Genomic DNA, 57,460 nt, shown 5'->3' with positions numbered 1-57,460 from the left:
TGCCTGCCGTTTTTTTGTCGGTTTTCCAGTATTCGCGTACCGTCGCTGTAGTCGTTGTGCACGTAGCAATCGATCAGCGCCACTGGCCGTCCCTGACGACTCAGTTCGTCAAACAGTGCCAGTTGTCGCTCCAGCTTCTGCGGATACCATCGGTCATCGGCATCGAGAAACGCCACATAAGTCTCTTCAGTGTGCTGCAGTCCGTGGTTGCGGGCGCTGGCCTGGCCTTCGTTGGCTTGATGCAACAGCGTCAGGCGAAACGGCGCCGCAAAGTCCTTGACGCGTTGTGGCCCATCATCGGTGGACCCATCGTCGACGACGATGACGTGATCGGGCAGTCGGGTTTGCCCGGCCACGGACGCCAGTGTTTGCTCGATGCTGTCGGCGCCGTTGTACATCGCAATCACGACGCATACTGTTTGGGCTGAAGGGGGGGCTTGGTCTGGCACGGTTATTTCTCCTTTTCTTACGCATTGGCTGAGTCGCGTGGTAATGCCTTGCCAGGCGGACGCTGACCCAGGGTTGGCCGTGACAACTCAGGGTAGGTCGCGTGGTGATGCCGAAAGGACAGGGCGAGGATGCAGAACACCAGAAACTCTGCAGAGCGGTAGTTGGGAACGACGTACGCCACATAGTTGGTGAGCATGAACGCTGCAATGATGACCATTGCGCTGGCATGAAACCGCGCCGACTGATCCGCTACCACGGCCCGGTAGTGTTTGATCAACGCCTCGATCAGCATCAGGATCAGCGCCGTCAGCTGGATGACACCGCCGTTGAGCAAGGTCTCCATGTAGCCGCTGTGGGCATTGCCGATGTAACCCCAGCGGTTGATGAATGTCTCGGCGCCCGGGCTGGACCAGAAAGCGCCGAAGCCGTAACCCTTGAGGAATTCGGCGTCGATCAGCGGTGTGAGTAACTCCCAGATCAGCGTGCGGTCGGTGAGTGAGGCGTCACGCCCCATCAGTTCCAGCAGCAGGGTGTAATTGCCGTATAGAAACAGGCAGATCAGCAAATAAATGAATGTGGTGACGAGGAATGCTGTCAGTGAGCGGTTGATGTGCAAGCGGATCAGGGTGTGGAAGTACCAATAGCTCACGGTGCCGGCGACAATCAGTGCGATTGCCGTGGCGGATTGGGCCAGCGCAATCGCGATCAGTGAGAATAACGAGTAGACGATGGCCCAGGGATTGCGCTGACGGATCATCGGCAGCAGTAACAGAATGGCGATCGCGTTGATCCGGGCCGCGGCATTTTTTTCCGGGAAAATCCCCTTGAACGCACCGTCACGAATGCCGCCATCAATGAAGACGATGTCGGGCCTTACCAACGCAAGTATCAAACCGAACAACGTTATTGCGCCGAGGGTGCAGCCGAGCATGAAAGCGATTTTCTCCAGGCTGTAGTTGTAGGCAATGAAACCTGCAAAGAACACCACGCTGATCAGCGCCACAAACCGTTTGAAACTCAATATCGGGTCGTAGGACCAACTGATCGATACGGCCAGGCTAAGCATGAATATCAGTAGGAAGGCGTTGTTCCTGTAAAAGCTTTTGCTGATGAAGACCTTGTTGCGGATGAAGAAGAACAACGGAACCAGCAGGGTGATCAGGCCGCAGATCTGGTTGACCACATTGCCCTCGAGGTCTTTTTGGGCGGCGTCCAGATTCGAGGTAACGGCCAACCCGAAAAAAAATCCGATGACCTGGGTATAGAACAGCACGCCGAACAATGTGAAAGCGTCGCGCAGGGTGGTGTACCTGACTTCCAGTTTGTTCATGACGATGGGCTCCCTAGGGGACGTCCTCAGTGAGTTTCCCCGGCGCGTTGTCTTCTTGAAACGGGCCTAGCAAGGTATCGAGATAGGTCTTCGCCGCGCAGGCGCTCACGAAACGGGCAGCGGCATCGATGCGCGCCTGGCGGTTTGCATCACGCGGCAACGTCAGTTCCACGGTGATCGCCCGGGCCAGTGCATCAGGGTCGTCGACCGCCACCAGCGGGGCGATCGCGCCATCGTCGAGAATCTCTGGCGGGCCATAGGGGCAGCGGGTCGATACCACCGGGGTGCCCGTGGACAGGGCCTCGACCAGTGCGTTGGGACTGCCCTCGAAACGCGACGACAGTACAAAGCAATCGGCCGCCGCTACCTCCGCCAATGGATCGTGGGTATAGCCCGGCAGATCGAAGCGCTCGGCCACGCCCAGGGCTACGGCCTGCTCGAGCAATTCGGCTCTGAGCACGCCTTCGCCGAAAATGATCAATCGAACAGTGGGATCGGCCAGTCGGGCAAAGGCATCGAGCAATACGTCAAAGCCTTTTTGCCGTGCCAGACGACCTACGGCGACAATTACCGGGGTGGTTTTTTTCGACAGCCAGCGGTGGTTTGGACGTCCCGGTGGCTTATCGCGAAAATCGTTGTCGAGCACTGGGTTGTCAGCGATGGTGACATCCTTCGGTCGCGTGATGGTGGTGTCGACCAGGTCCTGAGCAACACCGCGCGAGACGCAAATCACCGGGTTGGGAATGAGCCGATAGAGCAGCGGTGCCAACAGATAGGCAATACGCACCATCCATGCCGGATTGACGTGTCTGTCATGGGAAAACGCATTGCGTTCGCTGACATGCAGGCGCGCCAGCGTACCTGACAGCGCAGCCGCGACGATGGCTACGACATTGACATGGGTGAGGGCGGCCAGTTGTGCGTCAAAGCGATTGTGGCGAAGAAAGCGTGCCAGCGCCGGTACGGCACTGGAGCTGCGCGCACTGTGCAACTGCACCTGTCTGACCCGGGGGTCGAGGTATGCCGAGTTCACACCTGTGCCAGTGAGCGTCAACAAGGTCACCTCATTGCCTGCCTCGGCCAGCGCACCGGCGAGACGCGCCATCATTTTTTCGGCGCCGCCGCCATTCAAGTCCTGCAGAATAATCAGCAGCCTTTTCATTGATTCCAAACCTGGTAATACGCTTGCGCGGCGTGTTGACTGGTGTACTGCCGGACGGCTTCAGCAGCCATTTCCCCATGTGGCGTCGCCTGGCTGTGTGAGATCAGGCTGCGCAACATCCCTTCGGCCAGCGCCGGTACATCATTGACCTTGACCAGATCGCCAAGGCGGCCGTTATCCAACAGTTCCCGGGGCCCGGTTTCACAGTCGCAGGCCAGCACCGGGGTGCCCAACGCCAGGGCTTCGATCAGCACAGTCGGCAAGCCCTCATGAAACGAACTCAGGATCAGCAGTCTCGCCTGCCTGATAAAAGGGTAGGGATTGCTCAGGAAACCGGTGAAATGCACACGGTCCTCGATGCCCAGGCGGCTGGCTTGTGAGATCAGCGCGGCGTGTTGCGGGCCATCGCCGATGATCACCAGATCCGGCAGCGCGGCGCGGCGCAAGGCCAGGGCATAGGCATCGAGCAGCAGGTGGAAGCCTTTCGGTTCTATCAGCCGTCCCACGGCCAGCCAGAACTGCGCCGGTAAACCGGTGAACATGGGCGTCTGTGCGGCATTGAGCAGCTGTTCAGTCACCACGGCATTGGGGCAATAACGAATGCGTTCGCGACCCCAGGGCACCAGGTCAGAGAGGGCCTGGCGCAAGCCGTTGGAAACGGTCACTACCTGGCCGTTGCCGCAGAGGTACAACGCATAGAGCAGGCGCAGGGTGGCGGGGCTGATTTTTTGTTCACCGCAATCCAGTGCTGCATGACGGCTATAAATCACCTTGCAGGGGCTACCCAAGGTGGCAAACCAGGTGCAGAGGTTGGCTTGTTCTTTGGCGGCGATGACGTGGGTTACTCGTTCGCGACGAATAATCCGGCGCAGCAATACGATGGACTTGAGCAGGCCGACAATTCCATTGCCGCCGCCATTGAGCGTGGCCGTTCCTTCATCGTCGGGCGTGTCGCCATTCATGACGAAATAACTGACACGCTGGCCATCTTTCAGAAACTGTCTGGCCAGGCGTTGCTGAACGCGCTCGAGGCCACCATCGGGCTTGAAGTCCTTGAGGGTGAACAAGATATGCATGGTTGTGGCTCGGGTGCTGGATGCTCAGGGATCAATGATATTGATGGTCACTTTTCGCCGAATGATCATCACCCACAGATGAACAAAATTGGTCGGGTAATCGATCAGGTAGCGTTTGATGGTGTGCGGTTCGCGGTACATCCGATAGAACGCCCGCAGATGCAAGCGGTTGATCAGTTCAGGGTAATAATTACGATTGGCGGCGGCCTCTTGGCGAATGAAACCGCCACAGGTGAATGCCACACCGTTGAAGCCGGCACGCAGGGCATCCTGCTCGAACTGTTCCTGAAGCCCGGCACCCAGGCCTACGATCAGGATGTTCGCTTCACTGCGGCAGATGTCTGCCAGGATGCACGTGGCCTGCGTTGCATCGAAATAGCCATTGTGATGCCCGGCAATCATCAGCGCCGGATAGCGAGCCCTGATTTTATCGAGGAACAGGTCCAGTTCGGCTTGCCGGGCACCGACAAAATAGAGGCGCTTGCCGTGTTTCTCGGCATAACTGAACACAGAATCGGCGATGGACGTGAAGTCGAAACTGACCCGGCCGATCGTGCGCCCGGTGATGCGCGACATGAAGGTCGACATCAGCATGCCGTCGCAAAAATAGGCGATTGATGTCGGGGCCCGGTCGAGCAGACTGCCGACGGACGCAAAATTGATGAAGGAAAATGCCCGGTTGGCGTCCATCAGATTGGGTGCGTAATGTCCGATTAATTCCAGGTCGATCATTGGCTGAACCCCAGGGTCAACCGACCCTATTAATAGATGTCTTTTGAGAACAACGTAAAAGGCGTCTTGACCAGAATCTTGATGTCCAGCCACAGCGACCATTGGTTGATGTAGTTGAGGTCTTGGGCGACGCGCTGCTGCATTTTTTCCAGGGTCTGGGTTTCACCTCGATGCCCGGTGATCTGGGCCAGTCCGGTGATGCCTGGCTTGAGGCGATGACGGGCCATGTAGGCGCGGACTTTGCCGGTGTAGTAAATGTTGTGCGTGACGGCGTGCGGTCGCGGGCCGACCAGGGCCATTTCGCCGAAGAGCACGTTGAACAGTTGCGGTAGCTCATCAATGGAACTACGGCGCAAAAACCGCCCAAGCGGGGTGATGCGCTCATCATCGCGGGTGGCCTGACGTACTTCGCTGTCGTCATGCACACGCATCGTCCGGAACTTCCAGACCTTGATCACCTCAGCGTTGCAGCCATAGCGATTTTGTTTGAACAGCACCGGGCCGGGGGAAGACAGCTTCACGGCGGCCGCCACGATCAGCAGCAAGGGGCTGAGCACGATAATGCCCATGGCGGCCAGGCTGCGTTCGAACAGTTCTTTGCAGAGCAGGCTGCCGGGGTGTGAACTGATCAGGCTTTCATTGAGGTAAATGGCGGGCATTCGCTCTATTTCCGAGATCGAATGATTGAGCAGCACCATGCTGCCGAAATCCGGGATCCAGACCACGTCGACATTCATGTCCAGAAGATCGATGTACAGCGCCTCGATGATGGCGGCTTGGGCCATCGGCAAAACGATATAAACGCGGCGTATGTGCAGGCGGGTGATGATTTCGCGAACCTCGTCGATACGCCCCAGTAGCGGCAGAATGCTCGGGGCCGGGCCGGTGTGGTCGGCGGTTGCGATAAAACCCAGCAGCGGTACGCGATTGCGCCTGGACAGTTTTCTGGCCAGCGTATGTGCGCTCGGACAGGTTCCGATGATTACTGCGCGGCGCTCGTTGCAGAGCTTTTGCGAATACAGTCGGGCCAGGTAATGCAGGGGCAAGAAGCTCGCCGCCTGGATCAGGTAACCCAATACGGCCCAGACGATGATCACCTGACGGGAGAAAATCACGCTGGTCTGGGTGACGAAGGCAATGCTGATCAGCACCGCCAGCAAAATCATCCAGGCCGCCAGCAGCCGAGCGAGCCCTGACAACCATTCATGACGCTTGTGGTAAACCTGCATGACGCTGTAGATCGGCACCGAACCGAGCACGGTGAGGATCATCAGCACACGGTATTCACTGGTCAGGCTGCCAACGCGCCAATACACCAGCAGCATCAGCAGCAGGTTGACCAGCGTGAGCGCGCACAGCCATTGGCCCCAGAAGGTCAGACCTCGGCGGCGCGTCATTTGAGCGGTGTAAAGCGATGTCATCGGCGCAACCTCCGGGCATGGGTTGGACATCGGCGTCTAATTGCACGCCCTCGTTCCCGCACGCTGGTATAGCTCGACTGGGTAAAGCCACTTTTAATAGATGTTTGAAGAGGACTACGGATGAGACAGAAGCAAGGTTCTACCTGGGCAGATAGTCATAATTCTGGAACGTATCGGAATGGCTGTAGCCTTGTTTGCGGGCCTTGCTCAGGTCAACCTGGTTAAGCACCACACCGAACACCGGCGCATGGCACTGCTGCAAGATCGCAAGGCACTTCTGTACCTCGCTGACAGGCGTGCTTTCGGCCTTGATGACGTAGATCACCGCGTCTGAATGCTTGGCCAGCAACAGTGCATCGCTGACCATTTGTGCCGGCGGGGAATCGATGATGATGCGTTGATACCGCGATTTCAGCGCCTCAAGCATCGGGGCCAGGCGCGACGAACCCAGCAGATCCAGAGGTGGCGGCGACAGTTTTCCGGCCGGCAGCATGTCGAGGTTACCGACAGAACGGATACAGGCCTCGAGCCGCGCAGTGCCCGCCAGCACGTTGGCCAATCCCGGGCTGTCTGCCGGGAAATCGAAGTTGAGCGAAAGGCTGGGTCTGCGCATATCGGCGTCGATCAACAGGACCCGCTCCAGCTTGGCCAGTGAGTAGGCCAGGTTGTTGGCGATGGTGCTTTTGCCTTCTTCGGCCATGGTCGAGGCCACAAGTACCACTTGGGACGGCATGTCGCCGCCGTGCAACATCAACCAGGTGCGCAGGTTGCGAATGGTCTCGCAAAAGCGCGGATGGTCGTTGTCATCGAACAGACGCGCGAGTTGCCGGCGGTTTTTTCTCCTGACCAGCGGCACGACGCTGAGCAGAGGGACGTCAAGCGTGCTTTCAATGGCTTCGTCGCTTGTGAAGGTTTTGTTCAGGGTTTCGGACAGCAATGCCAGCACTACCCCGATCAACGCAGCCACGACGGCGACAATGGCCAGAATCAGTTTTTTACGTGGCTTGCTGGGTTCCAGGGGAACGATCGCAGGGTCAACGATGCGCGCCTTGGTGGAGTCCATGTCTGAGGTGGCCGCGGTTTCTTTCAAACGGGTGATAAAGGTTTCATACAGCGCGCGACTGCTGTCGACTTCACGCTGGAACTCACGCAGTTGAAACTCCTTGCGCGAAATATCCTGTAGCTGCGCCTTGTTGCTGTTGAAGGATTTGCGCAGTGAGTTTTCATTGGCTTGTGATAGCTGATATTCACGCTCGATACCGGCAACCACCTGCTGAACCTGCAGGCGCAAACTGTCGGTAGCCGTGCGCAACTCGGCACGGGCGGCCGCAAGGGTCGGATGTTTTGGACCGTAGCGCCCGGACAGCTCCTCGACCTTGGCTTGGGCCTTGGCCCGCTGGGCCTGGAATTTCTGCACCAAAGGGTTGCTCAAGACCGCCGGCACACTGGACAGCTTGCTCAGGTTGCCGTTGCTCAGGGCCTGTACCTGGCGGTACTGGCTCTCGGCCTCTGCCAGATTACGACGGGCATCGATCATGCGATTGCCGGTCAATTCCAGTTCATTGGCGCTGATGGTGGCGACACCACCGACGTCGACCAGGCCTTGTGCTTCCCGATAAGCCTGAAGTTTGTCTTCGGCGCTGCGCAGGTTGTTGCGTAACTCGATCAGGCGTGAGTTCATCCAGCTGGCGTTGGTCAGCGAGGACTTCAGGCTGTTATCGAGCTGGCTGTCGATGAAGCCTTGGGCAATTGCATTGGCGGTAGCGGCCGCCAAACCAGGGTCGGGCAGTTCCACTTCTATTTTGATCAGCTGGCTCTTGCCGACGAATTTGACGCGGGTCCGCCGCATGAGGTTCTGTGTGACCTGATTGAACACCTCGGCCTCGGAAGGCACCACCTGCACCGGTACCAAACGGCCCAGCACTGGCAGCCATTGGCCAAGTTCAAGCGTTGCCAACCATTTGCGCGGCGCAAACCATGACTGCGGTTGCTGGCGTGGATCAGTCACCGGGTGCGTAGTCAGGTTCAGCTTTCTGACGGCGCGTTCAGCGAGATCGCGTGATTGCAAGAGCGCCAATTGCGTCTGCAAATAATCGACGGTACCGGCGCTCGAATCCGTGACTTGCTGAAAAGCCAGCAACGGTGGCGTTTTCTCTTTGATCAGTAATGTGGTGCTGCCGATGTACTGCGAAGGAATGAACGACAGCGTAACCACCGCCAACACACAGCTAAACAGCACCCACCAGCAGATTTTCCAATGGGCGCGCCAGATCACCCTCCCGTATTTGAGCAGGTCAATGGTGTCCTTTTCCTCGCTGTACGGCTGATATGGCGGCACATGCGGCTGGATCGGGCGTTCGACATAGACGCTAGGGCTGTTGTCCATGATTAGAAAAAGCCTTGTGCAATGGAAATGGTGTCACCGGGGCCGATGGCAGTGCTGCGCGTGATCTTGTCGGTCAGCGGTGGGGAGCCATCGCCGCGCACGATGGTCACCCGCTTGATCGAGGCTCGTTCGGTCAGGCCTCCACCCAGGGCGATGGCTTTCTCCAGCGTCAGCCCGGGCTCGAACGGATAGCTGCCGGGTTTCTGGACCTCTCCATTGATGTAGAACGAGCGGTAAGCGATCAGGTTGAGACTGACCTTGGGGTCGACCAGGTAACCTTGTTTAAGCCCGTCAACGATGAGTTTTTCTACCTGCCGGGGCGTGAGTCCCTTGGCGGCAATGTCGCCCAGAAATGGATAGGAAAACATTCCGGCATCGTTGAGACGGATTTTTTCGAAGCTCAGATCCCGCTCACCGAATACGGTGATACGCAATACATCGCCGGCTGCCAGTTTGTACTGGGCACCGGTGTCTGCTGCAAACGTCACGGGCAACAGCCACGGCACGAACAACAAGCCAAGCATTCGCGAGTTCATGGGGAAAACCTCTTCTCTTAGAGACTTACGTTGAAGCTGAGCAAGAAGATGTTGCGTTCAAAACTCTGGTCGTCGGTATCGGAGTCATTGTTGCGGTAGCGATAGCCCAGCTCGATATCCAGCCAGCGGCGCATTGCGTATTCCACGCCAAGGTTGTAGTCACGAAGGTCGTCGGTGCGGTCCTGCCCTTCGTACTCGTAACGGCCAAGTCCGACTTCGGCCACTGTGGTGATGCGTTCAGTCCAGCCATGACGCCAGCCGACCAGCGCCGTGGTGGTCTTGACGGCATCCGCACCGTCATCGCCCTCGGCCATGGCCTGGCGGGCAACAAAGGAGAAGGTCGAATAGGTGCGTGGTTTCCAGCGCAGATCCACTTGCCAGGTCGGGTTGCTGAGGTCATCGACCTCGCTGTCGTCGAAGTTCTTGCGCTCATAACCGACACGGACTTTGCCGGTGGTGCGTGCGGTGAAATCCCATTCGGCACCGGCGAGAACCGCATCGGATGTGCTATTGAGACGGGTGTTGGACTCGTAATCAAAGACGGTGTGGTCGTACTGCAGTAACCCACGTGTATTGCTGCCGATGCGGTGGTACCACGTGGTGGTCAGGCCAGTGGTATCGCGCTCTTTGTCGTCGTTGATGCCTCCTGAGTTGTCGTAGCGAAGTCGGGCGTAACTGGCGCCCAGATCAATCTGGTTGGCAGCGCTTCTGGCACCGTAGGTATAGAGACCGTTGGCGCGTTGACTGCGAATCTTGTCATTGACGCCATCGACAGCGGTCGACGTCGTCCGCTCGTATTTACGGGCTTCCGCATCAAGTTTCAGTCGATGGCGGTCGGTGAATTCCATGATGCTATTGAGGCGCAGGCGTTGCGCCGTATTCGAGGCCTCCGAGTCGTCATGATAAATGTATCGGGTAGGCTGCCAGATGAGTCGGGTACCACTGTTGCGGTCTTCAGCCTTGAGTTCGAAAGTGGGCGCCACTTTTGTCACCATCGAAGATTGCGCCCGCTCCAGTTCGCGGAAGTTGTCATCATAACTTTCTGAAAACAGCAGGGTAGGGGTGAAGTCGAACCCATAAATATCAATGGACTGGGGATCAAGACTCCAGGCCGTTCCGGGACATAAATAGATCATGAACAGTGCGAAAGGGCCGCGGGTCTTGAGAGTCATATCATTGCTCCTGGGGGTGAGTTCAATGACTATAGACCGGAAAAACAATGGGTGAATCGAGGGTGTGCAATGCCGGTGGCAATCAATAATTAATGAGTCGAGGGTAAGTGTGTGAGTTTGTTTTTGTTGGCGTTTACTCGTTCATAGGGTGGTGGAAATGCCAGGCTTTTATTTGAACTTGATAATGGGTTGTCAAGTGTAAAAGTTAAAAAGTGTTAGTGAGATGTTTATAAATAATGCCGAGGGCGTGCAATGTCGGTTAATGGCACGCGAACGTGATGCTCTCTATTTAAAAAGTGAAGAAGTATCATAACTCGTTCATCCCCTAACATGCTCAGGAAAATACCTTCCAGTGTCGACAGTGGTCCTCGGGTTATTTGCAGTGTTTCCCCAGGTTTGAATGGTTGAGAGGCCTGCATGATGGGGGGATTAAAACACCGGGTACGCAGATGCTCTATGACATCGTCCGGGACGATTGCCGGGCCATGATTGAAGTCGACGATGCGGCTGACACCGCGGGTAGAGCGCAGGGGCCCCCATTTGTCATCACGGCTCAGCTGAATGAAAAGATACCCCGGGAAGAGCGGTTCAAGCGATTGATGGGGTTTGCCATGAATCAGGCGTTCGCTAATAATTTGCGGACAAAATATAACGTAGTTTTGTCGCAATAAATTGATCTGGGCCCGTTCATCCTGACGCGGCTTGCACTGTAAAAGATACCAGTTTGAACCTTGGGTACTCGTCAGCATTCTGGCAAGCTCCGGAATATTGGTTAAGCAGGCCTGTTTCACGCATCCGCAATGCCATTAAGTCTGCAGGCGAACGCTGTAGAGAAGTGTCGCGCGGCAAACGTGTTAAATGGGTGGAACAGGTGTATCAATAATGAAGCAGGTTAGGTGAAAGTCACGATGCAAACGAAGTCAAAAATCTGGCGCGAGGATCGCTTAGTTGCACTTCGCTGGAGCAGCGCTGAATCAAAAAGTGTAAGCATTACTTAACGATGTAAGTGATGTCTCGGTGTCATCATAGGACGTGTTCGGTGGCGATGGCCAAAGCTACCGCAGGGTCCGAACTTTCGGTCCTATGAAAAATAAACTGTTTCTATCGTGAACTTAAGCGCAGGGGGGTGACGTATATCTATTAATGAAATTACATTCTTTTTATACGTCGACCCTGTTAGGTATCGACCACTCCAGACGGCCTGTCAAATGTCACTAGTCAAAAATATAACCTTCTGTCCAATAATCGATTAAAAGCCCTCAACCATTTGTTTTGGCAGGGTATTTTTTTTGACGCGCACAAAGTGCCTGCCGAAATGGACCGGCAGACAACACACAAAACCTCCCGAATCAAAATGCGGGAGGATGGCGGTCCAGGGTTTACTGCAAATAGATCGCACAATACAATGAGAATCGTTACTACTAACTCATCGAGTGCGACGTCTTGAGCCAGCCCCACCTCTTTGCCCGCCGCAAGGTTTTCATCAAACACGCGTTGCCGACGCTCTCTTGCGTTATGTTTGCCAGTCCTCTGTGGGCACAGGCTCCCCTCGAACTGCCGACCACTGATATTCAGGCGAACCGTGTCAGCCAAGACACCAGCTACACCGCTACTCATGCCAGCACGGCAAGCAAAAGCAATGTGCCGATCAAGGAAGAGGCGCAATCGGTCAATGTGGTTACCCAACAGACCCTGGCTGATTATCAGGTGCGCTCGCTGGACGACGCCATGAAGTTCGTCAGTGGTGTCAGCCAGAGCAATACCCTGGGCAATTCGCGAGATTCCCTGGTCAAGCGCGGTTTTGGCAGCAACGACGACGGCTCGATCCTGCGCGATGGCGTGCGTTCCAATATGGGCCACAACTTCAGCGCCACCACGGATCGTGTGGAAGTGCTCAAAGGGCCTGCTTCGATGCTGTATGGCGCGCTGGAGCCTGGCGGATTGATCAACGTGATCAGTAAAAAGCCTGAATACACCCAGAGCACAACGCTCAGCGGCTCGGCCTACAGCGAAGGCGGCGGCACCCTGGCGGTGGACACCACCGGGCCCTTGGGAGACACGGGCCTGGCCTATCGCCTGATTGCCGAGCGCGGCCATGAGGATTATTGGCGCAACTATGGCGTGAACGAGAACACCCTGGTCGCGCCATCGCTGAGCTGGACCGGTGAGCGCGCCAACCTGACCCTGAGCTATGAATACAACGATTATTCCAGCCCCTTCGACCGTGGCACCGTGTTCACCAACGGTCATCCGGCGGACATCGACTACGACAAGCGTCTCGACGAGCGCTGGGCCAAAAGCGTCGGTATCCGTGAAGTGGCCACCGCGCGTTTCGAGTATCAGCTCAGTGACGACTGGAAAACCCGCGTGACTTACGGCTGGAACAACGACCGCTACAGCCTCTCGATTGCCCAGCCGAATGCGTTGACCGGCAACAATCTGCGACGTGCTGCCAACGGTGCTCACTACGATGATGAGACTCGCTATGCCAGTTGGGATTTTATCGGCCAGCAGGAGCTGTTCGGCCAACGCCATGACCTGCTGATCGGCGCGGATAACGAAGTGTCCGACCAGTTCCGGGGCAAAACCTACCGCAATACACCGAGGTCAGGCTTCGACATCACCGCGCCGGTTTACGGGCGTTTGGCCGAGCCCAGCCTGGTCAGTGCCACGCAAAGTGACCTGAGCAACCAGCTGACCTCAAGCTCGGTGTACTTCAAGGATAACTGGCACCTCGATGACCGCTGGATCCTGGTCGTTGGCGGTCGTCAGCAACATTACGATCAGTACAGCGATCAGGGCCGAGGCAGCAGCTATACCGTCAACCGCGACGATAATGGCGACGCCTTCGTGCCGTTTTTGGGCCTGGTGTACAAAGCCACCGATACCTTGTCGCTGTATGGCAACTACAGCCGATCGTTCAAACCCAATACCGAAGTCGACGACGCCGGCCACACCTTCGAGCCGGAGGAGGGCCGCAGCTACGAGGTGGGTGCGAAGTACGATCCGCTGCCGGGGCTGAACATCAACCTTGCGCTGTTCGACATCGTCAAGAAAAACGTCGTGACCAGCCAGTCGATCGGTGGCGTCAGCCTTTCGGAGGCGGCGGGCAAGGTCGGTTCACAGGGCCTGGAGCTGGACATCACCGGGCGTGTGGCCGAGCGCTGGGACCTGATCGGCACCTACGCTTACACCCACACGGAAATCCTCGACGATCCAGATGACGAAGGACATCGCCTTGCCGATGCGCCCAAGCACACCGCAAGCCTGTACCTCACCCATCACCTGAACGTGCCTACGGAATTCGGGGCCTGGCATACCGGCGCTGGCGCACGTTACGTCGGCGAGCGCGCGGCCAACAACGCCAACGATTTCTGGCTGAGCAGCTACACCGTGGCCGATGCCTTCGTGCGTTGGGAAGCGCCAATGTTTGGCTACAAGACTTCGCTTCAATTCAACGTCGACAACCTGTTCGACAAGCAGTACTACCCGTCCTCTACCGGCACCCAGCTGGCGGTCAATGTCGGCGAGCCGCGCACGGCACGCCTGAGCGCCAGTGTGACGTTCTGATCGCGCTGCCTTACCGCGCTGACCCCGTTTCGCCGGTGTTTGTACCGGTTGGAGCGGGGGGCGTTTCACTCTTTACTCGCCGAGCTCCTGTTGCGCCCGGCATCTTTCTCAGGTTGTCTGTCGATGCGTCGAACTCTCGTTTCTCTGTGTGTGATTCAAGCCATTTCCCAAACCACCTGGGCAGACCAGGCACCGACTGATCCGGCGTCAATAGAGTTACAAGCGATCGATATCAATGGCACATTCGAAGAGCAGGCCCAGGGCCCGGTCCAGGGGTATCGGGCGACCCGTTCCGCCAGTGCGACGCGCACTGACACTCCGATTCATGAAACCCCACAATCGATCAGCGTGGTCACTCGGGATGTCGTGGAAGACCTCGGCGCTACCCGCCTGCAAGACGCTCTCGATTACGCGGGTGGCGTGGGCCGTGCGAACAATTTCGGCGGCCAGGGCCTGACCACGTTCACCGTGCGTGGCTTTACCACCGGTGAGTTCTACCGCAACGGTTTCCCGATCAACCGCGGTTATCCAAACATGCCCGATGCCAATACCATCGAGCGCCTGGAGGTCCTGCGCGGGCCAGCCACCACGCTCTATGGCCGTGGCGACCCGGGTGGCACTTTCAACGTGGTGTCCAAACAACCCCTGGCCGAACCCACTGTCACCCTGGGCAGTCAGCTCAATGATCAGGGCATGCGTCGCGCAACGATGGATGCAACAGGGCCGCTGGACGATGAAGGGCGACTGGCCTATCGGCTGAACGTGATAGGCGAGGGCGGCGACACCTTCCGTGATCATGTCGAAAACGAGCGTTATGGTGTGGCGCCGGTCCTCGGTTGGCAGGTCAACGACACTACCCGTATCACCTTCGAAGGCGATTTCATGCGCAACAACGCGCCGCTCGATCGGGGTGTGACCCGCTATCGCAATCAGATCGGTGTCGCATCGCGAGATACTTTTTTCGGTGAAAAGGATGTCGGCAAGCTGCACAACGACAACAACATGGCGCAACTGCGTTTCGAGCATTTCCTGAACGACAACTGGACCTTGGGCGGCGGCACGCAATTTCTCGACGGCAGCCTGCAAGGCAATGGCATTGAAGGCAACGGGGTCGCTGCCGACGGCCGAACGCTGGGGCGCAATTTCAACTACCGCAAACTGGAATGGCGTGACCTTGATGTGCAGTTGAACCTGACCGGGCATTTTTCCACCGGTGGATTCGATCACACGTTGCTCACGGGCATCGAGTATGAGGATTACGATTACAAGTCGATCATCCGTCGCTCCAGTGGCGCGGTGAGTGCCTACCCCATTGATATTTTCAACCCGGTTTACGGCCAGCCGCGCCCGGCGTTGACTCGCACCACCACCCACGATCAGGAAAACCTCAAGACTTATGCCGCTTTCGTGCAAGACCAAGTGACCCTGGCCGAAGGTTTGAAAGCGTTGGCTGGCGTGCGTTTCGAACGCTTCGAACAGGATTACGACAGCTATCTGGTCAACGGCACAAGCTGGACCAACAGCGACAACGCCGTCACTCCGCGCCTGGGGCTGATCTACGATCTGACCCCGACCGTGGCGATCTATGCCGACACAGCGCGGTCCTTCAAGCCCAACAGCGGTGCCAGTCGAACGGGCGGCGGTTTCAAGCCTGAAGAAGGCAAATCCTACGAGGTGGGCGTCAAGTGGCAGGCCCTTGATCGTCAGTTGAGTGTGGATGCCGCGGTGTATCAGATCGAAAAACGCAATGTCCTGACGACAGACCCGGTGGACTCGACCTTCAGTGTTGCGGCGGGTGAAGTGCGTAGCCGTGGCTTTGATCTGAACGTGGCCGGCAACCTCACCCCAGAGTGGCGCATGATCGGTGGCTACGCCTACGTGGATGCCGAAGTCACCCAGGACAACGTGCTGAAGTCAGGCACCCGCCTGATGAACATTCCGCGCAACAGTTTCAGCCTGCTGAACGTCTACGAGTTTCAGGACGGTGGCCTCAAAGGTCTGGGCCTGGGACTGGGCGCCAAGTATGTCGACGAGCGCGCCGGCCAGACCGCGGCCAATGCCTTTTCCATGGATAGCTACAAGGTGTTCGACCTGCTCAGCTTTTACAAAGTCAACGAGCACGTGCGGCTTAACCTCGACCTGAAGAACGTGTTCGACAGCCACTACGATGAAGGCGCCTTTGGCAACGTTTACGCCTATCCGGGCGCGCCGAGAACCGTGCAGATGGGAATTTCGTACACCTTGTAGAGCGCGTTTCAGGGCGCACTTTTATAAAGCGCCACATGAACAACCTGCACCAGTGGGAGGCGGCGTAATCAACGTTCGCCTTCAACTTGCAAACGGGTGGCCTGATCATCCGTTTTTTCCAGCGATGTTGGCTTACCCCTGCCTGCACTCGCTTAGGCCGCCGTCGTCGCGATAATTCGCCATCGCTCAGGATTCTCCCTGCTGCTGTGTGGCACAAAGCCTGCATCGCTCGCATCAAGCCAGCTTCCATGCATTCGTGCGGGGTAGAGCCCTCGGTCAATGACGATCGATTGGCCGGGCAGATTGCAAGGCAATAAGGGTGCATCAGGCTAACAGGCCAGTCTTACACCGCGAATGAACAGGCAAAGACGCCTGGAACCGAAAGGTTTCAGGCGTTTTTTTTTGTTTTATGAACCCGTTGGTGGTGACCGCCGACCGTCTGTTGTGCTGCCCATTTGGCAGGTATTAATCGGGGAATAAATGATGGGCAAATCAAGCACAGCACAACGCATCGTCATCGGTTTTTTAATTGCGCCGTTGGCACTGATGGGCATGGCGTTTTATGCGTTGCACGATTTGGCAACGCTCAAGGAACAGTCGGTGATTATCGTCAAACAGGACTGGCCAAAGATCGAGCCGATCATGGTCATCGCCACTGGCGTGCGTGATAACGCCAGGAACACGCGGGACTTGCTCATCGAGAAAGACAATCAGCACGTCCAGCAGGCCATTGATGCCACTAAAAAACGAATTACTCAGGCGCTCGAAACGCTTGAGCCATTGTTCAATTTGCCAGAAGGCAAAGCCACTTATGCCACCCTGAAAAAGAACCGCGAGGCATACGTTGCGGCATTCACCCAAGTACAGGTGCTGATCAGGCAAGGGGCTCTGGAAGAGGCTATGGCGCAGCTCAAACAAAAGGTTATCCCGGCAGAACACGAGGTCTATAGAAGCCTGGATCAACTGATGGCCCTGCAAGGACGGATGTTCACCGACCGTGAACTGTCGGCGCAGCGCTTGTACAGCGATGCCCGGCGCAACATGTTCGGGCTGTTCCTGTTCTGCCTGGTGCTGGTCATCGTTGCTGCGATCATTGTTGCGCGCAGTGTGAGCCGGCCTTTGGGTGGTGAGCCTGATGATGCGGCACGGCTGTTGAATCAAATCGCGCAGGGCGACCTGACGATTCAAGTGCCGGTGAATGCCAGTGCCGACGGCAGCGTGATGATGAACATGCACCTGATGCAGCAAAGCTTGAACGCGATGGTCAAGCACATCGCGGCATCGGTCGATCAGGTGGCCAGTTCCTGCGAAGAACTCAGTGCAGTCAGCAGCCAGACCAGTGGCAGCTTGCAGTTGCAGGGCCTGGAAATCGAACAGGCTGCGGCGGCGGTCAATCAGATGACGGCGGCTGTCGACGAGGTCGCGCGCAATGCGGTCAGCACCAGCGAAGCGTCCCGGATGTCCGAGCAAACCGCGCAACGCGGTCGTGATCAAGTACAGGAAACGGTGGCCTCGATAGGTACGCTGGCACACGGCATGACCGACACTTCGCAGCGTATCCAGCAATTGGCCGGGCGGGTGCAGGACATCAGCACGGTGCTGGATGTGATTCGCAGCATCGCCGAGCAAACCAATTTGCTGGCCCTCAACGCAGCGATTGAAGCGGCCCGCGCCGGTGATGCCGGACGCGGTTTCGCAGTGGTCGCCGATGAAGTGCGGGCACTGGCCCATCGCACTCAGGTGTCGACCCAGGAAATCGAACAGATGATTGGCAATATTCGGGTTGATACCGGGCATGCCGTGACCGCCATGCAAAGCAGTGCTCATCTGGTACAGACAACCCTGGAAGTCGCGCAACGCTCCGGCGAAGCGCTGGAAGAAATCACCCGGTCAATTTCCCAGATCAACGAGCGCAACCTGATGATTGCCAGTGCCACGGAAGAGCAGGCCTTGGTCGCCCGTGAGGTGGATCGCAATCTGGTGGGCATTCGTAACTTATCCGAACAGGTTTTGTTGGGTGCCCGGCATACCGACAGCGCCGGGCTGGAACTGGCGCAGATGGCAGGCGCACTGCACCAGACGGTGGCGCGCTTCAAAATCCAGGCGGACTCCAAAGCGTTCTAGTCAGTCAGCGCACGATGAACTGTGGCGAGGGGGCTTGCCCCCGTTTGAGTGCGTAGCGCTCACACAATCGTTGCTACACCAGAGATTTTCAGAACTGCTTCGCAGAACAGCGGGGGCAAGCTCCTTCGCCATAGCTCGCGACCACATCGATGGTCGTGGCCTGGGGCTTGCGAACCTGGACGGTGTTGAAGACCTTGCTCGGCACATTGGGTTTCGGTATTACCTTGTTGATCTGGCCGTTTGTCTAACGAAAATTGTCGACGCGATCGACACCTGTAGGAGCACGGCTTGCCGGCGAAAGCGTCCTTGAGATCGCCTTCGCCGGCAAGCCTGGCTCCTACAAAAACATAAATAGGAGCTACCATGCCTCGCTTTGCTGCAAACCTCAGCATGCTCTATCCGGAACATGAGTTTCTGGACCGTTTCGCCGCCGCTGCCGCTGATGGTTTCGACGCCGTGGAATACCTGTTCCCCTACGACCACAGCGCTCAGGAGCTCAAACAGCGCTTGAGCGACAACGGCCTGGTGCAGGCCCTGTTCAACGCGCCGCCCGGCGATTGGGCGGCGGGCGAGCGCGGCACTGTGTCGTTGCCGGGGCGGGAGAGTGAATTTCGTAGCGGTTTCGATCGCGCGCTGGAATACGCCGCGGTGCTGGGCAACTCACGCATCCATGTGATGGCTGGCTTGCTGCCGTCGGAAACAGATCGCCCACGGCATCATGGCGTGTACCTGGAGAACCTGGCGTACGCCACCGCGCAGGCCGCCAAGGCTGGCATCACGGTGCTTCTGGAGCCGATCAATACGCGGGACATGCCTGGCTTTTTTCTCAACCGCCAGGACCAGGCCCAGGCCATCTGCAAGGAAGTGGGCGCCACTAACCTGAAGGTTCAGTTCGACTGCTACCACTGCCAGATCGTCGAAGGTGACCTGGCCACTAAACTGCGTCGGGATTTTGACGGCATCGGCCATATCCAGATCGCCGGCGTGCCGGATCGACATGAACCGGACCAGGGCGAAGTCAACTATCCCTACCTGTTCGAGTTGCTCGACAAGTTGGGTTATGACGGCTGGGTTGGGTGCGAATACCGGCCGCATGGCAACACATCAGCCGGCTTGCAATGGTTACGGGACTGGAAGGCGCGCTAACGTCTTGCACGGTGCGACCTACCGCAAAGTGGCCAGATCGCTCACGCACGATTGAGTGCAGTATCAGTGCTCCTTGGCCTTCCTGATCCTGATCAAAATAAACAGCAGGACGCAGAGCGCAAGCGGGGTCATGGCCAGCAGGGCGTCTCTGGCGGAAATGCCTGCGCCCATGACGTGCAGTCCCGAGTAAAACAGCTTGAACAGGCTCAACAGATAATAGGTGATGGCGATAATCGACAAGCCTTCGACGGCACGCTGGATTTTGATTTGAGTATCGGCGCGGGCGTTGAGGCTCTTCAGGATTTCCGAGTTCTGCTCTTCCATTTCGACCTGGACACGGGCCTGCAACAAGTCCCCGAGGTTGGCCACGCTCTCGGCCAGTTGCTCCAGGCGTTGTTCGGTGACGGCACAGTACCTGACCGTGGGTTTGAAGCGCCTTTCGATGAAGACACCCAGTCGCTGGCAATCACCCACATGACTTTCGCGCAGTTCGCCCAGGCGTTCGAAAACCAGCTGTGCATAGGCTTGAGTGGCGCTGAAGCGGTGTCGGGTTTTTGCGTTGCTGCTGACCACTTGCGCCGACAGGTTGGCAATATCGGTCAGCAACGCTTTTGCATTTCCGGTATCGGGACCGGCGTTGCGTTCGGAAAGGTTGACCAGGGTCTTGTCGAAGACGTTGAGCTGGGTGCTCAAGGCTTTCGCGGTGATGAGTGAAAGCGAAGCCATCATTCGGTAGGTTTCGATCTCCAGCAGACGGCGGATCATCCGTCCCAGGCGATAGGCATTCAGGCGTTTGTTCACGAAAAGAAAACGGTTGGTGCCGTCCTCGTTCAGGCGAAAATCGCTCCAGACCGTCGCATCGCCACCGCCGATGCAAGAGCCGCTGGGATCCTTGAATCCATAAACGGACAGATCGCCGGAAAAAGACGTATCGGTGCGCACCACAATCTGCACAGCGTTGATCACGTGCTGCATGAACGGCTCGACCCGGTCCATCAAGGCTCTGGGTGGCAGGCTCCAGCATGGCTCCTGACTGGAGGAGGGCACCACCAGCGTCAGCGTCAGGAATTCTGCGTGCCGTTCCCACTTCAGGGCATGGCCCTCCAGCTCGGTAATGCCCTGGGCTGCATCCGGGTCGACCGGGCCGGGGCAGCAGCGACTCAGCAGGGTGTCGCATTGCCCGTCGTTTGCCAGAAACGCCAGGTGAAACACATGGGCGGGCTCATCGAAATACAGGGACGGGCGCGCGTGCAACTCGTTGTGCAGGATCAGTCTTTGCGGGTGCATGCTGTTTGGGCCATGTTGGAGTTGTTTGTTCTTGGGACTGGTTGATGAATACCCGAGTCACAAACCCAAACCGGCGATTGCCCAATGCCATTTTCAGGCGAACGGCCATCGCGTAAGAGCCTGCCAGGGGATGCACAGCAGCGTTGTGAACTATTCTTTTCAAGTGGCCCTTTCAATGCCTCGTTCAAGGGAGTTGATATAAATCAACGCTTAAGGAGCTTTAAGGGACGAATCTGGGCCTGATGCTGGATTCTCGAGCCGGCGTCGAGGATCAACCTGTCTGGAGGCTGCCCATGAGCCAGTATCAACGGTTATTAATGGTCATCAACCCGTTGCTGCGCCATTCACCTGCGATAAACCATGGCGCCGCCCTGGCCAAGGCCAGCGGGGCGAGCTTGCACATTGCCGGCCTGATCCCCTCGTTGGATATTCTGTCGCTGCTCGAAGAAGGCGACCGCAAAATGGCTCGGGCAACCTACCTGCAGGAACACCGCGACTGGCTCGATGAACAAGCGGAAAAGATGCGAGGCCGGGGAATTGAGGTGACAACCGAAGTTGCATGGGCCGACAACATGCGCCAGGACATTCTTGACCATGTCACGCACATGCAGCCCGATCTATTGATCAAGCAAGTGCAGCATGAACCCGTGCTCAAACGCGCATTCTTCACACCGCTGGATTGGCGTTTGTTGCGCCATTGTCCGGTACCGGTCTATCTGGTGGGGGGTGAAGGCCATGCCTTGCCGCAGAAGGTGGTGGCCGCGGTTGACGTATCGGATACCGAGCCGTCCAACGGTGAGCTCAATGACCGGATCATCTTGCAGGCGTCGGGCCTGGCGCTGCAGTGCAATGCCGAGTTGCATCTGTTGTACGCCTGTGACATTTCGGCCGCTTTTCTGGCGGATATGGGCGGTGATTTGACGCTCGCGCAACTCACCCGTGAACTGCGCAGCGATCTGGAAAAGGCTTTTCTCAAGCTGGCCGGTCGGTTCGGCGTACCCCCTGACTGTCGGCATTTCATCATGGGACATCCTGTCTCGGTGCTGAGCGAATTCGCCCACCAGCATCAGATGGATGTCGTCGTGGTGGGCAGAACCCAATACCGTGGCCTGGAGCGGCTGCTTGGCAGCACGACCGAACATATTCTGTATCAGGTGCCTTGCAGCATTCTGGCGGTCTAGGGGCGGGCGCCCCAATCGGAATGATGGCCGCCGTCAAACGAATGCCCATTTTTGGGGTTCCTGCCCCAGGGAGGTTTTCAAATGACTAGTCCTTCATTGCAAACCATCTTGCATGACCGGGTGGAAGCCGGCCGAGGCTTGGTGGAGCCGTTGCTCAAATACGCTAAAAGAGCCGATGTCATCGTTCTCGCCTTACCCCGTGGCGGCGTTCCGGTGGCCTATGAAGTCGCCACGGCCCTGGAGGTTCGTCTGGACCTGATGCTGGTGCGCAAGCTGGGCGTACCGTCCCACCAGGAGTTCGCCATGGGCGCGATTGCCAGCGGTGGCATACAAATCGTCAACGAAGATGCGCTGCGGGCTAACGGTATTGATCAACGAACGCTCGATATCGTGGTGGCAAAGGAAGCCCAGGAGTTATCACGTCGCGAGAAGCTATACCGGGCATCCCGTGCACCTGTGGCGCTCAAGGATCAGGTGGTGATTCTGATCGATGACGGCCTGGCGACAGGCGCCACGATGATGGCCGCGATACAGGCCGCGCGCCTGCAAGCGCCATCGCGCATTGTTGTTGCCGTGCCGGTGGCACCGCAGGAGACGGCAGAGGCGCTGCGCGATGAAGTGGACGAACTGATTTGCCCGCTCATCCCCGACTGGATGATTTCGATCGGTCATTGGTACACGGATTTTTCGCAGACATCCGACGAAGAGGTCATCGATCTTCTGCACCGGGCCTGGCAAAGAGAGTCCGGTTCGGGCGACTCCTTTCAGAACGGTTCCGGGATTTGAGTCGTTGCCTGGCGTGGAGCAAACCACGTCAGGCCTTCACGTGATCCTGACGTTCACGAATTGCCATGGATCGGACTCATCGGTCTGCTCGGGCATCAATGAGTGACGTCCGGTAAGCGGCGTCCAGTCGGAATAAATGCCTTCTACCTTGCCAAGGTAAGGCATGCAGATCTGCAGGATTTCCCTGAAGGGCAATTCATCCGGTTCGACAATGCCGCGTTGTGGATTGCGAATGGCCCAGATCACGCCGGCCAGCACTCCCGCCGTCACTTGCAGGCTGGTGGCGCTGTTATAGGGGCACAGAGCCCGGGCTTGCTGGATTGATAGGCGCGAGCCATACCAATAACTGTTTCTGGCATGCCCCATCAGCAGCACGCCGAGTTCGTCGCTGCCGTCGAGGATTTCGTCATCGAGCAGACGCTGGCCGCTCTGGGGTTTCCAGTTGCGCTCGGCGAGTTCATGCACCGAAAGCAAGGCGTCGTCACAGGGCCGATAAGCGTAGTGGACAGTCGGCCGGTAAGTCGGTTGCCTTCCCTGGCCAAGGGTCAGGTAGTCGGCAATCGACAAGGCTTCGTTGTGGGTCACGAGCAGCCCATGGGTGGGACCCGTCGAGGGTGTCCAGGTTCGAACCCGCGTGGAGGCACCGGGACGTTGCAGGTAGATCCCGGCCTGACACCCGAAGGCGTGGTAATAGCCATCCTCGGGCAGCGCTTTCTCATGGCTGCCCCAACCCAACTCCGCTGGCTGGCTGCCTTCACTGATGAAGCCGTCCACGGACCAGGTGTTGACGAACTCATCGGCAATTTTGTGTTTCGATGAAAACTGCGAATCGCGTTCGGCGATGTGAATGCAGCGGATATTCAGGCGGTTGGCCAACTGCGCCCATTCTTCGCGCGTCGTGGGTTGGGGCGTTGTGTCACCCAACTCTTCAGCGAGATTGACCAGTGCCTGCTTGATCAGGTGCGACACCAGCCCCGGATTGGCTCCGTGGGTCAAGACAGCGGTGGACAGACCTTGCGCACTTTCCCTGCGAAGCTGAAGTGCCGCCTCCCTCAATGCATAGTTGGATCTTTCCGACAGGGATTTGTCGGGGTCGGTGTAACCGCCTTCCCACGGCTCGATACAGGTGTCCAGATACAGCACGCCTTTACGCTGGGCGAACTGAATCAGGGACAGGCTCGATACGCCCACCGAGAGGTTGAGCAGGAAGTCGCCGGCGCCCAACAGAGGGTCCAGCACCGTCTCGTAATTGTTCTGATCCAGTTGCTCGGCTTGGTGGGCAACGCCAAATTCCTGTGCGAGTAAACGGCCATCGTCATCGGGGCTGAGGATCAACAGGCGTTGCGGTTCAAGCACAAGATGGCGCAACAGCAACGGGAGTACACCTTTTCCGATACAGCCAGAGCCGATCATCACCAACCGGGCATCAAAGGGCTGAATGACATGCTCAAGATCCGACATCGCTAGCCTCCACCGGCTGACCGCGCGCTCGCCGCAAATGACCTGTCGCTGACCACGACGCTCTCAAATTAGAGACTGCAAGGCTCAGTTAAAGCTCAAAAAATTTTCGCACGCCGTCAACGAAACGGCGGTGCCGTTCGGGGCAAAAAACAGATGAGAATGAGGCGAACTGCTGGCCCCCCGATTTCCGTTTCATTGTCAAACTTGCTTTCTTTTCAAAAGGTTAGGCATCGGCGATATGCGGACTTTGGTATGGATGGCTGCGACATTTGCCTTGGTGACACTCTCGCTGGAGGCTCAGGCAAAGGACTTGAGCAAGAACAGTCGTTTCGTCTGCAGCTGGGGCTCGGACATCGCCGCAGATGCACAAGCGGCGAAGCTTTCCGGTTTCACGCTTTACGGGGCACGCAAGAAACTGCAGTCGCGAAAATTCCCCCGGCCGTGGATGCGCATGACGGCCATGGGGATCACCGAACAAACCTATAACAGTGCCTCGCGTCTCAAGCCGGCTGCGATCAAGCAAACGTATTACGAGCAGTGCATCCGGCATGAGTTGGCCCGACGCTAGAAGTTGATCGAGGCGCTCAGCCGGGCGGTCAGTGGCGCGCCCTGGAACAGGTAGCCGTCGCCCATGTATTCACCGGCATCGCGCCAGTAGCGTTTGTCGAACAGGTTGTCCACGGTCAGGCGGAACACCGTGTCATATCCGTCGATGCGAGTGCTGTAGCGGCTGCCGATGTTGAAGATGGCGTAGGCCCCGGTCTGCACTTCACCTTGGCGGTTGGCGTACTTGCTGGCGCTGTACTGCACTCCACCGAGCAGCGCCAGGCCATCGAGCCAGGGCAGGGCGTAGTCACCGTAGAGGTTGGCGCGCAGGGTCGGAACGTTGATTGCCTGGTGGCCTTCATAGGCTGGCGTGCCGCTGTCGGTGACCCGCGCGCGAATCGCCGCGACACTGGCGGCGATCTGCAGGCGCTGGCTGGCCCAGCCATTGGCCGAGAGCTCCAGCCCGGTGTTCTTCTGTTCGCCCTGTTGAGTGAATGTGAACGTGCCATCGTCATTCGGTCGCGAATACTGGTAGGCCTGGCGAATCTGGAACAACGCCGCGGCCAGGCTGATGCGCTGCCAGTCGTATTTGATACCGGCCTCGATTTGTCGCGATACGGTGGGCGCCAGAATTTCATAGGCATTGGTGTTGAACCACGCCGCTTCGCCGCCCAGGGACAGGCCCTTGCTGTAGCGGGTGTACAGCGACAGGTTTTGCACCGGCTTGTAGATCAGCGCGGCCTGGGGCAGGAACTCATAGCGTTGGGTGTGCCGGGTGGTCTCGCCCTGGCTGTCGAAGGTCTCTTCATCCAGGCGCACTTCGCGCCCGCCAAGCACTGCCTGCCATTGCTCGTTGAAACTGATCCGGTCATTGAAAAACAGCCCGTACTGGCGGCTGTCCAGGCGTCGGTAGGAATCGTTGAGCGGGCCGTCGTAAGGGGCAAAATCAGCCGGTTCGCTGTTGATGTTGGCGCTGCCGATCATCTGATTGATGGCATCACGTTTGTCCACCACGCGGCGAAACGCGCTAGTCCCGACGCTGAGTTCGTGGCCCAGGCCACCGGTTTCGAAGTGACCGCTGAGGAGCGCCTGCACTTCATCGTTGCGGCGGGTATCGTCGGGGCTGCGGAAATCGTAAATGTCGTAGTCGCCCTCGGGGCTGAAGTAGTTCGGTACCGCCGCGCCGGCGCAACTGGCGGAACCGTAGCAGCCCCAGGCGAACGCGCTGTAGTCATCGATCACCACCCGGCTACGCGAGGCGCTGAGGCTGCCTTTCCACTGGTCGCTGAAGCGGTACTCGAAGTTCCCGTTGAGGTTCAGCGCATCGGTGCTGACCGGGTTCGAACCGCTCTGGTGGGCCAGCAGTTTCTTTGGCGAGGCGTGGTGGGGCAGGCTGGAACCGCCGAGCAATTGATAACCCGGTGCCGAGCGCTGCTCCTTAGTCTGGTACTCGGCGTCCAGTTGCAGCAGCGCATTGGGACTGATGTTCCAGTCGAAGGCCAGCGAGGCGAAGTCGCGCTGGCCATTGGTGTGTTCGACGTAGGAATGCAGGTCTTCGTGGGCCAGGTTGGCGCGCAGGCCGAACTGCTGCTCGCTGCCGAACCAGCCACCGACGTCGGTCGCCAGGTAACCACTGCCGCGATCATCAGTGGAGACGGTGACTGAACGCACATCACCAGGCCGCTTGGTCACATAGTTGACCAATCCGCCAGGCTCGCTGACACCGCTTTGCAGGCCGGAAAGGCCTTTGAGCAATTCCACCTGCTGTTTATTCTCCAGCCCGACATTCTGCTCGCCAGTGATGGTGCGGCCGTTGATCTTGTAGCTGCTGGCGGAATTGAGGGAAAAGCCACGCACGACGAAGTTTTCGTAGTAGCCGACCGGTGCGTAGCTTTCACCCACCGAGGCGTCATTGCGCAGTACTTCGCTGAGCAGGCGGGCCTGCTGATCCTTGATCATCGCCTCGTTGACGACCGAAATCGAGGCCGGCGTATCGAGCAATGGCGCCGCCTCGAACCCACCGATCGAAGCGCTGTCGGCCTGATAACCGGAAGAATCTTCGCCGGTAACGGTCACCGCCGGCAGTTCGGTCGCGGCGGCCCAGGCCGAAGGCACGGTGCTGGACAGCAGCAGGCCCAGGCCAAGGTTCAGGGAATTGAGCGCAAACCGCGGGGCGGCCACTCCCTGGCGGGAGGTCCGGTAAAGCCTATTCATGAAAAGTCCTCGACGACTGCGGGCCCGGGTTTGGGGAGTCTTGGCCTGTGGCTCACGCTTGAAAGCGGGGCATCATACAAGAGGAGCGATCATGAAATGAAAGTGTCATTTCGACGATCGCCTACGAGGGGCTCATCACACGAAACCGTTGCTCGATTGCTTCCGCAAACGGGTAGAACGAAAACCAGGGCCGGGCTTCGTCGATCACACGCTGAAATGACGGTCTCTCTGCCAACCTTTCGAAATAGGCGCTCAAGTGGCCGTAGTCATCAGGGAACGGCACGAGCGTCCTGGCATAAAAGAGTGCAGGGGCAGCGGCGCAATCGGCCATGCTGAACGCCGGGCTGGCCACCCAGATTCTGGATGCCATCCGGCGTTCGAGCATCCCATAAGCCGTTTTCAGCATGGATCGCTCTCTGGTGACATCACCGTTGGTCGCGTGTAGCCGATCACTGACAATCTGTTGTATCGGCCCTTGTACATACTGGTCAAAAAATCGATCCCATAATCGGACTTCCAGCGCGGTCTCCCAATCGTCTGGAAGCAGAGGGTGCGCGCCTGGAAAGCGTCTATCCAGGTACTCAATGATGATGCTGGACTCCGGCAGACTCCGCTGGTCGACAGCGTCAAAAATTATTGGGAACTTTCCGATTGGCCAAAATGCCTGAAGTTCTGCGCTGTCGGCCGCGTCTCCGAGATCGATGATTCTTCTCTCGAATTCGATGCCGTTTTCGTAGAGCGCGATCAGTACTTTGTGACAGAACGACGCCAGTGGATGGTAGTAAAGCGTCAGCGACATCTTTCACCTCCTCGTTGGATCGCAGGGGGGAAGCGCAAGGCCCTGTAATAAAAAAAGCAGGGGCAATGAACAATCATAGGCGGATGGCGAGCAGTGCGTCAGGGCGGTCACTCTCGAATTTGTGTGCTGCAGAGGGAAGAAACGCCTCTAGAATGAACCATTGGTCGGTTTGTGACTTATTGGTCATGGCGTTCATCCAAGCGCCCTTGTACCGTTAGCGCAGGTTTGTGCTGTCAGGCTTGCCCGGAGGAAGCCGGATGGTCGATCAAACCGTGTGTCTGACCCAATTTGTTCAAGGAATAGAATGAAATGACGTTGAAAACCGCGATTGTCCAGATTGGTAAGAAGTACAAGGTTTATACCGAGCATTACCTCAACGCCACCGCCGACAAGACCATTATTCTGGTCAACGGCTCGCTGGCAACGACCGCCTCTTTTGCCCAGACCGTGCGCTACCTGCGGCCACGTTTCAACGTAGTCCTCTACGATCAGCCCTACGCCGGTCAATCGAAACAACACAACCAGCATGACCGGCCGATCCGCAAGGAAGATGAAGCCGAAATATTGCTGGAGTTGATCGAGCACTTTCGGGCCCAGCATGTGCTGTCCTTTTCCTGGGGCGGCGCGGCGACTTTGCTGGCGCTGGCCCAGCACCCACGGCGAATCGAAAAAGCGGTGGTCAGTTCATTCGCAGCACGAATCAATACGCCGATGCGCGACTATCTGGAGAGCGGCCGGCACTTCCTGCAGGCCTGTGATCGGCGCAATGTCGCGCGCTTGATCAACGGCACGATCGGCAAGCATCTGCCGTCGCTGTTCAAGCGTTTCAACGAACGCCATGTCAGCAGCCTGGACGAACACGAATACCGGCAAATGCATTTTCACGTCAACGAGGTGCTGACTCAGGACACTCATTGCTACGTTTCCTGTGCCGATGCCATCGAAGTTCCGCTGCTGTTTATCAACGGCGAACGGGATGAGTACACCTCGGTGGAAGACGCCCGTCTTTTTGCGGCGCATAGCCCTCAGGCGCAATTTCAGACCATCAAGAACGCCGGGCACTTCCTCGATATGGAACACCCGACGGCCTGGACTGACACCCAGCAGGCCTTGCTGGGCTTTCTGCAGCCGGTCGCCAAAATACCGAGCCAGCCCCGTGATCTGACGTTCAATAGCAAAGCGTCAGTGATTCCCCCCCTTCAATCAGCTAACTGGGTGCGGCTTTAACTGACGCAGCAACTCGATCTGATCCGCCGGGACCAAGGTACGCAAGGCTTTATACAGCGCGCGGGTCTCGAGCAGGTTCCAGACGCGCAGCATGGTCTCCAGGGCGTCCAGTGGCTTGCTGATGAAGTCTTTGGCGCCCAGAGCCAGCGCGCGCAGGCGGGTATCGCGGGTGGCGTCGGCGGTGAGCACGAGGATTGGCAGGTATTCACCGGTCGGTATGCGCCGGTTGAGTTGCTCCAGTACGGCAAACCCGTCGAACTCCGGCATGTGCAGGTCGAGGATGACCAGATCAGGCTCGAAGCTGTTGAACAGATCCAGGGTTCGCAGCGGCTGGGTGCTGCTCAGTACATTGGTCAGTCCTTCGCGGACAAGCAGCTGCTCCATCAAATCGAGGTTGGGCCGCTGGTCGTCGATGATCAGAATGCGCAGGTCGGTGTTCACACAGGCTCCGGTAGATGCTGGTCAAGATGGGCAAGAAAGGAAGGGATGTGAATCGGTTTGGTCAGCACCGCCGTCGCGCCTGCCTCCAGCAAGGCCAGATGTGTGAGGTCGCTGGCATCGGCGGTAATCATCAGCACGGGAATGGCACGGGTGACGGACGATTGGCGCAAGCGTTGCAGCACATTGAAACCATCCAGATCCGGCAGTGCCACGTCGAGCAAAATCAGCTGCGGCGCATGTTGACGGGCCAGGTCCAGACCCATTTGCCCTTGCATGCTTGAAAGCAACTGGATGTGCGGCCGTCGTTGCAGCAGGGTTTCGATCAGGGCCAGGCTTGAGAGATTGTCTTCGATGCACAGGACTTTGCCCTGGTAATCGGGAGCGGTGAGGGTGGCCGTGACCGTTGGGTGGCTGATTCGTGCAACCGGTGGCTCGGTGATGGGCTGCAGGCGCACGAAGGGCAGTTCCAGGGTGAAACTGGCGCCTTCGCCGGGCTGGCTTTCGACAGTCATGCTGCCGTTCATCATTTCCAGCAGGCTTTTGCTCAACGCCAGGCCCAGGCCGGTGCCTTCCACGTTCGGATCGGTTTCCAGGCGCTCGAACGGTTTGAACAGTTGCTCCAGTCGATCCGCCGCAATGCCCTTGCCGGTATCGCAGACCGACACGGCAATTCGCTGTTGAATAACCCTGACTTCGATGTGCACCTGGCCTTGGGGCCGGTTGTATTTGATCGCGTTGGACAACAGGTTGAGCAGCACCTGAACCAGGCGTTGCCGATCGGCGACGATCCCGCTGTCGGCGGCCAGCATCGGCAGCTCAACCAGCGCAATGCCGGCGTCGCAGGCCATAGGGGAAACCAGCGTCAGGGCTTCTTGCAGCACCGCCGTCAAAGGCACCGCTTCAACATTGAGCGGCAGGCGCCCGGCTTCGATCTTGGCGATGTCCAGCACTTCGTTGATCAAGGTCAGCAGGTGTTGTCCGGCCCGCAAGATATGACCGATCTGTGCCCGCTGCCCTTTGGATGAGTCCATGTCCAACAGTTGTGCGAAGCCGAGAATGGAGTTGAGCGGGGTGCGCAGTTCGTGGCTCATGCGCGACAGGAACTCGCTTTTGGCGCGGCTGGCGCGTTCGGCTTCTTCCCGTGCGGTGCTCAGTGCTATTTCGGCCACGCGTCGATCGGTGATGTCCCGGGTGATCTTGGAGAATCCGCGCAGGGCGCCACTGCTGTCGTATTGCGCGGTAATCACCACGCTGGCCCAGAAGCGGCTGCCATCCTTGCGGCAACGCCAGGCCTCTTCCATGTAATGACCGTCGCGAGTGGCCTCACGCAGCGCCATGGCGGGATGTTGCGGGCATTCTTGCGACAGATAAAACACCGAAAAATGCTGGCCGACGATTTCCTGTTCGGTGTAGCCCTTGATCCGTTCGGCGCCCGCATTCCAGCTGGTGACGAAGCCCTGTGTGTCGAGGGCGAAAATACCGTAGTCCTTAACACCGTCGATGATCAGCCGCAGGCGCTCTTCGTTGTCGCGCAATGCCCGCTCACGTTCGGCCAGCAATAGCCCGGCTTCAACCAGGCGCGTACCCAATTGACCAATCTCGTCATTCTCCGGCGGTTGTGGCAGTAACGGCTGACCGAGTGCCAGCCGTTGTGCGTTGCCCTGGACCTGTTTGACCCGGGCGACGATGCCTTTGGACAGAAACAGTACCGCCACGATGGCGCCAAACAATCCGCAGGCCGCGGCCAGCAGGGTGGAGAACAGCAACCGCTGTCGCGTGGAGGCCGCGGCTGCGGTGCGCTCGGCCAGCAACGTATCCTCGAGGGTGCGCATGGCGCTGATGCGTTCGCGCAGTTCGTCGAGGATGTGCTTGTTGTTGATCAGGATGGTGGTGATCGACTCGGGTGTGGCGCTGCGATCATCGAGCAGTTCAACCAGGCCCTCGACCTTGGTTTCGATCAGTGGCGTGATGACCGCCAGATGTTTGCGCACCCGCTCATCGCGAACATTGCTGTCGAGCCGGTGCAGGGCCGATTCGATCAAGGGCTTGGCTTGTCGATAACCCGGCAGAAAATCCTCGCGACGGGTCAGCAGATAACCGCGCACGCTGGCGGCGGCCTCGGCGAGCAGGGTGTGCACGGCCTGAATGTCGCCTTGCACCAGCAGCACCCGGCGTACATCTTCTTCCGCGCGTGCGGTCTGGCGTTCGGTGATGTAGATCAGCACCAGTGAGAGCAACAGGATTACCAACGGCAGGGAAATCACCACGAGGGCTTTGCCGCGTAATGGCAGATCGGCCCAGCGTCGAGCGTTTGAAACTTTCATGACTGAGTCACCAGCCCCAAGGCCATGCCACGAACGGCCGCCTGGGTTCGGTCGGCGGCGCCCAGTTTGCCGATGACCCGTTCCACGTGGGCTTTGGCCGTTCCTGTGGTGATGCCAAGTTCTTCGCCGATCTCACGATTGCTGAAGCCGGTGGCTACCAGCCCGAGGACCTGCCTTTCACGGGCGGTCAAGGTTTCGGCAGGTGCGGCGCCACTGGTGTTGCGTTCGGTCATGCGCCGCAGCAGGCGGGCGCTGACGGCGCTATTGAGGGCTTCCTCGCCCGCGGCGACGCGTTGCAGGGCGTCGATCACTTCATCACGGCTGGCGTCTTTGAGCAGGTAACCCACGGCACCGGCGTTCATCGCCGCTTCCAGGTGATCCGGGCTGTCGTCCATGGTGAAGATCACCACTTTGAGGGCCGGCAGGCGCTGCTGAAGAATTCGCGCCGCGCCCAACCCATTGAGCACGGGCATGCGAATGTCGAGGATGACGATGTCGGGCAACAGGCGTTCGCACGCGTCCACCGCTTCCTGGCCATCGCGGGCCTGGCCGACCACTTCGAATTGCGGGTGGCCCGCCAGCAGCGCGACGAAACCGGTTCGGGTGACCTCATGATCGTCCGCCAGAACCAGGCGTAAAACTTCAGTCATTGAGCTGTTCCATTGAGGTCGCAGGGGACGGTGGCGCGCAGTTGCGTCCCGCCATGCGCATGGCTGAGGCAAGTGAAATCGCCGCCCAGCAGGCTTGCGCGTTCCTGCATCGCGGCGAGCCCCAGGTGCCGGGCGCCGCAGGTGTCGAGACGTTGCTCCATGGCAAAACCTTTGCCGTTGTCGTCCAGCCGTAGCGAGGCCAGGCCTTCGTGCAGTTCCAGCGCGAGGACAACGTGGCTGGCCTGCGCATGTTTGAGAATATTGTTGATGCCTTCCTGGGCAATCCGGAACAGGGCGATTTCCACCTGGCTGGGCAAACGCGCTTCGCAACGCCCATTCCAGTTCACTTTGATCCCGGCGTCGCGTAGGCGATCCGCTTCTTTGTCCACCGCCTTCAGCAAGCCAAAGTCATCGAGTACCGTCGGGCGCAGGCCGCTGATCAATTGCCGGCCTTCACCCACGCAATGCTGGGCCAGTGCCAGAATGGTCTGTAAGTCTGCGTCGAGTCCATCGGGCAGTGGCGGGCAGCGGCCGGCAAAACCTTGCAGGCGCTGATGCAGCCCGGCGAGGGTTTGCGCCAGGCCGTCATGCAGGTCGTAAGCCATGCGTTTGCGTTCGTCTTCCTGCGCCCTGAACAGCCGATGCACCAGATCGGACATGGTGCGCTCACGCGCGACCAGAGCATCCAGCAAGCGCTGGTTTTCCAGGTGCGCGGCCAGCAGGGTGGCGAGCAATTGCAAGGACTCGATGTCCTCGGTGTCCGGTGCACTGATGCTGACACTGTTGGCCAGCACCAACGCACCGAAGGCCGTGCCATCGCCACTGCGCAAAGGCACCCGCAACACATTGGGCAGGACCGCATTTGGTTGCTCCTGCCATTGCGGGGCGCACATCGCGGTATCGGCGAGGCGCTCGAGGCTGTGTAGACGATCTCGGCTACCGTGACTGGCGGTGGTTTTGACCTGTGCCTCCACGTCCCATTCCAGCAGTAACGCGTGGTCCATCGCCAGGAAGGCACAGGCCCGTTGCAGCACCCGTTGACGCATGGCATCGGGGGCCAGTTGCGTCAGTTCCTGGCCGGTATCCACCAACAACCGCAGGCGCGCGGCGCGACTTTGCGCTTGCCGATACTGGGTGCGAATGGCCAGGGCGCTACCGGGGTCATGATCAGGGTTTTGCATGGACATCTTCCGGCGCAGGCGCGCCCGTTCGGGCTGGGGCGTCATTAAACCTTGTTGACGGGGCCGGGCGCTATCTGCCGAATGGCATAGGCAAATGACTCCGGTTGGCCGATGGCAGTCGTTGTGTCGAGCGGCACAGTGTGGCCATCGACCACCCCTTGGAATAGCGCAATGAAACTCAAGACCTCAACCATCGCCCTGTTGTTCGCCCTGACCGCGCCGTTGGCTCAGGCATTGGAGGCAGTGCCTTACGTCTACAGCAGCGTGGCCGAACAACCGGTCAACGCGAAGGATCGTGAAATCGCCGCGCTGTTTGATCAATGGAATAGCGCGTTGAAGAGCGGCAATGTGCAGAGCGTGGTCGACCTGTACGCGCCGAACGCCGTGCTGCAGCCGACGGTTTCCAATCAGGTGCGCACCACGCCGGCGCAGATCAAGGACTACTTCGATCACTTCATGGCGCTCAAGCCGGTAGGCCAGATCAACTTCCGTGAGATCCGTCCATTGGGCGCCAATGTGGCGATGGACAGCGGCGTCTACACCTTTTTCCTGACCGAGGCCGATGGCAAGACCCGTCAGGTGCAGGCGCGCTACACCTTCGTCTATGAGCAGGTTGGCGGGCAGTGGAAGATTCTCAACCACCACTCTTCGGCGATGCCGCAAACGCAGGTGCTGCACGCCGGGAAATAACTACGTCTTCGAGTAACCCGCTTTTTGTAGGAGCCAGGCTTGCCGGCGAAGGCGATCTGAAGGACGCCTTCGCCGGCAAGCCTGGCTCCTACATGTGCTCAGTTCAACGCCAAGTCGTCCGCAGGTTGCTGCCCCCGGGCTTGGGCAGCGAGTTGCAACTGGCAGGCGATCAAGGTGTTTTTCAGCAGATAGGCAATGGTCATTGGCCCGACGCCACCCGGCACCGGGGTGATTGCCCGGGCGACGGTGCGGGCGCTGGCATAGTCGACATCGCCCACCAGACGATCGCCGGATTCGCTTGCGATACGGTTGATACCAACATCGATCACCACCGCACCGGGTTTGAGCCAACTGGCGTCGATCAATTCTGGCCGGCCCACCGCGGCAACCACGATATCTGCCAACCGGCACAACGCCGGGGCGTCGACGCTACGCGAATGCACCACGCTGACCGAGCAGTTGGCCTGCAACAACAAGGTCGCCATCGGTTTGCCGACAATGTTCGAACGGCCGATAACCACCGCGTGCAAGCCGCTCAAGTCATCGCCACAGGTCTCGTGCAGCAAGCGCATGCAGCCACTGGGCGTGCACGGGGTCAGGACCTCCATGCCTTGCACCAGCCCACCGACGTTTTCCCGATGAAAACCGTCCACGTCCTTGATCGGGTCGATGGCATGAATCACCGCCTGCTCATCGATCGAGGCCGGCAAGGGCAATTGCACCAGGATGCCGGTCACCGTGGGATCGGCGTTGAGTTGTGCAATCAGTTCCAGAACCTGGGTCTGGCTGGCGGTTTCCGGCAGGCGGTATTCAAGGGAGCGGATACCGACTTCCTTGGCGCGCAGCAGTTTGTTGCGCACATAAACGTGGCTGGCCGGGTCGTCACCAACCAACAGGACGGCAAGAGCTGGATAGACTTGCTGGCCGGCGAGGGCCAGAACCTCTTCCCGGACCTCATCGAGAACCTGGGCAGAAATGGCTTTGCCGTCGATGTCACGGGCAAATGCGGGGGTGCTGCTGGTCAAAAGAGTCACCGTTGTCTGATTTAAAAGGGGGCAGTAATTATCGCGGCGTCTTTGCGCGACGATGATTCATCAGAGACATGCAGGCAAGGGGGCTCAGGCTACCAGTTGAGGGCAGGCGAATGCCACCGCAACACCGGAAGATAAGACAGGCAGCGCCTATAAGGAGCGTATTTGATCCTCCTTGCGGGTCAAGATCAAACTCAACAGCACCGAAGTCAGAATGATCCCTCCGACAACGGCCAGCGACCATTCGATTGGCATGTGAAGCCACGGTATCAGCGTCATTTTGGCGCCGATAAACACCAGTACGATCGCCAAACCGTATTTGAGCAGATGGAAACGGTCAGCCATGTCGGCCAGCAAAAAGTACAGGGCGCGCAGGCCCATGATCGCGAAGATGTTCGAGGTGAACACAATGAACGGGTCGGTGGTAATGGCGAAGATTGCCGGGATGCTGTCGACTGCAAACATCAGATCGCTGGCCTCGATCAGCACCAGTACCAGAAACATTGGCGTCGCCCAGTGCCGACCCTCTTTCAGCACAAAGAAGTGATCGCCATGAAACTCGTCGGTGACGCGCAGACGGCCGTGCATCCAACGCAATAAGGGATTTTTATCGAGATCAGGCCGCTGATGGGCGAATGCCAGCATCTTGATTCCGGTGATGATCAGGAACACCCCGAACGCATATAACAACCACGCAAATTGCGACACCAGCCACACACCCGCGAGAATCATCATCCCACGCATCACGATGGCCCCGAGCACACCGTACAGCAACACTCGACGCTGTAACTCCGCAGGTACGGCGAAGTAGCTGAAAATCATCACGAAGACAAACATGTTGTCGATCGATAGCGACTGTTCGATCAAATAGCCCGTGAAGAATTCCAGTGTTTTGCGTCGCGCAATCTCAGGCCCGAACTCGCCATGCAAGTACCACCAGAGCAATCCGGCGAAGGTCAGCGTTAGTGCACACCACGCAATCACCCAGCACGACGCCTCGCGCACCGATACCCGATGCGCTTTGCGCCCGCCAAAGACAAACAGATCCACCGCCAGCATGGCGACGACAAAGACAATGAAGGCGACCCACATCCAGAGTTCACCAATGTTCAAGGGTTGCATGTCGTTCTCCTTGTCTGGACTTATTCTGGAGTCGACGGAATCATGCTAGCGGGGAGGTTGCAGCGAAGAAAAATCGAATATTCTTTACCAATAATTCGTTATTGACGAAGTGTCGCTGATAATTCTCAACGCGAGCCGAACACCACCGCAACAGTGGCGTTCAGACGGGCCAGGATTGAGCCTCTCAATGCATCTTGCTGTGATCCTGCATGCCGAGCGCCCGAGTTTGGGCGTCAACCTTGATCGTCTCTTTTTCGCCCTTGGCGTTTTCCACGGTCAGGGTCAGGGGCACTTTATCGCCTTCCTTAACCTGAGTCGTCAGGTCCATCAGCATGATGTGGTAGCCATGGGGATCAAAGCTCACCGGTTTGCCGGCCGGCAGCGCGACGGACTCGACCTGGCTCATGCTCATCACATCGTCTTTCATGCTGGATTGGTGAATTTGCACGGTGTTTGCGACCGGCGACTGCACGCTGAGCAGTTTGCTGTCGCTGTCGGCCTGCAGGGTCATGAAGGCGCCGGTCGAATGCTGGCCGGCCACCGTCGCGCGAACCCAAGCGTCGTTCACCCGGGTTTGGGCGCCCACCTGCCAGGCCATGCCGATCAGGAAAAGGCCCAGGGTCAACTGTTTAATACGTGGTGCGTAGATTGAAGTCATCAGCAGACCTCCATGACGGTGAGCAGGTCTTCAGCACACTCTTGAGCGGTAAGGGACGCGGACAGCCCCAGGCGCAAAGTGCCTCGGGAGTCGAAAACGAAGCTGGTCGCGGTGTGGGAGAGGGTATAGGTCGAGCCGCTCGGGATTTTTTCAAAGAACACACCGAACTCCTTGGCGGTGGCGGCGGTTTCTTCCAGCGTGCCGTACAGCGCCTCGAAACTTGGATCGAAGGCTTTGACGTAGGCGTCGAGCATTTGCGGCGTATCGCGTTCGGGGTCCAGGGTGATGAAGATCACTTGCAGGCGTTCGCCATCGCGGCCCATCAGTTTTTTCGCCTGTGCCGCACGGGCCAGCGTCGTCGGGCAGACCGCCGGACATTGGGTGAAACCGAAAAAAACCATCGGCATCAGGCCCCGGTAGCTGCCCAGCATCCGGGTTTCGCCTTGGGCGTCCTTGAGTTTGAAGGTACGCCCCATGATCTTGTCGCTGAGGTCCTTGCCGTACTTGAACGACAGCTTGCTGCTGTCATCGCAGCCGGCGAGCAGGCCAAGGCTCAACAGGCTCATGCCTTGCAGGACCGCACGACGGGTATACAACGTACTCATGGAAAAAAGCATCCTGTGTAGCGACCGGGAATCTACAGTGGCTGATCAATCAGACGAAAAAAAAGCGCACGGATGTTAACAAACTGTTGCGCTATGGCGCTCAATCGATGGCCCGCCGGTCATGCGCCAAAAGGTCGCGGCCTCGGGATACATGAAAATTCAATGCCCCATGCACGGACGCATTGCAGATACCGGTAAGTTAAGCCGCGACGCGCTCTTCGTAGCAGCAGCCTCGCAGGCTCGATAGCTGCTACAAATCGCATTAGGGATTGGGTGGCTTTTAAACACGCGCTTAACTCACTGGCATTGCTCAAACCCAAATAGAACGTAGCTGAATGCACTTTTAAAGAGCAGGCCTGACAACGTGCACCAGTGCGAAGCGGTTTGCTGAGCTATTCCTTCCTCCAATTCCACCATTTGCCTAGCCGCTCGCGCAGACCTGCAAAGTTGACTCTCGCCTGATGAGACCCGCCTGGATCGCGGTCTTCATCGCATTCTTCCATCGTTCAGATGGTCGATGTTCCAACACTGAGGAAATCATAAACTGCAGACTGGCACAAAGGCTGCATTGTTCCCCTCAGGTCCATCGATAACAGATGGGCAGCCCCGTCGATCAACGAAGATCGACCGGCCGAGCAGGTCGTGGGCAACATCGGTGGATCCGGCGAAGGCGCCAGGTCGAACACCGCGAAGAACAGGCAAAGACGCCTGGAACCGAGAGGTTTCAGGCGTTTTTTTTTGCTTTTTTAACCGTGATTGGCTTTGGCTGGGTGCTTACTATGAATTCCAATGTTGCCGCATTGAATAAACTGCAAACGCTGATCGTGATCGGCAATGGCATGGTCGGACATCATTGTGTCGAACAGCTCATCGAGCGCGGCGCCCTCGACCATTACCGGCTGCATGTGTTCAGCGAAGAGCCGATGCGTGCCTATGACCGGGTGCATCTGTCCGAGTATTTCGGCGGTCGCGATGCCGAGTCGCTGGCCTTGGGTGAAGCTTCTTTGTACCAGACGCCGGGCGTCACTCTGCACCTGGGCGTGCCGGTGCTGGAAATCGACCGTGACCGCCGTCAAGTGATTACCGCACAAGGTTGCGTCGCGTACGACAAACTGGTTTTGGCCACCGGCTCTTATCCTTTCGTGCCGCCTATTGAAGGTGCAGAAGGCGACTCACGCCTGGTCTATCGCACCCTTGAAGACCTCGACGCGATTCGTGCCGCGGCGGCCAATGCCCGGCGTGGCGTAGTGGTGGGTGGTGGTTTGCTCGGTCTGGAAGCCGCCAACGCCCTGAAAAGCCTTGGCCTGGAAGCGCATGTGGTGGAATTCGCCCCGCGCCTGATGCCGGTGCAGCTGGACGAGCAGGGTGGCCTGGCGCTTAAGGCGCAAATCGAACGGCTCGGCGTGAGTGTGCATCTGTCCCGGGGCACGCAATCGATCACTGCCGGCGAGCAGTACCGTTACCGGATGAATTTTGCCAATGACGAATTCCTCGAAGCCGACCTGATCGTGTTCTCCGCCGGGATCCGTGCGCAAGATGCGCTGGCCCGCCAATGCGCGCTGGACATCGGGCCACGGGGCGGCGTGGTGATTGATGATCAATGCCTGACCAGCGATCCGAATATCTATGCGATTGGCGAATGTGCCGCCTGGAATGGCAGCCTCTTTGGTCTGGTCGCCCCTGGTTATCAGATGGCCCGTGGCGTCGCGACGCTGCTGTGCAATCAAGTGGCGGAGCCGTTCCAGGGCGCCGACATGTCGACCAAGCTCAAGCTGCTCGGCGTTGACGTCGGCTCCATCGGCGATGCCCATGCCCAGACCCCGGGTGCGCGCAGCTACCAGTTCATCGATGAAGCGACGGCCAGCTACCGTCGTCTGGTGGTGGATGCTGACAGCAAGCGCGTGCTCGGCGCAGTGCTGGTCGGCGACAACAGCTATTACGACACGTTGCTGCAATACATGCAGAACGACATTGCCTTGCCGTCGGAACCGGCCAGCCTGATTCTGCCATCGTCGACCGGCGCGCCAACCCTGGGCCCGGGCGCGCTGCCTGAGGCCGCGACGGTGTGTTCGTGCCATAACGTTACCAAGGGCTCGATCTGCTCAGCCATCGACGGCGGCTGCACCGACCTGGGCCTGCTCAAATCCCAGACCAAGGCGTGCACCGGTTGCGGGGGTTGCGCGGGGCTGCTCAAGCAAGTGTTCGAACATGAGCTGATTGCCCGTGGTGTCAGTGTCGACAAGAGCCTGTGTGAACACTTCGCCTACACCCGGCAGGAGCTTTATGCGCTGGTGCGGGTAGAAGGGGTGATCACTTTCGAAGAACTGCTGGCCAAGCACGGTCGCGGTCATACCGGGTGCGACGTGTGCAAACCGGCGGTGGGTTCGATCCTCGCCTCGTGCTGGAACCAACCGATCATGGATGCCTCGTTGGTGCCGTTGCAGGACACCAACGACACTTTCATGGCCAACATGCAGAAAAACGGCACCTATTCGGTGGTACCGCGTATCGCCGGGGGCGAGATCACCGCCGACAAGCTGATTGCGATTGGCGTGGTGGCGAAGAAATACGACCTCTACACCAAAATCACCGGCGGCCAGCGGATCGATCTGTTCGGCGCACAGTTGCATCAGTTGCCGGACATCTGGTCCGAGCTGATTGAGGCCGGTTTCGAAACCGGGCATGCCTACGGCAAATCGACCCGCACGGTGAAGTCTTGCGTGGGCAGCACCTGGTGCCGCTACGGCGTGCAGGACAGTGTGAAAATGGCCTTGACCCTCGAGGATCGCTACAAAGGCCTGCGCTCACCGCACAAGCTCAAGTTCGCCGTCTCCGGTTGCACCCGAGAATGTGCCGAGGCGCAAAGCAAGGACGTAGGCGTGATCGCCACCGAGAACGGCTGGAACCTCTACGTGGCCGGTAACGGCGGTATGCGTCCGCGTCATGCCGAGCTGTTCGCCACTGACCTGGACGACGAAACGCTGATCCGTTACATCGACCGCTTCCTGATGTTCTACATCCGCACCGCCGACAAGTTGCAGCGCACCTCGGTCTGGCGCGAAAGCCTGGAAGGAGGCCTCGATTACCTCAAGGACGTCATCATCAACGACAGCCTGGGCCTCGGCGCGGAGCTCGAATCGCAGATGCAACTGGTGGTCAACCGCTACGAATGCGAATGGGCCAACGCCCTCAAAGACCCTGAAAAACTCAAGCGCTTCCGCACCTTCGTCAACGATCAGCGCCCGGACCCGGACATCCATTTTGTTCAGGAACGCGGTCAACGCCGGCCGATCATGGCCGCCGAACTCAACCTTATCCCTGTCACCGAGGAGAATGCCTGATGAGTCAGTCCAATACCCAGCGTGTCGAAGTCCCTGCAACCGCGGCCAATGCTCAGGCGTGGCAGGCGGTGTGCAGCCAGCAGGATCTGGTCAGCAACTCCGGCGTTGTCGTCTGGCTCGACGGCGCGCAGGTGGCGCTGTTTTACCTGCCACAGGCCGAGGGCCGCACCCTCTACGCCATCGACAACCATGATCCGCAATCCGGCGCGAACGTCATCGGCCGCGGACTGATCGGCAGCCTCAAGGGTGATCTGGTGGTGGCGTCGCCTATCTACAAGCAGCATTTCCGTCTCGAGGACGGCAGTTGCCTGGAATACCCGGAGCAGCGCTTGCGGGTGTGGCCGGTGCGCCTGAACGCCGGCATCGTGGAAGTCGCGGCGGCATGACAGCCGCCCTGAACCGTATCGGAGAACGTTGATGAAGACAGCTGCACAGTTGCTCAAACTGAAAGTCGTGCAAAACCAGCAGGTGCACAGCATTGCGCCGGACCAGATGGTCCTCGACGCCCTGAAAATGATGGCCGAAAAAAACGTAGGCGCGTTACCCGTCATCGAAGGCGGGCAGGTGGTCGGCGTCATCAGCGAGCGCGACTATGCACGCAAAGTGGTTCTACAGGGCCGTTCTTCGGTCGGTACACCGGTGCGCGAGATCATGAGCGCACCGGTGGTGACCGCCGACAGTCAGCAGAGCATCGAGCGCTGCATGGCGGTCATGACCGACAGTCATTTGCGCCATCTGCCAGTGCTGGAGAGCGGTGAATTGATCGGACTGCTGTCGATCGGTGATCTGGTCAAGGAAGCCATCGTCGAGCAGGCCGACTTGATTCGGCAACTGGAGCACTACATTCGCGGGCATTGAGGGCCGGACGGGAACGAGCAGGCCATGGCTACGGTGCAGTAGACATGGCCTGTTCGGTACGGGCTTTAATTCGGGTTCAATACTCGTCAGCTCATCCAGTTGCCGCCATCGACGTTATAGGTTTGCGCCACGACATACTCACTCTCGTTTGATGCCAGGAAGATCGCCATGCCGACAAGATCGTCTGCCGTGCCCATGCGTCCGTAGGGCACTTCCTGACCCGCCAGCCTTTTCTTTTCCCCAAGCGGCCGGTTCTCATATTTGGCGAACAGCGCATCGACGCCGTCCCAATGCTCACCGTCCACCACGCCCGGTGCGATGGCATTCACGTTGATGTTATGGGGGATGAGATTGAGACCGGCCGATTGCGTGAGGCTGATCACTGCTGCTTTGGTCGCGCAATACACCGCGACAAGCGCTTCACCGCGTCGACCGGCCTGACTGGCCATATTGATGATTCTGCCGCCATGGCCCTGGCGGATCATCTGTTTGGCCGCGGCCTGCAGGGTGAACAGAGTGCCGGACACGTTGATCGAAAACAGCCGTTCGTAGCTCTCGCGAGAAATTTCCGTAATCGGTGCGAGATCAAACAGAGCCGCGTTGTTGATCAGGATATCGAGCTTGCCTGAGGTGGCGATGACCGCTGCGATAGCGCCGTCGATTGACTGCTGATCGGTCACGTCCATCTCGACCGCATAGGCATTCGGCCCCAGCTCGCCCGCAGTGGCTTGCGCGCGTTCCAGGTTGATGTCTGCGATCGCGACCGTAGCGCCTTCGCGGATATAGGCTTGCGCGAACGTTCTTCCGATGCCTCTGGCAGAACCGGTGATAAGGGCGCTTTTTCCTTCCAAACGTTTCATTTTTCCCATCCAATCGTTAGAGCTAAAGAGATGCCCGTTGAGGGCACTAAAAGCGCTCGTCAATCAGCGAAGCCCCCTGTAGGAGCGAAGCTTGCCCGCGAAGAACGATGACGCGTAATACCTGAAAAACCGCGGCGCATTCTTCGCGGGCAAGCCTCGCTCCTACAGGTTCTCCCACTGGTTCTGCGTCTTGATTTATCGTTATGTTGCTTATTTTGAATAATCAGCGCGCGAGGGCAGAGGACAGGCCGACGGATAGAAAAACGCGCTTGGGATGATCTTCATCGTGTTCTCCGCTCTGCGCCTTGGGCGGCAGAGGCACTTATTGTTGTTGTAATCCAGGATGCAAGTCATAGCCGCAACGGGATGAACACAGGATTACAGCAACCCAAGTGGTGAACAAACGAACGGCATACACCGCACTGATACTTTTTTAACCGGGCAGGACAGTGGAAAAAAAGTATCAGTGACCGCCACACAGGGCACTAGGCTTGCTGTCTGCTTAGTGTGAATCTGATAACAGCGCGGTGGAGTTTCGAGTCTCTTCGATTCGTCCCGGCTTCGCGGTAGCCTTGATAAAACCAACAAAAATGGAATCGCCAGGGTGATGAACCATTACGTAACTGCAGACAAGCCACCAGCGCTTGAAGTCATTCTGAACGAGCCCCAGCACAGCTTTCGTTGGTATGAGCATGACTATCCCTTCGACCTTGCGCGTTGGAATCATCATCCGGAATTCGAGATCCACCTGATCCGCGAAGGCAGTGGTCGGCTATTGGCGGGTGACTACATCGGCCTGTTCGAGGCCGGCCACGTCGCCCTGATCGGTCCAGGCCTGCCTCACGACTGGATTAGTGACCTGAACAAAGGGGAGGTGATTGCCGGCCGCGACGTCGTGTTGCAATTCGATGGTCAGATGCTGATGCAGCTGCGCGACAAGGTCCCTGAACTTAGCGAGTTGCAAAGCCTGTTTCGTCAGGCGGCCCGGGGCATCCAGTTTCATGGCGTGACCCGTAAAAAAGCGGCCCGACTGCTGGAAGAAATCGGTCAGTGCCAAGGATTACAGAGGTTATGCCTGTTCGTGTCGTTGCTGCATTTGTTGGCATCGGCCCCCGACACCGAGCGACAAACGCTCGCCAGCCTGCAATATGCGCCGATGCTCGACGCATTGACGGCCCAGCGCATGAGTATTGTCTTCGACTACATCCTCAACGATCTCGCGGATGAGCTGCGGATGTCCGTTATCGCCCAGCGCCTGGACATGAACGAACCGGCCTTCTCCAAATTCTTCAAGCGCGCCACTGGCCATACCTTCGTCGACCTGACACGCAAACTGCGGGTCCAGCGCGCCTGCCGTTTGCTGGCGCAAAGCAGTTTCAGCGTTGCAGATATCTGCTTTGAAGTGGGTTATGCCAACCTGTCGAATTTCAATCGGCACTTCCGACATGAAATGCAGGAAACTCCCAGTCAGTATCGGCAGCGGTTGCAGAGGGTGGTGGCGGTCAATCATTAAAGAGCACAAGATCCAAAGCTCGCAGCCATTGGCAGCTTCGCGCGCCTGTGGGCGCCGCCGAAGTCTGCGAGCTTTTAAGGCTGAGGGAACGGACTTGGAATTATTTTTCTCCAGTTCTTGACATGCCTTTCGAACCAGTCCAGAATTGCGTCCATTCCTGCTTAGGGAACACGAAAACCCCTTAGATTTCAAAGGGTTGGAAGCTAGATCAGAATCTTGTTTCCAGATACGAGTTTACACGTTTGATGTTGTTTTACTGACATCAGATGTTTGAGGCCGAATAGCAAAATGGTTATGCAGTGGATTGCAAATCCACCTACGCCGGTTCGATTCCGACTTCGGCCTCCACTTTAAACGAGCTCCGTAGATCCATGATCTACGGAGCTTTTTTATTTTCGCAGTCCTGCAAGATTTAGTCTTGAAAAGGATCTTTGCGAACTTGCTTCACCGGGGCGGGATGTATATATTTCCCCCTCTGTTGCACAAGCGTCAGAACGGCCAGATCGTTATTGGTCAGTTTTTCAGACGGCTTTACCGCGCTACCGCCCGAATGGCGAAACTGGTAGACGCATGGGACTTAAAATCCCCCGCTCGTAAGGGCGTGCCGGTTCGATTCCGGCTTCGGGCACCATGAATATCAAGGGCTTGCGTGAGGTTCCTCATGCAAGCCCTTATTTCGTTTTCCGCAATCAAAAATCTTTTCCCAAATCCTCACCTCGTAACGCATTCAGGACCAGCGAGAAAGCTGGAGTCGGCAAACGACGGCTTGGGTAGTACAGGTGATAACCCGGGAACAAGGGACACCAGTCTTCCAGTACCCGCACCAGGCGACCCTCCTCAATGTGCGGGGCAAATTCTTCCTCTGGCAAATAGGCTATTCCCAAGCCGTTCACTGCCGCCGCCGGGACATGTGCGCTGGTGTTCACAATGATCTGGCCTGCCACACGCACGTTGATTTTTCGACCACGTTTTTCGAATTCCCAGGCGTCAACTCCGCCAAGGGTTGGATAGCGTATGTCGATGCAGGCGTGATTCACCAGATCCTGTGGTTTCTTCGGCATGCGGTTGCGCGTGAAATAGGAGGGCGATGCTACGGCAGCCATCCTGACCTCGGGTCCGATTGGTACGGCAATCATGTCTTTATCGACAGTGTCGCCAAATCTTATGCCTGCATCAAAGCGATCGGCCACGATGTCCCGGAAGCCGTAATTGATATCAAACTCAACCTTGATGTCAGGGTATTCAAGGAGTAGAGGAGTGAGTCGCGGAAGGAGGATCGTCTTCAGAACAAAATCGCCGCAGGTAATGCGTACCGTACCGGCAGGCTTGTCACGAAGCTCAGTCAAAGCATCGAGCTCGGACTCAATCTCGTCGAAACGGTGACCAATGGCTTGCATCAGGCGTTCGCCCGCGCTGGTCGGTGAGACGCTACGCGTGGTGCGCGTAAGCAGGCGAATTTTCAGCCGCTTTTCAAGCGCGGAAACAGTCTGGCTCAGGGCGGACTGCGTGACACCCAAGTGGGCGGCCGCTCGGGTAAAGCTGCCCTCCCTTGCGACGGTCACAAAGCCCAAAAGATCGTTCAGATTATGTCGCGGCATCGAAATCTGCCTGTTGTGATTGATTAGCTGTGCTTATAACTTCAAGAAGCTTTCATTAGCTTATCAAGCATGATGCATCCCCGGAGAATAGGGCAAGCCTCACCTGTAGTCACAGGCAGGGCTCGTACAATCCGCTGATTCAGACCGGCAACCACGGCGATCAGCATCTATTCACTGATGGGAGCAACTCATGAGAAAACTCGTTATTTTGCTCGGCCTTCTGATGGCGTCGCTCTCCGCACTGGGGGCAGACATGTCTAACGGAGCCGATAACTTTTACAAAAGTGAGAAGGTCACGATGCAACAGGTGACCTTCAAAAATCAGTACCAGATGAAAACGGCAGGGAATCTGTTCGTTCCCAAGGATCTGAAACCAGGCAGTAAAAGCCCGGCGATCATCGTTGGCCACCCCATGGGCGCGGTCAAGGAGCAGAGTTCGAACCTGTATGCCCAGAAACTGGCAGAGCAAGGTTTTGTGACCCTTGCCATTGATTTGTCGTACTGGGGCGAAAGTGAAGGGCAGCCACGCAATGCGGTTTTGCCCGATATCTATGCTGAGGATTTCAGCGCAGCTGTTGATTACCTTGGCACGCAGACGTTTGTGGACCGGAATCGGATGGGTGTCTTGGGCATTTGTGGCAGCGGAAGCTTTGTCATCAGTGCTGCCAAGATCGACCCTCGGATGAAGGCGATTGCGACGGTCAGCATGTACGACATGGGCGCGGCCAACCGAAACGGCTTGAAGCATTCCGTCACTGTCGAGCAACGCAAGCAAGCCATCGCCGCTGCCGCCGAGCAGCGTTATGTCGAGTTCACCGGTGGCAAAACCAGGTACACCAGCGGAACGGTCCATGCGCTGACGGAAAAATCCAACCCTATCGAACGTGAGTTTTACGATTTCTACCGCACGCCGCGTGGTGAATTCACCCCCAAAGGACAGTCACCGTTGCGGACCACTCACCCGACGCTGACCAGCAATGCCAAGTTCATGAATTTCTATCCCTTCAACGATATCGAGACAATCTCGCCGCGCCCAATGCTGTTCATCGCCGGTGAAAATGCTCACTCGCGTGAGTTCAGTGAAGAGGCTTATCGACTGGCGGGTCAACCCAAAGAGCTTGTCATCATTCCAGGTGCGGGCCACGTGGATCTCTATGATCGGGTCGGTCTTATCCCGTTTTCCAAGCTGGCCTCGTTCTTCCTGACCCATCTTAGATGACATTGATCATACCCACCCAGGCAGCCAGTCGACAGGTATGGGGCGCAGTCCTGGCGATGTCGCTGTGCGCCTTCGCTCTGGTGACTTCGGAGTTTCTGCCAGTGAGCTTGCTCACGCCGATTGCGAACGATCTCGCGCTGACCGAGGGGCAGGCCGGACAGGCGATTTCCATTTCCGGCCTCTTCGCGGTCATCACCAGTCTTTGCATTTCCTCAGTCATTCGCCGGCTCGACCGAAGACCCGTTTTGCTCTTCCTGACAGCCTTGATGATTGCCTCGGGCACGCTCGTCGCCTTTGCCCCGAATTACTCGGCACTGATGGTTGGTCGAGCCATTTTGGGGATCTCTATTGGCGGCAGTTGGGCAATGTCGACTGCCGTCATGATGCGGATTGCACCTGAGAGCTTCGTACCGAAAGCCATTGCTTTGATCCAGGGTGGTACGGCACTCGCCACTGCAGTTGCAGCACCCATTGGCAGTTTCATGGGCGGGCTGATCGGCTGGCGAGGGGCGTTCTTTTGCGTGGTTCCGCTCGCTGCTTTGGCGCTCTGTTGGCAAGCATTCACCTTGCCGAAAATGCCCGGTCAAAATGAGTCTGGATCTGCACTTCGAGTGTTTCGGCTGTTAGGTAACGCCAACGTCTCGCTAGGCATGGCCGCAGTGGCATTTTTGTTCATGGGGCAATTCGCGCTATTCACCTACCTGCGTCCGTTCCTGGAGTTGGTGACTCGCGTCGATGTTTCGGGGCTTTCCCTGCTATTGCTGATTATAGGAATGGCCGGATTGGGTGGCACTCTGGTGATCGGCTCGGTCTTGAACAGAAGTCTTTATCGGGTGCTGGTGATCATTCCTTTCCTGATGTCGGGCATTGCGGCGGCTCTGGTGGTCTTTGGCAGCTCGATGTGGACGACCGCCGTTTTGCTGGGTATTTGGGGGCTGATTGCTACATGCGCGCCTGTGGGCTGGTTTACCTGGCTGTCACGCACACTTCCACGAGATGCCGAAACCGGAGGGGGGTTAATGGTCGCGGTGATTCAGTTGGCTATCACACTGGGTGCGACATTGGGTGGGTTGCTATATGACGCAATGGGTTATCAGGCTACGTTCATCGCAAGTGGAGTATTTCTTTTGATAGCTGCCGCGCTCGCACTGTTCGTGTCGCGATCGGATCCGGCAAAGGTTCGGGCGCTGCGCACCTCCCCATGCTAGCCATCGCGAGACGGGCTCGCATGGCGAGCGATGCGCAATGCACAATCGAGGTCTTCGTTACTGCTCAAGCATCAAGCTGCACCAAATGATGATCGGCTGTTTCAGCAATACTTCCGGTAGCAACTGTTCCGGTGCCGGTATGTTGCACGAGGGCTGCTCTTCTGGTTCAGGTGCCGGCGTCTGATGCTCGGCAGCATGCACGTTATCCGCTGACATTTTTTTAGGGCGCTTGGTTGATCGTTATGGTGACTTTGCCTTTTGATTTGCCCTGTTCGACATACCGCAACGCTTCTGCCGTCGATTCAAAAGAGAAGGAGCGGTCGATGACGGGCTTGATCACTCCAGCTTCAATGAGGGTGGTGATGTTTTGTAGTTGTGCGCCATTTGCGCGCATAAACAAAAATGTATAGCTGACACCATGCTTGCGCGCTTTTCTTCGAATACCGCCGCTCAGCAGACGCATGACTTGCCGCAGTGCCCAGGATAAACCTTGTTCAAGGGCGAACTGCGCTGTCGGCGGCCCCGAAATGGAAATGAGCTGGCCGCCAGGCTTGAGCACCTTCAATGATTTCTCCAGTACATCGGCACCGAGGCTGTTTAACACCACGTCATAGCCGTGCAATTCGCTTTCAAAATTTTGCTGTTTGTAATCGATGACCACGTCCGCCCCGAGTGCTTTCAGCCAATCGACATTCGACGTGCTGGTGGTCGTCGCAACAAAAGCTCCAAGGTGTTTGGCGAGTTGAATGGCCAGGGTGCCGACACCGCCGGATCCGGCGTGGATCAACACTTTCTGGCCCTTTTTCAATTGAGCGGTTTCAACCAGTGCCTGCCAGGCAGTCAAAGCGACCAAGGGAATGGACGCGGCTTCGGCCATGCTGAGATTCAAGGGTTTGAGCGCGAGTGCGTTTTCGTTCACGGCAATCAGTTCAGCAAACGTGCCGATCCGTTTCTCGGGAGGACGTGCATAGACTTCGTCCCCTGGCTTGAACCGTTTCACCGCCGCGCCTGTACGAACCACGACGCCGGCAAGGTCATTGCCCAGGACCAATGGAAATGAATAGGGCAGGATCATTTTGAATTCGCCCGTCCTGATTTTCGAGTCCAACGGGTTCACGCTTGTGGCATGCACTTGAATCAGCACGTCATGGGCACCTACCGTAGGGTCGGGCACTTCGCCAATAGCCCCGTTCCGTTTGCCATAGTGATCGATAAAAAATGCCTTCATGATGCTGCTCTTGTCTGTTGCAATGAGGAGCCCCGACCACCTTGATCTTGATGCAAACAAGGCGTCGAGGCTGTCAGGCGTTGAGGTCTTGCGCGACGAATCCGCCGAGTGAGAAGCCGAGCCAGGTCAACGGGCTTGGTATCGTTGCGCGACAGCGGACTGCCTGATCTGCGACAGCAGACCCTGACGGGCTGTTTGCAGGACATCCCAACGCTCACTTTCCTGCAGTGGTGGGATGGTCACCGGCTCGCGACGGTCGAAGCCGACCAGCGCCGCATCCACCAGATCACCCACCTCCATGATTTCGCTCAAGGTGTTGATGTCGATACCGGCGCGATCCCAGATCTCTGTACGGGTGGCGGCAGGTAGTACGGCTTGCACATACACACCTTGGGGCGAAAGCTCCAGGCTGAGGCCCTGGGAAAGGAACAGCACAAACGCCTTGGTCGCCCCGTAGACCGACATGCCGAACTCCGGAGCCAGACCGACCACCGAACCGATGTTGATAATCGCGCCGTTACCCGCTCTGGCCAGACGCGGAGCAATAGCACTGGCCAGGCGCACCAGCGCAGTCGTGTTCAGGGCTACCAGATGCGCGACGCTGTCAGTGCTCTGCTCGATGAAGTTACCGGCCTGCGCGGCACCGGCGTTATTGACGAGGATGCCAATGCTGGCGTCATCGCGCAGACGAGCTTCGACGACCGTCAGGTCGCTGAGTTGGGTCAGGTCCGCTTGCAGCACATCGATGGTGACGTCATGTTCGCTGCGTAACCTGGTTGCGAGCGTTTGCAAGCGCGCCTGATCTCGGGCGACCAGAATCAGATCATGCCCGCGTTGGGCAAAGCGCTCGGCGTAAACAGCGCCGATGCCGGTGGAAGCGCCAGTAATGAGAACGGTGGGGCGAATGGTCATGGCCTTCTCTCTTTTCAGGGACATCGATAGAAATTGATGCGCGAAATCACGGGTGATGCATGGTTCGCGCTAAGTACGAAGCCTTCACCCACACAGTTGCGCGTCAAGGGAGTGAGTACTTGCATTTAGGATGATGATCGAAATCTAAACTGTCAACGTAATTTGATTACGCTCAACATCTATGTATCATTGGCGCATGATTTTTGAGCAGAACACGAGGTGTGCACGTGAGAGTGACCAAGGCCCAGGCGCAAGCAAATCGGGAGCACATCGTCGAGACGGCCTCTGTGCTGTTTCGCGAGCGAGGTTTTGACGGCGTGGGCGTGGCGGACCTCATGGCGGCTGCCGGGTTCACCCACGGAGGCTTCTACAAACATTTCGGCTCGAAGGCTGACCTGATGACAGAGGCATCCGCCAACAGTCTTTCCCGATCGTTAGCCAATGCCGAAGCGCTCGATGTTCAAGGATTCATCGATGTGTATGTATCCAGGGCTCACCGGGACGACCGCAGCGGCGGTTGCACCATGGCTGCATTGTGTGGCGACGCTGCGCGCCAGCCGGATGCGTTGAAAGCGGCATTTGCCGATGGGATTGAACACATGCTGCAAACGCTGGGAAGTAAGTATCCAACTGCGCCAGATGCGCCGCCCGGGGATGCGAGAGTGAAGATGATCGACATGCTGGCGCATGCGGTAGGGGCGATCATATTGTCGCGTGCTTGTCCGGACGACTCTGCGCTGGCTGATGAAATACTCGAGGTTTGCCACGCTCGTATGACTGCATCTTTACCTGTTCAGTCGGAAACTTAGGACCTGCTCGATTGATCGTTTTGGCTATGCCTGCGATGGGTGGTGTCAGCTCTTAAAGCCGCTATTTCTGCGTCCACTTGCCACCCGCGGTCTCGCAATCGATCCTGGCCTGCGGCAGGTTCTCGACGCTGTAGTAATAGGTGATGACCTGGGCATTGTCGGGAATGTTCAGCGGTTTGCTGTTCTTGTCCTTGCTTATCGACTGAGGGTTGGCCAGCGCCTCTGCAGTCAATGTACCCAGGCAGGTGGCCCGATAGTGATCGCTGCACTGGGCAACTTTTTTCTTGGTGCTGGTCAGCATTTCCTTGCTCTCGTTGCTGCAGGACCAATCGATAGAGTCCACCGGCATGCCTTCGTACTCATAGCAGGAGTGTGTTTCGATCACGGGAACGGAAGGGCTTTGGGAGCGGGTCTTGACGTCGCATCCTTGTGCCATCACCCACGTGGGGCACAGGCAGACGATCAGAAGCCCAAGCAGTCTACTGTTCATCGGTATTTCCTCTCCTATAGCGCCCCTGTCGGGGATGGAATTCAGCTACACGAAGGGCTGGCCGGTGAAACCACGCGGCAGTCTTTGCAACCCGGGCATTTCGATCAGGCGCTGGGTCCAGGCTGCGCGCCAGTCATTGGCAGTGTGGGTGGCTTTGGCCTTGCGTGCGGCGCGACGGGCAGCGTTGCGTTCGGCTTTGCGTGCTTCTTTGAACGCATCGGTGTTTCGGCAGCTTCGGCATTTCACGCGGGTCAGTATTCGGCTTGAAGTCAGATTGCTGCCTTTATGTCCGCAGGCCAGGTGCCCGCCGACTTTGAAGTGAGTGACCACGAGGCATCTCCTTCGTTATGTGTAATCGTTCGACAGACGGGCGAGGGCGTTCGTTCGCTATATAGCAGGCAAAAAAAAAGGCCCGCATGCGGGCGGGCCAGAGGGATTTCTTGAAAGGAGTGGATGCACTGTAGGGGATGAGTTGTGAAGGCCGTGTGAAATGGGGAAAGACGCCAACAAAAAAATCCCGGCAAATCTGGCCGGGCGGATGTGTGGGGCATACAGACGGGCAGGCATGAACCTGGCGACGATGGTTACCGTTCAGTGCCCTTGATAGGGCTTCGTGCTTGGCTCAAGTATTTGGGCCTACTCATCTGAACCGAGGAAGCGGCGGCTCGACAGATTTCAGTGAAGACAGGGCGCTGCGAATCTGCGGCGTGTCTTTCTCGATGTCATTCAGACGATCGCGAATCCTGAGGGCTGTCGGATGCCCTCCTTGATTATCAACCCAATCGGCGATTTCCTTGCAGGCAGCGGCTAGGCGCGCCTGACGGGAGTCAAGCAGGGTAAGCAGGGTGGTGATGGACTCTTTCTCGGACATGACATACACCTCCGTTCAAAGAAATCGGGTAAAGGGCAACAAAAAGCCCGCGGGGAGCGAGCTTTCTGCCGATGGGTCGCCGATCCTTCAGCACCTTTAAGTATAGACCCGGAAACAAAACAGACCAGCTTCAGGCCAGCCGGGATTTCGGCGAGCTGACCGCGTTAAGCCGCCGACATTCGCGCGCGGCATCCTCTTCAAGATCGAAGCCGTCACCAATGAAGCCGCGAGTACGGGTATCGGCGATGCGATACCAGACGGCAGCATCGGGTGGCGGGTGATCAGCTTCTCCGGCCCGGCGGCCATGAATGATGATCTTGTTGCAGCGCTTCACAACGAAAATGTCTTCCATGGCGTCACCCGAAGCTATTCGTGTTCAGGTCAAGCATAGAAGCCCTTTGCAATCACGCAAAAAAAGGGCAGGTCAGTTCGTCGGTTTAGTTCGCCTCGAAGAGCGCTTAGGGTGTTTCAGCCGTCTCGATAAGCTTCTCCAGAAGCACAGCCAATGCGACTTCTTCTGCCCTCAACCTTTTACGCCCTCTGGATCGCGGCAGTTTCGATAAGGCGCCCTGCATGAAACCATCGACAACCGCCGGATGGATGTAGCACTTGCGGCAAACCGCTGGAGTGTTACCCAGCTGCCGGGCGACGTTCTTGACCATTTCCACGACATGCCGCTTCGCGTCGGCTTCCGATTCCCACTGCAACTCGCGCAACACCGCCAATGCCAGTGCACTGCCAGCCCAAGTGCGGTAGTCCTTGGCAGTGAAATCAGCGCCGGTCAGCGTCTGCAAGTAGGCGTTGACGTCGGAGGAGCTGATGGTGTGCCGCGCGCCGTTTTCATCCAGATACTGAAAGAGATTTTGCCCGGGAATCTCCAGGCAGCGCTTGATGATCCGCGCCAGGCGCCGGTCCTTTACGGTGATCTGGTGCTCGATGCCACTCTTGCCGCGAAACTGGAACACAATCGCGCTGCCGTTGACCTCGACGTGGCGGTTGCGCAGGGTCGTCAGGCCATATGAGCGGTTGTCCCGGGCGTATTGGGTGTTGCCGACCCGGATCAGCGTCGCATCGAGCAAGGTAATCACTGTGGCCATGACCTTGTCGCGGCTGAATCCGGGGGCCGCCAGCAGAGTTTCAAGCTGTTTGCGCAGTTTCGGCAGGGCCAGGCCGAAGTCCCGCAAACGCGAGTATTTGTCAGCATCGCGCACTTCGCGCCAGCGTGGGTGATAACGGTATTGCTTGCGACCACGAGCGTCGCGGCCGGTAGCTTGCAGATGGCCGCGTGGGTCGGGGCAAATCCACACATCGGTGTAGGCGGGGGGCACCGCGAGTGCATTGATCCGTTTGATTTCATCCGGATCGGTAATGCGCTGACCCGCCGGGTCGAAGTAGCAGAACTTGCCGCGCAGAAGCTTGCGGGTGATGCCGGGCTGGCTGTCATCGACGTAATGCAGGTCGGGCGGCAGAACATCGGGCAACGCGGTATCTGGCATGTCGGGCAATCCTGGGCGACGAATCATGGGGGCGTTAAGCCATTGACCACGCGCCATCGTCGGGGTGCCGACGGATTCAGGCCAGAACCGCCACCGCTTTGATTTGCGCCCAAAGTTGCTGCCCGGGATGTACGCCCAGTTGATCCCGGGAATAACGGGTAATTCGCGCCAGCAGTGGTGTGCCCGCTGCGTTCAGGCGGATCAGCACGTGGGCGGCGTTATCGGCAGCGATTTCACTGATCACTGTGACCGGCAGGCGATTAAGAATGCTGCTTTGCTCCACGCCTTGCAGGCTCAGGCTGACATCCCGCGCCTGGACCTTGCAGCGCAGTGCCTGGCCCTCGGCCATCGATGAATGGGCAACCCGAATGCTCAGCTCCGTGTTGGGCAGCTGCAAGGTCAACAATTGATAGTCAGCGTCATAGGTTCTGACATGCCCTTCGATCACCACGCCGGCATCGTCGCCCAGCGCCAGCGGCAGATCGAGCCGGGCCAGGGTTTCGCCGATGGCGCCGCTGGCCAAAGCCTTGCCGTTGTTGAGCAGAACGAGGTGGTCGGCAAGCCGCGCGACTTCATCCTGGGAATGGCTGACGTACAGCACGGGAATATCCAGTTCGTCATGCAGCCGTTGCAGGTACGGCAGGATTTCGTTTTTACGCTGGGTATCGAGCGCCGCCAGCGGTTCGTCCATCAACAATAGTTTCGGGCTGGTGAGCAGGGCGCGAGCGATGCCGATCCGCTGGCGCTCGCCGCCAGAAAGGTTCTGCGGATCGCGCTCCAGCAAATGGCCGATCCCCAGCAACTCAGTGGCATGGGCCACGTCGACCCGCCGCTGTTGGCGAGGAATGCGCTTGAGACCGAACTCAAGATTGCCCCGCACCGATAAATGTGGGAACAGACTAGCTTCCTGGAAAACATAACCCAGGGCGCGCTTATGCGGCGGGACGAAAATCCGTTTGTCGCTGTCCTGCCAGACTTCATCGTTGACCTGAACAAAACCCTGCTCGGCGCGTTCCAGCCCGGCGATGCAGCGCAGGCACGTGGTTTTGCCCGAGCCGGAATGGCCGTAAAGCGCCGTCACCCCTCGGCCGGGCAGTTGCAGGGCGACATCCAGGGAGAATCCCGAATAATTGAGTTTCAGGCGCGCATGAATCATCGATCAGCTCCAGACCGCTTTGGTTTTACGGCTGGAGTAGAGCGCCAGCAATACCACAAACGAGAACACCAGCATCGCCCCGGCCAGCCAATGAGCCTGGGCGTATTCCAGGGCTTCGACGTGGTCGTAGATCTGCACCGAGACCACGCGGGTCTTGTCGGGAATGTTGCCGCCAATCATCAGCACGACGCCGAACTCGCCGACGGTGTGGGCGAAACCGAGAATGGCCGCCGTGATGAAGCCGGGACGGGCCAACGGCACCACTACACTGAAGAACGTATCCCGGGGATTGGCCCGCAAGGTTGCAGCCACTTCCAGTGGGCGAGTGCCGATGGCGGCAAAAGCATTTTGCAGGGGTTGGACCACGAACGGCATCGAGTACAGCACCGAGCCGATCACCAGCCCCGCAAAACTGAAGGTGAGGGTGCCGAGGCCCAGCGATTGGGTAAATTGACCGATCCAGCCGTTTGGACCGAGCGCCAGCAACAAGTAGAAACCGATCACTGTCGGCGGCAGCACCAAGGGCAGGGCAACGATTGCTCCGATAGGGCCGCGCAGCCAGGACCGGGTACGCGACAGCCATAACGCAATCGGAGTGCCGATGACCAACAGTATCGCAGTCGTCAGGGACGCCAGTTTCAGGGTCAGCCAGATTGCTGAATAGTCGGCACTCGATAGCGTCATTTAGAGTTGGTAACCGTAGGATTTGATGACGGCGGCGGCTTTTGGGCCTTTGAGGTAATCAACCAGTGCCTTGGCGGCGGGGTTGTCCTTGCCCTTATTGAGGATCACCGCGTCTTGTTTGATCGGATCATGCAGATCGGCCGGAACGATCCAGGCCGAACCGCTGGTGACTTTGCCGTCTTTGTAAATCTGCGACAAGGCCACAAAACCGAGTTCGGCATTGCCAGTGGAAACGAACTGGTAAGCCTGGGTGATGTTCTGGCCTTCGACGAGCTTGTCTTTGACCTTGTCGGTCAGGCCCTGCCTGGCCAGCACTTGAGTGGCAGCCAGGCCATACGGGGCGGCTTTCGGATTGGCGATGGACAGATGCTGATACTGTTTTTCGCTCAGCACCTTGCCCTGGGCGTCGACATAACCGTCCCTGGCCGACCACAGCGCCAGGGTGCCGACAGCGTAGGTGAAGCGCGAGCCTTTGACCGTGTCGCCTTCGGCCTCGAGTTTTTGCGCAGTGGCGTCGTCTGCCGAGAGGAACACTTCGAACGGCGCACCGTTCTTGATCTGGGTATAGAACTGGCCGGTTGCCCCAAAGGAGGTGACCAGTTTATGCCCGGTATCTTTCTCGAAATTAGCCGCGATGGTTCGGATTGGCGCAGTAAAGTTGGCGGCAACAGCGACCTGGACTTCATCCGCCCGAACGGAGCCGAAAACAAACACAGCGATCAGACACGCGGGGGCAATACGTGAGGCAGGAATGAACATGGAGCGGCTCCGTGGCAGGCGAGTGAAACGCTATATAGCGGAATATATAGCGATTAGCCTGTAAACGGAACTTGCCGGATGCAAAGCGCAACATTGGCACCGGATTGTGGCGAGGGGGCTTGCCCCATTGGGCTGTGTATCGGGAGGCCGTTTAACACAATCCCTGTGGGAGCGGGCTTGCCCGCGATAGCGGTGAATCAGACCATTTAAGTGTGACTGACAGGGCTCTATCGCGGGCAAGCACGCTCCCACAGGTTCTGTGTCTAGCGGTGGGTTAGTTTTGCCAGCGCCTCATCCGCCAACCGCCGGGTCAGCTCTGCCGAAGTCATTTCAACCCCCAATGTAAACGCCTGCCCAGCCCATAGATTGCTGAAATCCGCTTCTCCTTTGGCCCGCAACGGCATCAATGCGCCACCCGCCAGGGGAAAGGCAGGCGCCTTGTCACACATCGGCCCCAGTTCACGCATCACCCGATTGAGAATCCCGCGCGCCGGGCGCCCGGTGAACAGGTTGGTCACCGCCGTTTCGCTTTCCTTGGCCGTGCGCAACGCCTTGTGATGAGACGCGCTGACCTTGGCCTCCGGCGTGAACAAATAAGCCGTACCCACCTGGACCGCCGAAGCACCCAACAGAAAAGCCGCCGCCACGCCCCGCGCATCTCCAATCCCGCCCGCCGCAATCACCGGCACGTTCACCGCATCGACGATTTGCGGCACCAGGGCAAAGGTTCCTACCTGGCTGCTCAGGTCATCACTGAGGAACATCCCCCGGTGACCGCCGGCCTCGTAACCCATGGCGATGATCGCGTCGCAGCCATGTTGTTCCAGCCAGATGGCTTCTTCGACGGTGGTCGCCGAAGAGAGAATTTTCGCCCCGGTAGCCTTTACCCGATCCAGCAGGGAC

At 58.0% G+C, this 57,460-nt stretch carries 51 protein-coding genes and 2 tRNA genes (2 of these 53 cut by a window edge); 18 read left to right on the top strand and 35 right to left on the bottom strand.

Translation table 11 applies throughout. The annotated features are described in order from the left end of the window. The 10 genes from FHW68_RS18210 to rfaH form a co-directional block, all read right to left on the bottom strand. A protein-coding gene (locus tag FHW68_RS18210; RefSeq protein ID WP_095631118.1) for a glycosyltransferase family 2 protein crosses the window boundary here: on the bottom strand, positions 1-449 show its beginning. The gene continues 505 nt to the left of window position 1, outside the view; the window shows 449 of its 954 coding nt (coding positions 1-449); it begins with the start codon at positions 447-449; its stop codon lies off the left edge, out of view. Between the two features lie 17 nt (positions 450-466). Next, positions 467-1,780: an O-antigen ligase gene (locus FHW68_RS18205; protein ID WP_183681998.1), complete on the bottom strand. Its 1,314-nt coding sequence runs from the start codon at positions 1,778-1,780 to the stop codon at positions 467-469. Positions 1,781-1,793: 13 nt separating this feature from the next. Continuing rightward, a complete protein-coding gene (locus FHW68_RS18200; RefSeq protein ID WP_183681995.1) occupies positions 1,794-2,942 on the bottom strand; it encodes a glycosyltransferase in 1,149 nt (382 codons plus the stop codon). After that, positions 2,939-4,018 (bottom strand): glycosyltransferase, encoded by a 1,080-nt coding sequence (locus FHW68_RS18195; RefSeq protein ID WP_183681992.1) that lies wholly within the window; start codon positions 4,016-4,018, stop codon positions 2,939-2,941. Before FHW68_RS18195 ends, FHW68_RS18200 begins: the two co-directional genes overlap by 4 nt. A 24-nt stretch (positions 4,019-4,042) precedes the next feature. Further along, positions 4,043-4,750, bottom strand: a complete 708-nt coding sequence (locus tag FHW68_RS18190; protein ID WP_183681989.1) for a WecB/TagA/CpsF family glycosyltransferase — start codon at positions 4,748-4,750, stop codon at positions 4,043-4,045. 29 nt (positions 4,751-4,779) lie between these two features. Continuing rightward, entirely contained in the window at positions 4,780-6,171 is a 1,392-nt protein-coding gene (locus FHW68_RS18185) for an undecaprenyl-phosphate glucose phosphotransferase (protein ID WP_260296679.1), read from the bottom strand. Positions 6,172-6,310: 139 nt separating this feature from the next. Next, entirely contained in the window at positions 6,311-8,557 is a 2,247-nt protein-coding gene (locus FHW68_RS18180) for a polysaccharide biosynthesis tyrosine autokinase (RefSeq protein ID WP_095631112.1), read from the bottom strand. Positions 8,558-8,559: 2 nt separating this feature from the next. Beyond that, positions 8,560-9,093: a polysaccharide biosynthesis/export family protein gene (locus tag FHW68_RS18175; RefSeq protein WP_095631111.1), complete on the bottom strand. Its 534-nt coding sequence runs from the start codon at positions 9,091-9,093 to the stop codon at positions 8,560-8,562. Positions 9,094-9,110: 17 nt separating this feature from the next. Further along, entirely contained in the window at positions 9,111-10,265 is a 1,155-nt protein-coding gene (locus FHW68_RS18170) for an outer membrane beta-barrel protein (RefSeq protein ID WP_183681984.1), read from the bottom strand. A 227-nt stretch (positions 10,266-10,492) separates the two neighbouring features. Beyond that, entirely contained in the window at positions 10,493-11,014 is a 522-nt protein-coding gene (gene rfaH, locus FHW68_RS18165) for a transcription/translation regulatory transformer protein RfaH (protein WP_095631109.1), read from the bottom strand. A 694-nt stretch (positions 11,015-11,708) separates the two neighbouring features. Here rfaH and FHW68_RS18160 point away from each other — a divergent pair. From FHW68_RS18160 to otnI, 4 genes are all read left to right on the top strand, one after another. Then, positions 11,709-13,835 (top strand): TonB-dependent siderophore receptor, encoded by a 2,127-nt coding sequence (locus FHW68_RS18160; protein ID WP_183681981.1) that lies wholly within the window; start codon positions 11,709-11,711, stop codon positions 13,833-13,835. A gap of 123 nt (positions 13,836-13,958) precedes the next feature. Next, on the top strand, positions 13,959-16,082 hold the full coding sequence (locus FHW68_RS18155; RefSeq protein WP_168185063.1) for a TonB-dependent siderophore receptor: 2,124 nt from the start codon (positions 13,959-13,961) through the stop codon (positions 16,080-16,082). Positions 16,083-16,565: 483 nt separating this feature from the next. After that, entirely contained in the window at positions 16,566-18,206 is a 1,641-nt protein-coding gene (locus FHW68_RS18150; protein ID WP_183681978.1) for a methyl-accepting chemotaxis protein, read from the top strand. A 363-nt stretch (positions 18,207-18,569) separates the two neighbouring features. Then, positions 18,570-19,352 carry a 2-oxo-tetronate isomerase gene (gene otnI / locus FHW68_RS18145; RefSeq protein WP_183681975.1) on the top strand — a complete coding sequence of 261 codons (783 nt, stop codon included), beginning with the start codon at positions 18,570-18,572 and terminating at the stop codon, positions 19,350-19,352. A gap of 63 nt (positions 19,353-19,415) precedes the next feature. On the opposite strand, the gene FHW68_RS18140 is transcribed toward otnI, so the two are convergent. Next, a complete protein-coding gene (locus FHW68_RS18140) occupies positions 19,416-20,639 on the bottom strand; it encodes a DUF3422 domain-containing protein (RefSeq protein ID WP_183681972.1) in 1,224 nt (407 codons plus the stop codon). Positions 20,640-20,932: 293 nt separating this feature from the next. On the opposite strand from FHW68_RS18140, the gene FHW68_RS18135 reads away from it, so the two are divergent. Together FHW68_RS18135 and FHW68_RS18130 are read left to right on the top strand one after the other, a co-directional pair. Then, a complete protein-coding gene (locus FHW68_RS18135) occupies positions 20,933-21,820 on the top strand; it encodes a universal stress protein (protein WP_183681968.1) in 888 nt (295 codons plus the stop codon). 81 nt (positions 21,821-21,901) lie between these two features. Continuing rightward, positions 21,902-22,606, top strand: a complete 705-nt coding sequence (locus FHW68_RS18130) for a phosphoribosyltransferase (protein WP_183681965.1) — start codon at positions 21,902-21,904, stop codon at positions 22,604-22,606. A gap of 36 nt (positions 22,607-22,642) precedes the next feature. On the opposite strand, the gene FHW68_RS18125 is transcribed toward FHW68_RS18130, so the two are convergent. After that, on the bottom strand, positions 22,643-24,067 hold the full coding sequence (locus FHW68_RS18125) for a homospermidine synthase (protein WP_183681962.1): 1,425 nt from the start codon (positions 24,065-24,067) through the stop codon (positions 22,643-22,645). Between the two features lie 238 nt (positions 24,068-24,305). On the opposite strand from FHW68_RS18125, the gene FHW68_RS18120 reads away from it, so the two are divergent. Continuing rightward, positions 24,306-24,635, top strand: a complete 330-nt coding sequence (locus FHW68_RS18120) for a hypothetical protein (RefSeq protein ID WP_095631101.1) — start codon at positions 24,306-24,308, stop codon at positions 24,633-24,635. Here FHW68_RS18120 and FHW68_RS18115 read toward each other — a convergent pair. Beyond that, complete coding sequence (locus FHW68_RS18115; protein WP_183681959.1) at positions 24,632-26,827, bottom strand: TonB-dependent siderophore receptor; 2,196 nt, start codon at positions 26,825-26,827, stop codon at positions 24,632-24,634. The genes FHW68_RS18120 and FHW68_RS18115 overlap by 4 nt on opposite strands. 121 nt (positions 26,828-26,948) lie before the next feature. Next, positions 26,949-27,626: a glutathione S-transferase family protein gene (locus tag FHW68_RS18110; RefSeq protein ID WP_183681956.1), complete on the bottom strand. Its 678-nt coding sequence runs from the start codon at positions 27,624-27,626 to the stop codon at positions 26,949-26,951. 309 nt (positions 27,627-27,935) lie between these two features. Here FHW68_RS18110 and FHW68_RS18105 point away from each other — a divergent pair, with 309 nt between their 5' ends. Next, positions 27,936-28,853: an alpha/beta fold hydrolase gene (locus tag FHW68_RS18105; protein WP_095631098.1), complete on the top strand. Its 918-nt coding sequence runs from the start codon at positions 27,936-27,938 to the stop codon at positions 28,851-28,853. Here FHW68_RS18105 and FHW68_RS18100 read toward each other — a convergent pair. The 4 genes from FHW68_RS18100 to FHW68_RS18085 are packed head-to-tail and all read right to left on the bottom strand — an operon-like array spanning position 28,830 to position 33,449. After that, positions 28,830-29,294, bottom strand: a complete 465-nt coding sequence (locus FHW68_RS18100) for a response regulator (RefSeq protein WP_007901111.1) — start codon at positions 29,292-29,294, stop codon at positions 28,830-28,832. The genes FHW68_RS18105 and FHW68_RS18100 overlap by 24 nt on opposite strands. Then, positions 29,291-31,618 (bottom strand): ATP-binding protein, encoded by a 2,328-nt coding sequence (locus FHW68_RS18095; protein ID WP_183681953.1) that lies wholly within the window; start codon positions 31,616-31,618, stop codon positions 29,291-29,293. Before FHW68_RS18095 ends, FHW68_RS18100 begins: the two co-directional genes overlap by 4 nt. Further along, positions 31,615-32,268: a response regulator transcription factor gene (locus FHW68_RS18090; RefSeq protein WP_183681950.1), complete on the bottom strand. Its 654-nt coding sequence runs from the start codon at positions 32,266-32,268 to the stop codon at positions 31,615-31,617. The genes FHW68_RS18095 and FHW68_RS18090 overlap by 4 nt, the downstream gene beginning before the upstream one ends. Further along, a complete protein-coding gene (locus tag FHW68_RS18085; RefSeq protein ID WP_183681947.1) occupies positions 32,265-33,449 on the bottom strand; it encodes a sensor histidine kinase in 1,185 nt (394 codons plus the stop codon). Before FHW68_RS18085 ends, FHW68_RS18090 begins: the two co-directional genes overlap by 4 nt. A gap of 171 nt (positions 33,450-33,620) precedes the next feature. Between FHW68_RS18085 and FHW68_RS18080 the strand changes: the two genes are divergently transcribed. Further along, positions 33,621-34,139, top strand: a complete 519-nt coding sequence (locus FHW68_RS18080) for an SgcJ/EcaC family oxidoreductase (RefSeq protein ID WP_183681944.1) — start codon at positions 33,621-33,623, stop codon at positions 34,137-34,139. A gap of 98 nt (positions 34,140-34,237) precedes the next feature. Here FHW68_RS18080 and FHW68_RS18075 read toward each other — a convergent pair whose 3' ends face one another. The 4 genes from FHW68_RS18075 to FHW68_RS18060 all read right to left on the bottom strand — a co-directional run bounded on the left by FHW68_RS18075 (position 34,238) and on the right by FHW68_RS18060 (position 37,555). Next, on the bottom strand, positions 34,238-35,164 hold the full coding sequence (locus tag FHW68_RS18075; RefSeq protein ID WP_183681941.1) for a bifunctional 5,10-methylenetetrahydrofolate dehydrogenase/5,10-methenyltetrahydrofolate cyclohydrolase: 927 nt from the start codon (positions 35,162-35,164) through the stop codon (positions 34,238-34,240). Between the two features lie 156 nt (positions 35,165-35,320). Continuing rightward, complete coding sequence (locus FHW68_RS18070) at positions 35,321-36,292, bottom strand: TerC family protein (protein WP_311656206.1); 972 nt, start codon at positions 36,290-36,292, stop codon at positions 35,321-35,323. Positions 36,293-36,476: 184 nt separating this feature from the next. Further along, entirely contained in the window at positions 36,477-36,950 is a 474-nt protein-coding gene (locus FHW68_RS18065; protein ID WP_183681938.1) for a copper chaperone PCu(A)C, read from the bottom strand. Further along, positions 36,950-37,555, bottom strand: coding sequence for an SCO family protein (locus FHW68_RS18060; RefSeq protein ID WP_095631090.1), 606 nt, complete (start codon positions 37,553-37,555; stop codon positions 36,950-36,952). Before FHW68_RS18060 ends, FHW68_RS18065 begins: the two co-directional genes overlap by 1 nt. A 779-nt stretch (positions 37,556-38,334) precedes the next feature. Between FHW68_RS18060 and nirB the strand changes: the two genes are divergently transcribed. Genes nirB through FHW68_RS18045 form a run of 3 tightly spaced genes read left to right on the top strand, consistent with a single transcriptional unit; the run spans position 38,335 to position 41,754 of the window. After that, complete coding sequence (gene nirB / locus FHW68_RS18055) at positions 38,335-40,896, top strand: nitrite reductase large subunit NirB (RefSeq protein ID WP_183681935.1); 2,562 nt, start codon at positions 38,335-38,337, stop codon at positions 40,894-40,896. Then, on the top strand, positions 40,896-41,282 hold the full coding sequence (gene nirD, locus FHW68_RS18050; protein WP_183681932.1) for a nitrite reductase small subunit NirD: 387 nt from the start codon (positions 40,896-40,898) through the stop codon (positions 41,280-41,282). The genes nirB and nirD overlap by 1 nt, the downstream gene beginning before the upstream one ends. Positions 41,283-41,313: 31 nt before the next feature. Beyond that, positions 41,314-41,754: a CBS domain-containing protein gene (locus FHW68_RS18045; RefSeq protein WP_095631087.1), complete on the top strand. Its 441-nt coding sequence runs from the start codon at positions 41,314-41,316 to the stop codon at positions 41,752-41,754. Between the two features lie 86 nt (positions 41,755-41,840). On the opposite strand, the gene FHW68_RS18040 is transcribed toward FHW68_RS18045, so the two are convergent. Continuing rightward, positions 41,841-42,614, bottom strand: a complete 774-nt coding sequence (locus FHW68_RS18040) for an L-iditol 2-dehydrogenase (RefSeq protein ID WP_183681929.1) — start codon at positions 42,612-42,614, stop codon at positions 41,841-41,843. A 607-nt stretch (positions 42,615-43,221) separates the two neighbouring features. On the opposite strand from FHW68_RS18040, the gene FHW68_RS18035 reads away from it, so the two are divergent. The 3 genes from FHW68_RS18035 to FHW68_RS18025 all read left to right on the top strand — a co-directional run bounded on the left by FHW68_RS18035 (position 43,222) and on the right by FHW68_RS18025 (position 44,758). Beyond that, positions 43,222-44,127: an AraC family transcriptional regulator gene (locus FHW68_RS18035; protein ID WP_095631085.1), complete on the top strand. Its 906-nt coding sequence runs from the start codon at positions 43,222-43,224 to the stop codon at positions 44,125-44,127. Positions 44,128-44,401: 274 nt separating this feature from the next. Then, positions 44,402-44,475 (top strand) — tRNA-Cys (locus FHW68_RS18030). 196 nt (positions 44,476-44,671) lie between these two features. Then, positions 44,672-44,758: transfer RNA gene (locus FHW68_RS18025), tRNA-Leu, on the top strand. A gap of 58 nt (positions 44,759-44,816) precedes the next feature. Here the strand turns inward: FHW68_RS18025 and FHW68_RS18020 are convergent. After that, entirely contained in the window at positions 44,817-45,725 is a 909-nt protein-coding gene (locus FHW68_RS18020) for a LysR family transcriptional regulator (RefSeq protein WP_183681926.1), read from the bottom strand. A 190-nt stretch (positions 45,726-45,915) separates the two neighbouring features. Here FHW68_RS18020 and FHW68_RS18015 point away from each other — a divergent pair, with 190 nt between their 5' ends. Both FHW68_RS18015 and FHW68_RS18010 read left to right on the top strand, forming a co-directional pair. Further along, positions 45,916-46,944, top strand: a complete 1,029-nt coding sequence (locus FHW68_RS18015) for an alpha/beta hydrolase (protein WP_183681924.1) — start codon at positions 45,916-45,918, stop codon at positions 46,942-46,944. Further along, positions 46,941-48,152 carry an MFS transporter gene (locus tag FHW68_RS18010; RefSeq protein ID WP_183681920.1) on the top strand — a complete coding sequence of 404 codons (1,212 nt, stop codon included), beginning with the start codon at positions 46,941-46,943 and terminating at the stop codon, positions 48,150-48,152. The genes FHW68_RS18015 and FHW68_RS18010 overlap by 4 nt, the downstream gene beginning before the upstream one ends. 220 nt (positions 48,153-48,372) lie before the next feature. On the opposite strand, the gene FHW68_RS18005 is transcribed toward FHW68_RS18010, so the two are convergent. Continuing rightward, on the bottom strand, positions 48,373-49,380 hold the full coding sequence (locus tag FHW68_RS18005) for an NADP-dependent oxidoreductase (RefSeq protein WP_183681918.1): 1,008 nt from the start codon (positions 49,378-49,380) through the stop codon (positions 48,373-48,375). 126 nt (positions 49,381-49,506) lie between these two features. After that, on the bottom strand, positions 49,507-50,292 hold the full coding sequence (locus FHW68_RS18000) for an SDR family oxidoreductase (protein ID WP_095631072.1): 786 nt from the start codon (positions 50,290-50,292) through the stop codon (positions 49,507-49,509). Positions 50,293-50,519: 227 nt separating this feature from the next. Between FHW68_RS18000 and FHW68_RS17995 the strand changes: the two genes are divergently transcribed. Next, positions 50,520-51,101 carry a TetR/AcrR family transcriptional regulator gene (locus tag FHW68_RS17995; RefSeq protein WP_095631071.1) on the top strand — a complete coding sequence of 194 codons (582 nt, stop codon included), beginning with the start codon at positions 50,520-50,522 and terminating at the stop codon, positions 51,099-51,101. A gap of 61 nt (positions 51,102-51,162) precedes the next feature. Here the strand turns inward: FHW68_RS17995 and FHW68_RS17990 are convergent, their stop codons facing one another. The 9 genes from FHW68_RS17990 to FHW68_RS17950 form a co-directional block, all read right to left on the bottom strand. Beyond that, entirely contained in the window at positions 51,163-51,591 is a 429-nt protein-coding gene (locus tag FHW68_RS17990) for a hypothetical protein (RefSeq protein WP_095631070.1), read from the bottom strand. Positions 51,592-51,636: 45 nt separating this feature from the next. Next, entirely contained in the window at positions 51,637-51,921 is a 285-nt protein-coding gene (locus FHW68_RS17985) for a hypothetical protein (protein ID WP_095631069.1), read from the bottom strand. Between the two features lie 310 nt (positions 51,922-52,231). Continuing rightward, positions 52,232-52,462, bottom strand: coding sequence for a hypothetical protein (locus FHW68_RS17980; RefSeq protein ID WP_095631068.1), 231 nt, complete (start codon positions 52,460-52,462; stop codon positions 52,232-52,234). Positions 52,463-52,592: 130 nt separating this feature from the next. Then, complete coding sequence (locus FHW68_RS17975; RefSeq protein ID WP_095631067.1) at positions 52,593-52,814, bottom strand: hypothetical protein; 222 nt, start codon at positions 52,812-52,814, stop codon at positions 52,593-52,595. A gap of 106 nt (positions 52,815-52,920) precedes the next feature. Further along, complete coding sequence (locus FHW68_RS17970) at positions 52,921-53,958, bottom strand: DNA topoisomerase IB (RefSeq protein ID WP_183681915.1); 1,038 nt, start codon at positions 53,956-53,958, stop codon at positions 52,921-52,923. A gap of 76 nt (positions 53,959-54,034) precedes the next feature. After that, entirely contained in the window at positions 54,035-55,114 is a 1,080-nt protein-coding gene (gene modC / locus FHW68_RS17965; RefSeq protein ID WP_183681912.1) for a molybdenum ABC transporter ATP-binding protein, read from the bottom strand. Positions 55,115-55,117: 3 nt separating this feature from the next. Then, on the bottom strand, positions 55,118-55,798 hold the full coding sequence (modB, locus tag FHW68_RS17960) for a molybdate ABC transporter permease subunit (protein WP_095631064.1): 681 nt from the start codon (positions 55,796-55,798) through the stop codon (positions 55,118-55,120). Continuing rightward, the gene (gene modA, locus FHW68_RS17955; RefSeq protein ID WP_183681909.1) at positions 55,799-56,557 is read right to left on the bottom strand and encodes a molybdate ABC transporter substrate-binding protein; all 759 of its coding nucleotides are present in this window, start codon (positions 56,555-56,557) and stop codon (positions 55,799-55,801) included. A gap of 263 nt (positions 56,558-56,820) precedes the next feature. Then, positions 56,821-57,460, bottom strand: the 3' portion of a protein-coding gene (locus tag FHW68_RS17950; RefSeq protein WP_183681906.1) for a nitronate monooxygenase family protein. Its footprint extends 425 nt past the window's final position; 640 of the gene's 1,065 nt are visible here — the last part of the coding sequence; its start codon lies off the right edge, out of view — the gene reads right to left on this strand; it ends in the stop codon at positions 56,821-56,823.

The sequence above is a fragment of the Pseudomonas sp. Tn43 genome, assembly GCF_014192635.1.
Classification (GTDB): Bacteria; Pseudomonadota; Gammaproteobacteria; order Pseudomonadales; family Pseudomonadaceae; genus Aquipseudomonas.
This window is presented reverse-complemented; position numbering and strand designations above follow the sequence as displayed.

Excerpts from the sequence above, each read along its gene's own strand:
- FHW68_RS18205 (WP_183681998.1), bottom strand. The coding sequence starts at position 1,780 with ATGAACAAACTGGAAGTCAGGTACACCACCCTGCGCGACGCTTTCACA.
- FHW68_RS18200 (WP_183681995.1), bottom strand. The coding sequence starts at position 2,942 with ATGAAAAGGCTGCTGATTATTCTGCAGGACTTGAATGGCGGCGGCGCC.
- FHW68_RS18195 (WP_183681992.1), bottom strand. The coding sequence starts at position 4,018 with ATGCATATCTTGTTCACCCTCAAGGACTTCAAGCCCGATGGTGGCCTC.
- FHW68_RS18190 (WP_183681989.1), bottom strand. The coding sequence starts at position 4,750 with ATGATCGACCTGGAATTAATCGGACATTACGCACCCAATCTGATGGAC.
- FHW68_RS18185 (WP_260296679.1), bottom strand. The coding sequence starts at position 6,171 with ATGACATCGCTTTACACCGCTCAAATGACGCGCCGCCGAGGTCTGACC.
- FHW68_RS18180 (WP_095631112.1), bottom strand. The coding sequence starts at position 8,557 with ATGGACAACAGCCCTAGCGTCTATGTCGAACGCCCGATCCAGCCGCAT.
- FHW68_RS18175 (WP_095631111.1), bottom strand. The coding sequence starts at position 9,093 with ATGAACTCGCGAATGCTTGGCTTGTTGTTCGTGCCGTGGCTGTTGCCC.
- FHW68_RS18170 (WP_183681984.1), bottom strand. The coding sequence starts at position 10,265 with ATGACTCTCAAGACCCGCGGCCCTTTCGCACTGTTCATGATCTATTTA.
- rfaH (WP_095631109.1), bottom strand. The coding sequence starts at position 11,014 with ATGCTGACGAGTACCCAAGGTTCAAACTGGTATCTTTTACAGTGCAAG.
- FHW68_RS18155 (WP_168185063.1), top strand. The coding sequence starts at position 13,959 with ATGCGTCGAACTCTCGTTTCTCTGTGTGTGATTCAAGCCATTTCCCAA.
- FHW68_RS18150 (WP_183681978.1), top strand. The coding sequence starts at position 16,566 with ATGGGCAAATCAAGCACAGCACAACGCATCGTCATCGGTTTTTTAATT.
- otnI (WP_183681975.1), top strand. The coding sequence starts at position 18,570 with ATGCCTCGCTTTGCTGCAAACCTCAGCATGCTCTATCCGGAACATGAG.
- FHW68_RS18140 (WP_183681972.1), bottom strand. The coding sequence starts at position 20,639 with ATGCACCCGCAAAGACTGATCCTGCACAACGAGTTGCACGCGCGCCCG.
- FHW68_RS18135 (WP_183681968.1), top strand. The coding sequence starts at position 20,933 with ATGAGCCAGTATCAACGGTTATTAATGGTCATCAACCCGTTGCTGCGC.
- FHW68_RS18130 (WP_183681965.1), top strand. The coding sequence starts at position 21,902 with ATGACTAGTCCTTCATTGCAAACCATCTTGCATGACCGGGTGGAAGCC.
- FHW68_RS18125 (WP_183681962.1), bottom strand. The coding sequence starts at position 24,067 with ATGTCGGATCTTGAGCATGTCATTCAGCCCTTTGATGCCCGGTTGGTG.
- FHW68_RS18120 (WP_095631101.1), top strand. The coding sequence starts at position 24,306 with ATGCGGACTTTGGTATGGATGGCTGCGACATTTGCCTTGGTGACACTC.
- FHW68_RS18115 (WP_183681959.1), bottom strand. The coding sequence starts at position 26,827 with ATGAATAGGCTTTACCGGACCTCCCGCCAGGGAGTGGCCGCCCCGCGG.
- FHW68_RS18110 (WP_183681956.1), bottom strand. The coding sequence starts at position 27,626 with ATGTCGCTGACGCTTTACTACCATCCACTGGCGTCGTTCTGTCACAAA.
- FHW68_RS18105 (WP_095631098.1), top strand. The coding sequence starts at position 27,936 with ATGACGTTGAAAACCGCGATTGTCCAGATTGGTAAGAAGTACAAGGTT.
- FHW68_RS18095 (WP_183681953.1), bottom strand. The coding sequence starts at position 31,618 with ATGAAAGTTTCAAACGCTCGACGCTGGGCCGATCTGCCATTACGCGGC.
- FHW68_RS18090 (WP_183681950.1), bottom strand. The coding sequence starts at position 32,268 with ATGACTGAAGTTTTACGCCTGGTTCTGGCGGACGATCATGAGGTCACC.
- FHW68_RS18085 (WP_183681947.1), bottom strand. The coding sequence starts at position 33,449 with ATGCAAAACCCTGATCATGACCCCGGTAGCGCCCTGGCCATTCGCACC.
- FHW68_RS18080 (WP_183681944.1), top strand. The coding sequence starts at position 33,621 with ATGAAACTCAAGACCTCAACCATCGCCCTGTTGTTCGCCCTGACCGCG.
- FHW68_RS18070 (WP_311656206.1), bottom strand. The coding sequence starts at position 36,292 with ATGCAACCCTTGAACATTGGTGAACTCTGGATGTGGGTCGCCTTCATT.
- FHW68_RS18065 (WP_183681938.1), bottom strand. The coding sequence starts at position 36,950 with ATGACTTCAATCTACGCACCACGTATTAAACAGTTGACCCTGGGCCTT.
- FHW68_RS18060 (WP_095631090.1), bottom strand. The coding sequence starts at position 37,555 with ATGAGTACGTTGTATACCCGTCGTGCGGTCCTGCAAGGCATGAGCCTG.
- nirB (WP_183681935.1), top strand. The coding sequence starts at position 38,335 with ATGAATTCCAATGTTGCCGCATTGAATAAACTGCAAACGCTGATCGTG.
- nirD (WP_183681932.1), top strand. The coding sequence starts at position 40,896 with ATGAGTCAGTCCAATACCCAGCGTGTCGAAGTCCCTGCAACCGCGGCC.
- FHW68_RS18045 (WP_095631087.1), top strand. The coding sequence starts at position 41,314 with ATGAAGACAGCTGCACAGTTGCTCAAACTGAAAGTCGTGCAAAACCAG.
- FHW68_RS18040 (WP_183681929.1), bottom strand. The coding sequence starts at position 42,614 with ATGAAACGTTTGGAAGGAAAAAGCGCCCTTATCACCGGTTCTGCCAGA.
- FHW68_RS18035 (WP_095631085.1), top strand. The coding sequence starts at position 43,222 with ATGAACCATTACGTAACTGCAGACAAGCCACCAGCGCTTGAAGTCATT.
- FHW68_RS18020 (WP_183681926.1), bottom strand. The coding sequence starts at position 45,725 with ATGCCGCGACATAATCTGAACGATCTTTTGGGCTTTGTGACCGTCGCA.
- FHW68_RS18015 (WP_183681924.1), top strand. The coding sequence starts at position 45,916 with ATGAGAAAACTCGTTATTTTGCTCGGCCTTCTGATGGCGTCGCTCTCC.
- FHW68_RS18010 (WP_183681920.1), top strand. The coding sequence starts at position 46,941 with ATGACATTGATCATACCCACCCAGGCAGCCAGTCGACAGGTATGGGGC.
- FHW68_RS18005 (WP_183681918.1), bottom strand. The coding sequence starts at position 49,380 with ATGAAGGCATTTTTTATCGATCACTATGGCAAACGGAACGGGGCTATT.
- FHW68_RS18000 (WP_095631072.1), bottom strand. The coding sequence starts at position 50,292 with ATGACCATTCGCCCCACCGTTCTCATTACTGGCGCTTCCACCGGCATC.
- FHW68_RS17990 (WP_095631070.1), bottom strand. The coding sequence starts at position 51,591 with ATGAACAGTAGACTGCTTGGGCTTCTGATCGTCTGCCTGTGCCCCACG.
- FHW68_RS17980 (WP_095631068.1), bottom strand. The coding sequence starts at position 52,462 with ATGTCCGAGAAAGAGTCCATCACCACCCTGCTTACCCTGCTTGACTCC.
- FHW68_RS17975 (WP_095631067.1), bottom strand. The coding sequence starts at position 52,814 with ATGGAAGACATTTTCGTTGTGAAGCGCTGCAACAAGATCATCATTCAT.
- FHW68_RS17970 (WP_183681915.1), bottom strand. The coding sequence starts at position 53,958 with ATGCCAGATACCGCGTTGCCCGATGTTCTGCCGCCCGACCTGCATTAC.
- modC (WP_183681912.1), bottom strand. The coding sequence starts at position 55,114 with ATGATTCATGCGCGCCTGAAACTCAATTATTCGGGATTCTCCCTGGAT.
- modB (WP_095631064.1), bottom strand. The coding sequence starts at position 55,798 with ATGACGCTATCGAGTGCCGACTATTCAGCAATCTGGCTGACCCTGAAA.
- modA (WP_183681909.1), bottom strand. The coding sequence starts at position 56,557 with ATGTTCATTCCTGCCTCACGTATTGCCCCCGCGTGTCTGATCGCTGTG.